The 57229-nt window shown below is 59.9% G+C and carries 53 protein-coding genes, 1 other RNA gene, 1 pseudogene and 1 riboswitch (1 of these 56 cut by a window edge); of the genes and pseudogenes, 40 read left to right on the plus strand and 15 right to left on the minus strand.

Translation table 11 applies throughout. The features are described from left to right. Window positions 1-296, minus strand: a pseudogene (locus F8N62_RS28480) (glycerol acyltransferase); the annotation flags it as partial. A 142-nt stretch (window positions 297-438) separates the two neighbouring features. Here F8N62_RS28480 and F8N62_RS28485 point away from each other — a divergent pair. The 4 genes from F8N62_RS28485 (at window position 439) to F8N62_RS28500 (ending at window position 2634) form a co-directional block, all read left to right on the plus strand. Continuing rightward, window positions 439-621, plus strand: coding sequence for a CPXCG motif-containing cysteine-rich protein (locus F8N62_RS28485; RefSeq protein WP_150713807.1), 183 nt, complete (start codon window positions 439-441; stop codon window positions 619-621). Between the two features lie 9 nt (window positions 622-630). After that, the gene (locus tag F8N62_RS28490) at window positions 631-891 is read left to right on the plus strand and encodes a putative signal transducing protein (protein WP_150713808.1); all 261 of its coding nucleotides are present in this window, start codon (window positions 631-633) and stop codon (window positions 889-891) included. A 35-nt stretch (window positions 892-926) separates the two neighbouring features. Beyond that, complete coding sequence (locus F8N62_RS28495) at window positions 927-1550, plus strand: SOS response-associated peptidase (protein WP_150713809.1); 624 nt, start codon at window positions 927-929, stop codon at window positions 1548-1550. Window positions 1551-1815: 265 nt separating this feature from the next. After that, window positions 1816-2634, plus strand: a complete 819-nt coding sequence (locus F8N62_RS28500; RefSeq protein ID WP_150713810.1) for a M48 family metallopeptidase — start codon at window positions 1816-1818, stop codon at window positions 2632-2634. Window positions 2635-2756: 122 nt separating this feature from the next. Here F8N62_RS28500 and F8N62_RS28505 read toward each other — a convergent pair whose 3' ends face one another. The 3 genes from F8N62_RS28505 to F8N62_RS28515 all read right to left on the minus strand — a co-directional run bounded on the left by F8N62_RS28505 (window position 2757) and on the right by F8N62_RS28515 (window position 5603). Next, window positions 2757-3341, minus strand: coding sequence for a TMEM165/GDT1 family protein (locus F8N62_RS28505; protein WP_150713811.1), 585 nt, complete (start codon window positions 3339-3341; stop codon window positions 2757-2759). Window positions 3342-3417: 76 nt separating this feature from the next. Next, a riboswitch (yybP-ykoY riboswitch) is annotated at window positions 3418-3554 on the minus strand. A 51-nt stretch (window positions 3555-3605) separates the two neighbouring features. Continuing rightward, window positions 3606-4604 carry a class I SAM-dependent methyltransferase gene (locus F8N62_RS28510; RefSeq protein ID WP_150713812.1) on the minus strand — a complete coding sequence of 333 codons (999 nt, stop codon included), beginning with the start codon at window positions 4602-4604 and terminating at the stop codon, window positions 3606-3608. A 33-nt stretch (window positions 4605-4637) separates the two neighbouring features. Beyond that, complete coding sequence (locus F8N62_RS28515; protein WP_150713813.1) at window positions 4638-5603, minus strand: 2-hydroxyacid dehydrogenase; 966 nt, start codon at window positions 5601-5603, stop codon at window positions 4638-4640. A gap of 244 nt (window positions 5604-5847) precedes the next feature. Here F8N62_RS28515 and F8N62_RS28520 point away from each other — a divergent pair, with 244 nt between their 5' ends. The 7 genes from F8N62_RS28520 to F8N62_RS28550 all read left to right on the plus strand — a co-directional run bounded on the left by F8N62_RS28520 (window position 5848) and on the right by F8N62_RS28550 (window position 16675). Then, window positions 5848-6477 (plus strand): LysE family translocator, encoded by a 630-nt coding sequence (locus F8N62_RS28520; protein WP_150713814.1) that lies wholly within the window; start codon window positions 5848-5850, stop codon window positions 6475-6477. A 259-nt stretch (window positions 6478-6736) separates the two neighbouring features. Further along, window positions 6737-8419, plus strand: coding sequence for a fatty acid--CoA ligase (locus F8N62_RS28525; protein WP_150713815.1), 1683 nt, complete (start codon window positions 6737-6739; stop codon window positions 8417-8419). 337 nt (window positions 8420-8756) lie between these two features. After that, the gene (locus F8N62_RS28530; RefSeq protein WP_150713816.1) at window positions 8757-10703 is read left to right on the plus strand and encodes a DUF1302 domain-containing protein; all 1947 of its coding nucleotides are present in this window, start codon (window positions 8757-8759) and stop codon (window positions 10701-10703) included. A gap of 28 nt (window positions 10704-10731) precedes the next feature. Beyond that, window positions 10732-12096, plus strand: coding sequence for a DUF1329 domain-containing protein (locus F8N62_RS28535; protein ID WP_150713817.1), 1365 nt, complete (start codon window positions 10732-10734; stop codon window positions 12094-12096). 280 nt (window positions 12097-12376) lie between these two features. Continuing rightward, window positions 12377-15115 (plus strand): LuxR C-terminal-related transcriptional regulator, encoded by a 2739-nt coding sequence (locus F8N62_RS28540; protein ID WP_150713818.1) that lies wholly within the window; start codon window positions 12377-12379, stop codon window positions 15113-15115. 85 nt (window positions 15116-15200) lie between these two features. After that, complete coding sequence (locus F8N62_RS28545; RefSeq protein ID WP_150713819.1) at window positions 15201-15842, plus strand: MBL fold metallo-hydrolase; 642 nt, start codon at window positions 15201-15203, stop codon at window positions 15840-15842. A gap of 101 nt (window positions 15843-15943) precedes the next feature. Continuing rightward, window positions 15944-16675, plus strand: a complete 732-nt coding sequence (locus tag F8N62_RS28550) for an OmpA family protein (RefSeq protein ID WP_150713820.1) — start codon at window positions 15944-15946, stop codon at window positions 16673-16675. Between the two features lie 173 nt (window positions 16676-16848). Here the strand turns inward: F8N62_RS28550 and F8N62_RS28555 are convergent, their stop codons facing one another. Then, on the minus strand, window positions 16849-17283 hold the full coding sequence (locus tag F8N62_RS28555) for a YhcB family protein (RefSeq protein WP_150713821.1): 435 nt from the start codon (window positions 17281-17283) through the stop codon (window positions 16849-16851). A gap of 144 nt (window positions 17284-17427) precedes the next feature. On the opposite strand from F8N62_RS28555, the gene F8N62_RS28560 reads away from it, so the two are divergent. From F8N62_RS28560 to zapE, 3 genes are all read left to right on the plus strand, one after another. Further along, complete coding sequence (locus tag F8N62_RS28560; RefSeq protein ID WP_150713880.1) at window positions 17428-18057, plus strand: alpha/beta hydrolase; 630 nt, start codon at window positions 17428-17430, stop codon at window positions 18055-18057. A 24-nt stretch (window positions 18058-18081) separates the two neighbouring features. Further along, window positions 18082-19437, plus strand: coding sequence for a tryptophan--tRNA ligase (locus F8N62_RS28565; RefSeq protein WP_150713822.1), 1356 nt, complete (start codon window positions 18082-18084; stop codon window positions 19435-19437). A 90-nt stretch (window positions 19438-19527) separates the two neighbouring features. After that, entirely contained in the window at window positions 19528-20622 is a 1095-nt protein-coding gene (gene zapE, locus F8N62_RS28570) for a cell division protein ZapE (protein ID WP_150713823.1), read from the plus strand. A 158-nt stretch (window positions 20623-20780) separates the two neighbouring features. Here zapE and F8N62_RS28575 read toward each other — a convergent pair whose 3' ends face one another. The 5 genes from F8N62_RS28575 to F8N62_RS28595 form a co-directional block, all read right to left on the minus strand. Continuing rightward, window positions 20781-21761: an asparaginase gene (locus F8N62_RS28575; protein WP_150713824.1), complete on the minus strand. Its 981-nt coding sequence runs from the start codon at window positions 21759-21761 to the stop codon at window positions 20781-20783. Window positions 21762-21825: 64 nt separating this feature from the next. Further along, entirely contained in the window at window positions 21826-23022 is a 1197-nt protein-coding gene (locus tag F8N62_RS28580; protein ID WP_150713825.1) for a hypothetical protein, read from the minus strand. Window positions 23023-23038: 16 nt separating this feature from the next. Further along, complete coding sequence (locus F8N62_RS28585) at window positions 23039-23926, minus strand: nitrilase family protein (RefSeq protein WP_150713826.1); 888 nt, start codon at window positions 23924-23926, stop codon at window positions 23039-23041. 209 nt (window positions 23927-24135) lie between these two features. After that, window positions 24136-26082 (minus strand): NAD(P)/FAD-dependent oxidoreductase, encoded by a 1947-nt coding sequence (locus F8N62_RS28590; RefSeq protein WP_150713827.1) that lies wholly within the window; start codon window positions 26080-26082, stop codon window positions 24136-24138. Between the two features lie 166 nt (window positions 26083-26248). Then, window positions 26249-27145, minus strand: coding sequence for a GlxA family transcriptional regulator (locus F8N62_RS28595; protein ID WP_191632462.1), 897 nt, complete (start codon window positions 27143-27145; stop codon window positions 26249-26251). Between the two features lie 244 nt (window positions 27146-27389). Here F8N62_RS28595 and F8N62_RS28600 point away from each other — a divergent pair, with 244 nt between their 5' ends. Continuing rightward, window positions 27390-28526 (plus strand): acyl-CoA dehydrogenase family protein, encoded by a 1137-nt coding sequence (locus F8N62_RS28600; RefSeq protein ID WP_150713829.1) that lies wholly within the window; start codon window positions 27390-27392, stop codon window positions 28524-28526. 108 nt (window positions 28527-28634) lie between these two features. Here F8N62_RS28600 and F8N62_RS28605 read toward each other — a convergent pair whose 3' ends face one another. Continuing rightward, window positions 28635-29675 (minus strand): NADP(H)-dependent aldo-keto reductase, encoded by a 1041-nt coding sequence (locus F8N62_RS28605; RefSeq protein WP_150713830.1) that lies wholly within the window; start codon window positions 29673-29675, stop codon window positions 28635-28637. A gap of 245 nt (window positions 29676-29920) precedes the next feature. On the opposite strand from F8N62_RS28605, the gene rplM reads away from it, so the two are divergent. The 7 genes from rplM to F8N62_RS28640 all read left to right on the plus strand — a co-directional run bounded on the left by rplM (window position 29921) and on the right by F8N62_RS28640 (window position 34808). Continuing rightward, complete coding sequence (rplM, locus tag F8N62_RS28610) at window positions 29921-30349, plus strand: 50S ribosomal protein L13 (RefSeq protein ID WP_007905295.1); 429 nt, start codon at window positions 29921-29923, stop codon at window positions 30347-30349. 14 nt (window positions 30350-30363) lie between these two features. Beyond that, entirely contained in the window at window positions 30364-30756 is a 393-nt protein-coding gene (gene rpsI / locus F8N62_RS28615) for a 30S ribosomal protein S9 (protein WP_002555064.1), read from the plus strand. Window positions 30757-31023: 267 nt separating this feature from the next. After that, window positions 31024-31617 (plus strand): ubiquinol-cytochrome c reductase iron-sulfur subunit, encoded by a 594-nt coding sequence (gene petA / locus F8N62_RS28620; protein ID WP_054045584.1) that lies wholly within the window; start codon window positions 31024-31026, stop codon window positions 31615-31617. Beyond that, a complete protein-coding gene (locus tag F8N62_RS28625) occupies window positions 31617-32828 on the plus strand; it encodes a cytochrome b (RefSeq protein ID WP_138964339.1) in 1212 nt (403 codons plus the stop codon). The genes petA and F8N62_RS28625 overlap by 1 nt, the downstream gene beginning before the upstream one ends. Further along, window positions 32828-33610, plus strand: a complete 783-nt coding sequence (locus F8N62_RS28630) for a cytochrome c1 (RefSeq protein ID WP_150713831.1) — start codon at window positions 32828-32830, stop codon at window positions 33608-33610. Before F8N62_RS28625 ends, F8N62_RS28630 begins: the two co-directional genes overlap by 1 nt. A gap of 150 nt (window positions 33611-33760) precedes the next feature. Further along, window positions 33761-34378: a glutathione S-transferase N-terminal domain-containing protein gene (locus F8N62_RS28635; RefSeq protein WP_150713832.1), complete on the plus strand. Its 618-nt coding sequence runs from the start codon at window positions 33761-33763 to the stop codon at window positions 34376-34378. Between the two features lie 16 nt (window positions 34379-34394). Beyond that, window positions 34395-34808 carry a ClpXP protease specificity-enhancing factor gene (locus F8N62_RS28640; protein WP_150713833.1) on the plus strand — a complete coding sequence of 138 codons (414 nt, stop codon included), beginning with the start codon at window positions 34395-34397 and terminating at the stop codon, window positions 34806-34808. 151 nt (window positions 34809-34959) lie between these two features. Here the strand turns inward: F8N62_RS28640 and F8N62_RS28645 are convergent, their stop codons facing one another. The 4 genes from F8N62_RS28645 to F8N62_RS28660 all read right to left on the minus strand — a co-directional run bounded on the left by F8N62_RS28645 (window position 34960) and on the right by F8N62_RS28660 (window position 38406). Beyond that, the gene (locus F8N62_RS28645) at window positions 34960-35538 is read right to left on the minus strand and encodes a BON domain-containing protein (RefSeq protein ID WP_150713834.1); all 579 of its coding nucleotides are present in this window, start codon (window positions 35536-35538) and stop codon (window positions 34960-34962) included. After that, complete coding sequence (locus F8N62_RS28650; RefSeq protein ID WP_150713835.1) at window positions 35535-36128, minus strand: phosphoheptose isomerase; 594 nt, start codon at window positions 36126-36128, stop codon at window positions 35535-35537. The genes F8N62_RS28645 and F8N62_RS28650 overlap by 4 nt, the downstream gene beginning before the upstream one ends. Before the next feature lie 104 nt (window positions 36129-36232). Beyond that, window positions 36233-36595, minus strand: a complete 363-nt coding sequence (locus F8N62_RS28655; protein WP_150713836.1) for a YraN family protein — start codon at window positions 36593-36595, stop codon at window positions 36233-36235. Then, window positions 36595-38406 (minus strand): penicillin-binding protein activator, encoded by a 1812-nt coding sequence (locus F8N62_RS28660; RefSeq protein ID WP_150713837.1) that lies wholly within the window; start codon window positions 38404-38406, stop codon window positions 36595-36597. Before F8N62_RS28660 ends, F8N62_RS28655 begins: the two co-directional genes overlap by 1 nt. Window positions 38407-38582: 176 nt before the next feature. On the opposite strand from F8N62_RS28660, the gene rsmI reads away from it, so the two are divergent. From rsmI to lpxC, 18 genes are all read left to right on the plus strand, one after another. Further along, window positions 38583-39488, plus strand: coding sequence for a 16S rRNA (cytidine(1402)-2'-O)-methyltransferase (gene rsmI / locus F8N62_RS28665; protein WP_191632460.1), 906 nt, complete (start codon window positions 38583-38585; stop codon window positions 39486-39488). 75 nt (window positions 39489-39563) lie between these two features. After that, window positions 39564-39917, plus strand: an RNA gene (gene rnpB / locus F8N62_RS28670) — RNase P RNA component class A. Window positions 39918-40271: 354 nt separating this feature from the next. Then, on the plus strand, window positions 40272-40727 hold the full coding sequence (gene mraZ / locus F8N62_RS28675) for a division/cell wall cluster transcriptional repressor MraZ (protein WP_150713838.1): 456 nt from the start codon (window positions 40272-40274) through the stop codon (window positions 40725-40727). Next, entirely contained in the window at window positions 40724-41671 is a 948-nt protein-coding gene (gene rsmH / locus F8N62_RS28680; protein WP_412071993.1) for a 16S rRNA (cytosine(1402)-N(4))-methyltransferase RsmH, read from the plus strand. The genes mraZ and rsmH overlap by 4 nt, the downstream gene beginning before the upstream one ends. Then, a complete protein-coding gene (ftsL, locus tag F8N62_RS28685; protein WP_030129814.1) occupies window positions 41668-41961 on the plus strand; it encodes a cell division protein FtsL in 294 nt (97 codons plus the stop codon). The genes rsmH and ftsL overlap by 4 nt, the downstream gene beginning before the upstream one ends. Then, window positions 41961-43700 (plus strand): peptidoglycan D,D-transpeptidase FtsI family protein, encoded by a 1740-nt coding sequence (locus tag F8N62_RS28690; protein WP_191632463.1) that lies wholly within the window; start codon window positions 41961-41963, stop codon window positions 43698-43700. Before ftsL ends, F8N62_RS28690 begins: the two co-directional genes overlap by 1 nt. After that, complete coding sequence (locus F8N62_RS28695; RefSeq protein WP_150713840.1) at window positions 43700-45163, plus strand: UDP-N-acetylmuramoyl-L-alanyl-D-glutamate--2,6-diaminopimelate ligase; 1464 nt, start codon at window positions 43700-43702, stop codon at window positions 45161-45163. Before F8N62_RS28690 ends, F8N62_RS28695 begins: the two co-directional genes overlap by 1 nt. After that, window positions 45156-46523 (plus strand): UDP-N-acetylmuramoyl-tripeptide--D-alanyl-D-alanine ligase, encoded by a 1368-nt coding sequence (locus tag F8N62_RS28700; RefSeq protein ID WP_150713841.1) that lies wholly within the window; start codon window positions 45156-45158, stop codon window positions 46521-46523. The genes F8N62_RS28695 and F8N62_RS28700 overlap by 8 nt, the downstream gene beginning before the upstream one ends. Beyond that, window positions 46523-47605, plus strand: a complete 1083-nt coding sequence (mraY, locus tag F8N62_RS28705; RefSeq protein WP_150713842.1) for a phospho-N-acetylmuramoyl-pentapeptide-transferase — start codon at window positions 46523-46525, stop codon at window positions 47603-47605. The genes F8N62_RS28700 and mraY overlap by 1 nt, the downstream gene beginning before the upstream one ends. Before the next feature lie 5 nt (window positions 47606-47610). Next, complete coding sequence (gene murD, locus F8N62_RS28710) at window positions 47611-48957, plus strand: UDP-N-acetylmuramoyl-L-alanine--D-glutamate ligase (protein ID WP_150713843.1); 1347 nt, start codon at window positions 47611-47613, stop codon at window positions 48955-48957. Then, window positions 48954-50171 carry a putative lipid II flippase FtsW gene (gene ftsW / locus F8N62_RS28715; protein WP_150713844.1) on the plus strand — a complete coding sequence of 406 codons (1218 nt, stop codon included), beginning with the start codon at window positions 48954-48956 and terminating at the stop codon, window positions 50169-50171. The genes murD and ftsW overlap by 4 nt, the downstream gene beginning before the upstream one ends. Next, the gene (murG, locus tag F8N62_RS28720; protein WP_150713845.1) at window positions 50161-51231 is read left to right on the plus strand and encodes an undecaprenyldiphospho-muramoylpentapeptide beta-N-acetylglucosaminyltransferase; all 1071 of its coding nucleotides are present in this window, start codon (window positions 50161-50163) and stop codon (window positions 51229-51231) included. The genes ftsW and murG overlap by 11 nt, the downstream gene beginning before the upstream one ends. Next, entirely contained in the window at window positions 51224-52684 is a 1461-nt protein-coding gene (murC, locus tag F8N62_RS28725; RefSeq protein ID WP_150713846.1) for a UDP-N-acetylmuramate--L-alanine ligase, read from the plus strand. The genes murG and murC overlap by 8 nt, the downstream gene beginning before the upstream one ends. Beyond that, window positions 52681-53637, plus strand: a complete 957-nt coding sequence (locus F8N62_RS28730) for a D-alanine--D-alanine ligase (RefSeq protein WP_150713847.1) — start codon at window positions 52681-52683, stop codon at window positions 53635-53637. The genes murC and F8N62_RS28730 overlap by 4 nt, the downstream gene beginning before the upstream one ends. A gap of 4 nt (window positions 53638-53641) precedes the next feature. Further along, window positions 53642-54511 (plus strand): cell division protein FtsQ/DivIB, encoded by an 870-nt coding sequence (locus tag F8N62_RS28735; RefSeq protein ID WP_150713848.1) that lies wholly within the window; start codon window positions 53642-53644, stop codon window positions 54509-54511. A 15-nt stretch (window positions 54512-54526) separates the two neighbouring features. Next, entirely contained in the window at window positions 54527-55786 is a 1260-nt protein-coding gene (gene ftsA / locus F8N62_RS28740) for a cell division protein FtsA (RefSeq protein ID WP_150713849.1), read from the plus strand. A gap of 71 nt (window positions 55787-55857) precedes the next feature. Continuing rightward, complete coding sequence (ftsZ, locus tag F8N62_RS28745) at window positions 55858-57051, plus strand: cell division protein FtsZ (RefSeq protein ID WP_150713850.1); 1194 nt, start codon at window positions 55858-55860, stop codon at window positions 57049-57051. Between the two features lie 112 nt (window positions 57052-57163). After that, window positions 57164-57229, plus strand: the 5' end (the start) of a protein-coding gene (gene lpxC / locus F8N62_RS28750) for a UDP-3-O-acyl-N-acetylglucosamine deacetylase (RefSeq protein ID WP_131059427.1). Its footprint extends 846 nt past the window's final position; 66 of the gene's 912 nt are visible here — the first part of the coding sequence; the start codon lies at window positions 57164-57166; its stop codon lies off the right edge, out of view.

Here is a 57229-nt window from a genome sequence, read left to right on the forward strand (position 1 = left end):
CCGGACTTGAACTGCTCGACGCCGGTGTACGTCACCCCGTCCGTGGCACGTTCGATGGTGTGGTCGACGTAATACTCGACTTTGTCTTGCAGCGTGGCCACCGAATTGATGCCGGCGAACTCACGGCGCAACCGATGAGCTATAAGAGGTTTGAGCATCCAGCCGAAAGCTCCGGCGAAACGCGGGAAGCGGAAGTGGGTGAGGATATCTAGAAACGCCTTGTCGCCGAGCAACCGTGCCAGCACTGCTGGGACTTCGCTATCGTCGTAAGGTCGGATGGCATCGAATTCGCCCATCATGCTCTCTTGTTAGAAACGGCTAGGGTAAGTAAAGGTTTTGATCGAAAACCACTGGGGCACGGTCTGAAAAGTCAGCCAGACAAAAATAGCCCTGCAAATAGACCGGCGATTATACGCACAAGTCACCCGGGAGACCGTGATGCTGGAAACTGCGCACTATGAATGTCCGTATTGTGGTGAAGAGGTTGAGACGTCTGTGGATCTGTCAGGGGGTGATCAGACCTACATTGAGGATTGTCAGGTGTGTTGCAGGCCCATCACGTTTGTGTTGCAGGTTGACGGAAATGAATGGCATCTCGAAGTTTTTAGCGAAAACGAGTGAGGGGCGTCTATGCAGCGAATCTATGAGCCGGAAAACCTGATGGAAGGCGAGCTGCTGCAAAGTATGCTGGCGAGCGAGGGCGTCGAGGCCCATCTGGTGGGGCGTGATTTGCTCGGGGGCAGCGGGGAATTGCCGGTATTCGGCCTGCTGGGGTTATCGGTCGACAACGGCCAGGCCGACTACGCCCGGGAGTTGATCGACGCGTACAATGCCGCGTTGCCAATGCCTGGCGATGAGCCGGAAAGCTTTCCCGGCACGCTGGTCTGTTAGGCTGGTGGTCGTTTTATCAAGAGTCGTGTTGCCCCATGTGTGGACGTTATGCCCTGTTTCGCTGGAACCCCGCCTTCGCGGCTCTGCCCGGCTTCCCTGCCGATCAGCAGGCCCAGTGGAATATTTCTCCCAATGATTCGGTGCTGATGCTGCGCGCAGGCGCCACTGGCCAGCGTGAACTGGCCCGCGCGCGCTGGGGCCTGACGCCGCCGTGGCTGACCGACTTGTCCCGCACCCCGGCCCATGCCCGAGCCGAAACCGTGGCGGAACAACCGATGTTCCGTCAGGCCCTGCGCGAGCGCCGCTGTCTGCTGCCGGCCAATGGTTTTTACGAGTGGCGCGGCACCACCCGCAAACGCCCGTACTGGCTGACACCGGGGGAGGGCTCGGCGTTGTTCTTTGCGGCGATCTGGGAAGCCTATCCGGTGCAGGAGCAGGTGTGGCTGAGTACGGCAGTGATCACCCAACCGGCGGCCAGTCAGCGCCGACCGTTGATTCTCGATGCGGCGGGCCAGGAAGCATGGCTGGATCCCGAGACGCCGTTGCATGTGCTGCAGGGGTTGCTCGCCAGTGAACCCGCAGCATTGCGCGAACGGGTATTGGCGAATCTGGTGAATGATCCGAAGTTAAATGCGCCGGAGTGTCTGACCCCGGGTTGATCTGTTGTCTCGGCTGGCCACTTCGCGAGCAGGCTCGCTCCCACAGGGATCAGTGAGCGCCACAGATTCAATGTGGGAGCGAGCCTGCTCGCGAAGTGGCCAGTACAGGCAACTTCCACCCCCAGACAAAACAGAATTGCCCTGCAAATAATTTTCCTGCACACACGGGAGCTTTCTCTGAAATGAACGTCTGAATATCAGTTGTATCTGGCGCCGATACCATTCCGCGCCTAGGATACCCGACAGGTTTTCAGGGAGTTTTTTGATGAACAAGCGATTGGTTTTGTGTGCTCTGAGCGCGGGTCTGCTGCTCGCCGGTTGTCAGTCGGTCAACACCACCAGCGGCGGCGCCGTCGGTGTCGAGCGCAAACAGTACATGTTCAGCATGTTGTCCACGGACGAGGTCAATCAGATGTACGCCCAGTCTTATCAAAAGACTGTGGGTGAGGCGACCAGCAAAGGCGTGCTGGACAAGACCAGTAACGATGCCAAGCGCGTTCAGGCCATCTCGAACCGATTGATTGCCCAGGCCCCGATCTTCCGTCCGGACTCCGCGCAGTGGAAGTGGGAAGTCAACCTGATCAAGAGTGACGAGTTGAACGCCAACTGCGGCCCCGGCGGCAAAATCATTTTCTACACCGGCCTGATCGACAGCCTCAAGCTGACCGACGATGAGATCGCGGCGATCCTTGGCCACGAAATCGCCCATGCCCTGCGCGAGCACGGTCGTGAAGCGATGTCCAAGGCGTACGGTATCGAAATGGCCAAGCAGGGCGCGGGTGCGTTGTTCGGTCTGGGGCAGGACAGCCTGGCGCTGGCGGACACCGTGGCCAACTACGGCATGACGTTGCCGAACAGCCGTTCCAACGAAAACGAGGCAGACTTGATCGGCCTGGAACTGGCGGCACGCGCCGGTTACAACCCGAACGCCGCGATCACTTTGTGGAACAAGATGAGCAAGGCCTCGGAAGGTTCACCGCCGGAATTCATGAGCACTCACCCGGCGTCGGCCAGCCGGATTGCTTCGTTGCAGGCGGCGATTCCGAAGGTAATGCCGTTGTACGAGAAAGCGCCGAAATCCTGATAGTCGTGCGGCGAGGCTGCTGTCGCCTTCGCGAGCAGGCTCGCTCCCACATTGGAATGCGATCAACTGTGGGAGCGAGCCTGCTCGCGAAGAACGATAACGCGGTCTACGGACTTACCGCTTTAAACCCATCCACTGCTCTGCATCGCCTTGTACACCGCGACAATCGCCAGGATCAGGAACGCCGACGCCGCGAGGCGACGGATCAACGTCAATGGCAATTTATCCGCCGCAAAATTTCCCGCCAAAACCACCGGCACGTTGGCAATCAACATGCCCACGGTGGTGCCGATGATCACCAGCCACAACTCCGGGTATTGCGCCGCCAGCATGACAGTGGCGACTTGGGTCTTGTCGCCCATTTCCGCGAGGAAGAACGCGATCAACGTGGTCAGGAACGGTCCGTACTTGCGGGCGGTACTGGCTTCGTCATCATCCATCTTGTCCGGCACCAGGGTCCACAACGCCGTGGCGGCGAAGCTCGCTGCGAGGATCCAGTGCAACAGCGCATCCGAGAAGAAACCGCCGACCCAGGCACCTACCGCACCGGCTGCCGCGTGGTTGGCCAGCGTCGCGGCAACGATGCCGGCGATGATCGGCCAGGGTTTGCGAAAGCGGGCAGCCAGAATGAGCGCGAGCAGTTGCGTCTTGTCGCCGATTTCGGCCAAGGCAACGATTGCGGTGGGAACGAGCAGTGAATCCAGCATCAGGGGTTTTCCTAAGGGGCGGGTCGACACGGCTATGACACGTACAGCCTTCCCGCCCCGGGTAAGGTGTTCGTGTCATAGGTCTTGTCAAACCCTGCGATCCGTCTGATGCGGACGCTGGGGTCGCATACGCCATGGTCTGAGGACCAAGTATGTTGACGTATGCCGGACGAGCATGGCGCTCGTGGGAGACTACTCCCCTAGGACGGTGCGGATTCTGCCTAGGCAAAACCGATTGGGCAAGCCTCTTTTTTAAAAGAAGTTTCAGCCGCGTTTGGCTCGATAGATTCTGAAACCCTGTCCTTCAGCCTTGATCGCGCACACGCCGAGGTGTTCTTCGATCAACGGTTGGTACTTCAGGAAGCTATTGGCGACCAGGCGCAGTTCGCCGCCGTTTTTCAGATGTTTGGCCGCTTTTCGCAGCAGGTTTTCCGTGGCGAAGTAATCGGTGTGCACGCCGACATGGAACGGCGGGTTGCTCAAAATCGCACTCAGACCCATCGGTGCCGCGTCGATTCCGTCACCGGTGATCACCTCAGCCTCCAGGCCGTTGGCGGCCAGCGTCAAACGACTGCTGGCAGCGGCAAAGGCATCGACGTCGAGCAACGTCACCTGATTGTGTGGATAACGACGCTTGACCGCCGCCCCCAACACACCCGCACCGCATCCAAAATCGAGCAAATGACCGCTCGGCAATTTGTCCAGGTGTTCCAGTAACAACGCACTGCCGCGATCCAGCCGGCCATGGCTGAACACGCCCGGCAGGCTGATGACTTTCAGCGGCCCTTCGGCCAGCGGCAGTTCATAGGTCTGGGCCAGGCTTTCCAGGGATTTGGCTTGCGGCGCATCGGCCACGGTCACTTGCCAGAGTTGGCAATGCCGCGCGCTGTCGAGCTTGCGCGGTTTGCCGAACGGGTTCAATTGCTTGGCCGCGCCTTCGATACCGCTGCGTTTTTCGCCGACCAGATACAGCTCGCGCCCGGCCAGGCGTGAAGCGAGGGCGTTGAGGATGTAGTCGGTCAGGTCCTTGGACTTGGGCAGAAATACCACCGCCGTATCGAACCCACGCTCGGGCGCTGTCACACCGAAATGGCTACGTTCGGTGAAACGCGCATCGAGCGCAGCCTGGTCGCCGGCATGCCAGCACCAGCCGTGGGCATCGGGCAGGCGACCGAGCAAATCATCGGCGGGCAAGCCGGCCAGCAACACCGAACCCTGGAATAACTCGGCCTGACGAAGCAGTACTTCACTGCGCGGATCCATACTCTGCTCCTGTGAAAAAAGTGCCGCAGTTTATCAACTGACGACCCGCAGCGCCTTACCGCTGAAATATCCCCGCGCGTTTTCGGTCAATTGGCCAACGATCCGCTGCCGCGCCTCGCGACTGCCCCAGGCGTTGTGCGGCGTGACGATCAGCCGTGGAATGTCAGCAGCGAGCAAGGGGTTGCCGGCGGTCGGTGGTTCGACGCTCAGCACGTCAGTGGCCGCGCCGCCCAGGTGACCACTGCGCAAGGCGTCGGCCAGCGCCTGTTCGTCGATCAAGCCACCACGTGCGGTGTTGACCACGAACGCACCCGGCTTCATCGAGGCCAGTTCGCCGGCGCCGATGAAGTGGCGGGTGTGTTCGTTGAGCGGGCAGTGCAGCGTCAGCGCATCGATTTGCGGCAGCAGTTCAGCCAGCGGCAGGCGGTCCGGGCGGGCAGGGCGCCCCGGAATCTGCCCGAGCAGCACGTGCATGCCGAACGCTTCGGCGAGGCGCGCCACCGCGCCGCCCAGTTCGCCGTGCCCGAGCAGGCCGAGGGTTTTGCCTTGCAGTTCGGTGATCGGGTAATCCAGCAGGCAGAATTGTTTTGCCTGTTGCCAGCGACCTTCGCCAACCGCTTTTTGATAGTCGGCGAGGCGAGTCGCGAGGTTGAGCAGCAACATGATCGTGTGCTGCGCCACCGACGGCGTGCCGTAACCCTGGCAATTGCACACGGTCACGCCGTGGGCCCGGGCTGCAGCGAGGTCGACGTTGTTGGTGCCGGTGGCGGTGATCAGGATCAGCTTCAGATCAGGGCTGGCGGCGATGGCAGCGGCATCGATCAGGATCTTGTTGCTGATGGCGACGGTGGCGCCCTTGAGGCGTTCGATCACCTGATCGGGCGTGGTCTGCGCGAACAGTTGCAGATCGTCGAAGCAATCACGCAATGGACTGAGGTCGAGATCGCCAAGGTCCAGCGATGGATGGTCGAGAAAAACGGCGCGGCGAGAGTTCGTCATCAACTGTACCTTTTGTGCATTGAACTGAAGGCGTAATCTGCCGAGCCTACCAGATAGAAACAAATGGTTACTTGATACCGAATCAACAACGAACCTGTGGGAGCGAGCCTGCTCGCGAATGCGGTGTGTGAGGAAAAAACAATCCGGCTGACACACCTTTTTCGCGAGCAGGCTCGCTCCCACCAGGTTTTCAGTGAACCTGATGAATTCATTTCAACCGAGCACCCCCAAAGGAGCCCCCCCGATGTACTGGACAGAGTTCTTGACCGTTGCCCTGATTCACCTGCTGGCCGTCGCCAGCCCCGGCCCGGACTTTGCCGTGGTGGTGCGTGAGAGCGTGACCCACGGTCGTCGCGCCGGCACCTGGACAGCGCTGGGTGTGGGCACGGCGATTTTCCTGCACGTCGGTTATTCACTGCTTGGCATTGGCCTGATCGTGTCGCAGTCGATCGTGCTGTTCAATGCGTTGAAATGGGCCGCCGCCGCTTACTTGCTGTACATCGGCTTCAAGGCCCTGCGGGCGCAACCGGCCAAACCCCTGGCTGACGATCTGCACAAGGAACCCGGTGAGCGCACGGCTCGCGGGGCTTTCACTTCGGGTTTCGTGACCAACGGCCTGAACCCCAAAGCCACGTTGTTCTTCCTGTCGTTGTTCACCGTGGTGATCAATCCGCATACGCCGTTGGCGGTTCAGGCCGGCTATGGGGTTTACCTCGCGGCAGCGACGGCGTTCTGGTTTTGCCTGGTGGCGATGCTGTTCAGTCAGCAACGCGTGCGCGCCGGTTTCGCCCGCATGGGCCACTGGTTCGACCGGACCATGGGCGTCGTGCTGATTGCCATCGGCGTAAAACTCGCGTTCACCGAGATGCATTGATCAAACCCCCCAATGCGTAGGAGCTGCCGAAGGCTGCGATCTTTTGATCTTTTGATCTTTCGTGATTTCAGAGGCGGCGAAGATCAAAAGATCGCAGCCTGCGGCAGCTCCTACGGGGTCGGGAGACAGGTGAGATGCTGGCGCAACGCTAGCATTTGTTGAATGTTGCAAATCATTCCTTCGGCTGATTTGGTTGTCATGGAAGGGCACTAGAGTGCTGACTTTCAGTCACGACCGTGCAGTCAGAAAAGGGATTCTTATGTTGCAGACTCGCGTTATCCCCCCAGCCGAAGGCGCTTACCAGTACCCGCTGCTGATCAAACGGCTGCTGATGTCCGGCGCGCGCTATGAGAAAACCCGCGAGATCGTTTACCGGGACCAATTGCGCTACAGCTATCCGACCCTGATTGAACGGGTCGCGCGATTGGCCAATGTGCTGACGGCGGCCGGCGTCAAGGCTGGCGATACCGTGGCGGTGATGGACTGGGACAGCCATCGTTACCTGGAATGCATGTTCGCGATCCCGATGATCGGTGCGGTCATCCACACGATTAATGTGCGCCTGTCGCCGGAGCAGATTCTCTACACCATGAACCACGCCGAGGACCGCTTCGTGCTGGTCAACAGCGAGTTCGTGGGGCTGTACAACGCGATTGCCGGGCACCTGACGACGGTCGAGAAAACCCTGCTGCTGACCGACCTGCCGGAAAAGACCGCCGACTTGCCGAACCTCGTCGGCGAATACGAGCAATTACTGGCGGCTGCGAGCACGCAGTACGAATTCCAGGACTTCGACGAAAACTCGGTCGCGACCACGTTCTACACCACCGGTACCACCGGTAATCCCAAAGGTGTGTATTTCACCCACCGGCAACTGGTGCTGCACACCATGGGCGTGTCGACCATCATGGGCGCCATCGACAGTGTGCGGTTGCTGGGCACCAATGACGTGTACATGCCGATCACACCGATGTTCCATGTGCACGCCTGGGGCTTGCCGTATGTGGCAACCATGCTCGGCCTCAAACAGGTTTATCCCGGGCGCTACGATCCGGAGTATCTGGTGGAGTTGTGGCGCAAGGAAAAGGTCACCTTTTCGCATTGCGTACCGACCATCCTGCAAATGGTCCTCAACGCCAAGGCTGCGCAAGGCACCGACTTCGGTGGCTGGAAAATCGTCATCGGCGGCAGTGCGCTGAATCGCACACTGTACGAAGCCGCCAAGACCAAGGGCATTCAACTGACGGCCGCCTACGGCATGTCGGAAACCGGGCCGCTGGTCTCGTGCGCACACCTCAACGATGAGTTGATGGCCGGTACCGAAGACGAACGCACCACTTACCGGATCAAGGCCGGCGTGCCGGGGCCCTTGGTCGAGGCGGCGATTGTCGACACCGACGGCAACTTCCTGCCCGCCGATGGCGAGACGCAGGGAGAGCTGGTGTTGCGTGCGCCGTGGCTCACCGAAGGCTATTTCAACGAGCCGCAGAAGGGCGCCGAGCTCTGGGCCGGCGGCTGGCTGCACACCGGTGACGTGGCGACCCTGGACAGCATGGGCGTGATCGACATTCGCGACCGCATCAAGGACGTGATCAAAACCGGCGGCGAGTGGATTTCCTCCCTGGACCTCGAAGATTTGATCAGCCGCCACACAGCGGTACGCGAAGTAGCAGTGGTAGGCATTGCCGATCCGCAGTGGGGCGAGCGCCCGTTTGCCTTGCTCGTAATCCGTGAAGGCCATGTAATCGGGGCGAAGGAACTCAAGGAACACCTCAAGCCGTTTGTGGAATTGGGACACCTGAGCAAGTGGGCCATCCCGAGCCAGATCGCCCTTGTTACTGAAATTCCCAAGACCAGTGTCGGCAAGCTCGACAAGAAGCGCATCCGCCTCGACATCACTGAATGGCAAGCCAACAACAGCACCTTCCTTTCGACGCTTTAAGCGTCTTCTGGCGTGCCTGAAAAGGCACGCCAGGCCCACCAAGCAAGCGCTTGGCTTGTGAAATCCGAATTTTAGGCCATCCTTCCCGTGCCGACAGGTGTCGGCCTGGCGAAAGGACTGTTCCAGAGTGGCTGGCAGCTGCAAATCACACTTTAGAGGGATCAAGCGGTACTACCTGCTGGCTATAGTCCGCTCAAGGATTTTTAAGAACGGGGCACACGCACAAAACGGGGCGATGCAACTTTGGAATGACTTCGGGATGCCCTGGCTCCCGGTCAACCACTGCGTTTTTAAAAGTACTCACTGCCATAACAATAATGCACATGGAGTAGCGTCGATGACATCAGTAAACCAGTTCTGGCGCCGGGCGAAACTGCCCCTGGCGGTCAGTCTTGCCTCTACGCTCGCCGGGCCCGCATTCGGCGTCAGTTTCAACGTGGGCGAAATCGAAGGTCAGTTCGACTCGTCCCTGTCGATCGGTGCCAGTTGGTCTACCGAGAGCGCCAACAAGAACCTCATCGGCGTCAACAATGGTGGTCGCGGCCTGTCCCAGACCTCCGATGACGGCCACTTGAACTTCAAGAGCGGGGAAACCTTCTCGAAGATCTTCAAAGGCATCCATGACCTTGAATTGAAGTACGGCGACACCGGCGTCTTCGTCCGGGGCAAATACTGGTATGACTTCGAACTCAAGGACGAAGACCGTCCCTTCAAGGACATCAGCGACAACAACCGCAAGGAAGGCGCCAAGTCCTCCGGCGGGCAAATTCTCGATGCCTTCGTCTACCACAACTACTCCGTTGCCGATCAGCCGGGTTCCGTGCGTCTGGGCAAGCAAGTGGTCAGCTGGGGCGAAAGTACGTTCATCGGCGGCGGTATCAACTCGATCAACCCGATCGACGTTTCCGCGTTTCGCCGTCCAGGTGCCGAGATCAAGGAAGGCCTGATCCCGGTCAACATGTTCTACGTGTCCCAGAGCCTGACCGAGAACCTTTCGACGGAAGCGTTCTATCAGCTGGAATGGGACCAGACCGTGACCGACAACTGCGGCACGTTCTTCTCGCAACCGGACGTGATCTCCGATGGCTGCGACCAAAACCTGGCCGTGTTGCGCACCCGTAACGGGCTTAACGGCTCGCTGGCCGCCGCCGGGTTGCCGCCTGCGCTGCGCAACGCCGCCCTCAACACCCTGGCCGCCCGCGGCGTGACCTGGGGCAGCCCGGATGAAGGCGCCATCGTGCGTCGCGGTCCGGATCGCGATGCACGCGACAGCGGCCAGTTCGGCGTGTCGTTCAAGTACATGTTCGAACCGCTGGACACCGAGTTCGGTGGTTATTTCATGAACTACCACAGCCGCGCGCCGATCTTCAGTGGCAAAGGCGCTCCGGCCAGTGCATATAGCGGGCAAGCTCTGGGTGGCGCACTGGTGGGTGCCGGCATTCCGGGAGCCATTGTGGGCGGCCAGACGGGTCTGGCTGCACAGTTGCTGCCGTTCCAGGTGGTGGGTAACTCCAGCTACTTCGTCGAGTACCCGGAAGACATTCGCCTGTACGGCCTGAGCTTCTCCACCACGTTGCCTACCGGTACCGCGTGGAGTGGTGAAGTCAGCTACCGTCCGAACGCGCCGGTCCAGCTCAACACCACCGACATCCTTTATTCCGGCCTGACCCCCCTGAACCCTAACGTGTCCGTATTGCAGGGCCGTCCGGGCGAAGATCAGCATGGTTATCGCCGCAAGGAAGTGACCCAGCTGCAGACGACCCTCACTCACTTCTTCGACCAAGTGATGGGCGCCGAGCGACTGACGCTGGTTGGCGAGGTCGGTTTCACTCACGTCGGCGGCCTGGAAAGCACGTCGAAAGCGCGTTACGGCCGTGACCCGAGCTACGGCCCGGGCCCATTGCCAGGTGGTCAGTGCCAGACATTGAACTCCGGCACCCTGGCCGGTGGTCCACAAAACAACGTCAGTCGCTACTGCGAAAACGATGGCTTCACCACGGCCAATTCCTGGGGCTACCGCGGTCGCGCCATCTGGGAATACAACGACGTGTTCGCCGGTGTGAACCTCAAGCCGAACGTCGTCTGGTCCCATGACGTGGAAGGCTACTCGCCTGGCCCTGGCGGCAACTTCGAGGAAGGTCGCAAAGCGGTCAGCCTGGGTGTCGACGCCGAATACCAGAACACCTACACAGCGTCCCTGGCCTACACCAACTTCTTTGACGGCAAGTACACCACTGTGGATGACCGCGATTTCGTTGCGCTCAGCTTCGGCGTGAACTTCTAAGCACTGCTTTTTCAGGACGAACACACCTATGAAAACAACAAAGAGTCTGTTCCAAGCCGGAGTTCTGGGGCTGACGTTGCTGGCGACCAGCGTGATGGCTGCGGTCCCTGCTGCCGAAGCGGACAAGCTGGGCAAGAGCCTGACGCCGATGGGCGCCGAGATGGCCGGCAATGCCGACGGTTCGATTCCAGCCTGGAAGCCGCTGCCGAAAAACGCCGGTGCCGTCGACGGCAAAGGTTTCCTGTCCGACCCGTACGCCAGTGAAAAACCGCTGTTCACCATCACTGCGCAGAACGTCGATCAGTACAAGGACAAGCTTGCGCCGGGCCAGTACGCGATGTTCAAACGCTACCCGGAAACGTTCAAGATGCCGGTCTACCCGTCCCATCGCGGCGCTACTGTGCCGGATGACGTGTTCGCCGCCATCAAGAAAAACGCCACTGCAACCAGTCTGGTGTCTGGCGGCAACGGCCTTTCAAACTTTGAAACCGCCGTTCCCTTCCCGATTCCGAAAACCGGCGTCGAAGTCATCTGGAACCACATCACCCGCTACCGCGGTGGCAGCGTGACGCGTCTGGTAACCCAGGCCACCCCGCAGCCGAACGGCTCGTACAGCCTGGTGTACTTCCAGGACCAGTTCGTGTTCCGCGACAAGATGAAGGATTACGATCCGGCGAACCCGGGCAACATCCTGTTCTACTTCAAGCAAAAAGTGACTGCGCCGTCACGTCTGGCCGGTGGTGTGCTGCTGGTGCACGAAACCCTCGACCAGGTTAAGGAACCGCGTTCGGCGTGGGTCTATAACGCCGGCCAGCGCCGTGTGCGTCGTGCTCCGCAAGTGTCCTATGACGGGCCGGGTACCGCGGCTGATGGCCTGCGCACCTCCGACAACCTGGACATGTACAACGGGGCACCGGATCGCTACGACTGGAAACTGGAAGGCAAGAAGGAGATGTACATCGCCTCCGACAGCTACAAGCTCGACTCGCCGCAACTGAAGTACGCCGACATCATCAAGGCCGGCCACATCAACCAGGACCTGACTCGCTACGAGCTGCGCCGGGTCTGGCATGTGGTGGCAACCTTGAAGGAAGGTCAGCGCCACATCTACGCCAAACGTGACTTCTACATCGACGAAGACACCTGGCAGGCCGCGGTGATCGATCACTACGATGGTCGTAATCAACTGTGGCGTGTAGCGGAAGCGCACTCCCAGAACTACTACAACGTGCAAGTGCCGTGGTACACCCTGGAAACCCTGTACGACCTGCAATCGGGCCGTTACCTGGCGCTGGGTATGAAGAACGAAGAGAAATCGGCGTATGACTTCGGCTTCACCGCGACCACCAGTGACTTCACTCCAGCGGCATTGCGTCAGGACGGGGTTCGTTAACCCGTACTGAACAGAGGCCGCATCCTCGAAAAACGCCCTGACTGGTTCAGGGCGTTTTTTTGCGTTGGAGAAAAGATCGCAGCCTCGTTTCACTCGACAGCTCCTACGTCGCAAACAGAGCGCTCACCCGTAGGAGCTGCCGAGTGAAACGAGGCTGCGATCCAGTGTCGTGCAGTCTTTTTGTAGCCATTTGTAGCAACTACCTTCAATACCTCTTCGTTTACCGCTAGTCTGCGGACATCTGCAACGCCGCCAACAGCAATTCAAACAAGAGCCGGCCATGACTGATCTGTCCCCAATCCCAGGCCCCGCAAGCGCTGCCGTCGCCACACTGGACGGGCGTTTTTTTCGGCCGCCGTTACCCGACGGTCATGTGCTGAGGCCCCGTTTATGTGAGCGCCTGAGTGCTGGCCTCGGTGGCAGGCTATTGCTGGTCAGCGCGCCGGCAGGGTTTGGCAAGAGTTCATTGGCGGTAGAGTTCTGTCAGGGATTGCCCGCTCACTGGCAAAGTCTCTGGCTGGGGTTGAGCCCGCGAGACAATGATCCAGGCCGTTTTCTTGAGCGACTGCTCGAAGGCCTTCAGGATTTTTTCCCCAAACTGGGGAGGCAATCCCTGGGGCTGCTGAAGATGCGTCAGCGGCATCAGCCGTTTGCGTTCGAGGAATGGCTGGACGGTTTGCTCGATGAGTTGGCCGTGCACCTGTTGCCGACGGCGCCACTGCTTCTGGTGCTTGATGACTACCATCTGGCCCAGGGTCCGGTGCTCGATCGTTGTCTGCAATTTTTCCTCAATCATCTACCGGACGGCTTGCTGGTGATGGTCACCAGTCGCCAGCGTCCGGACTGGCATCTGGCGCGGCTGCGGTTGTCGCGGCAACTGCTCGAGTTGCATGAGCAGGACTTGCGCCTGACCCATGATGAAGCCTTGTCCCTGCTCGATCGACACAGCACCTCGTTGCGCGGCGAAGCGCTGGAGAACCTGATCCAGCACAGTGAAGGCTGGGTCGCTGGCCTGCGTTTCTGGTTGCTCGCGGCGTCCGAAGCGGGTTCTGAAGGTGCGTTGCCCCAATCCTTGCACGGTGGGGAAGGGCTGATTCGCGATTACCTGCTTGAAGAAGTCATCGATTGCCTGCCTGCCGAAGTGCAATCCTTTCTGTACGACACGGCGCCTCAGGATCGCTTTTGCAGCGAGCTGTGCGATGCCGTTCGCGAAGCGCATGACAGTGCCGAGATCCTGCGATTTCTACTCGCGCATCAAGTGTTCCTGGTGCCGCTGGACGAACATGGCCACTGGTATCGCTACCATCATCTGTTTTCCGACCTGCTGCGCACGCGGCCCGCCAATCAGGCAATGGTGCCGGCGGCCAGCCTGCACTTGCGCGCCTGTCGCTGGTTCAATGCCCAGGGTCTGCTCGATGAAGCGGTGGAGCAGGCGTTGCGTGCCGGGCACCTGGATGTCGCCGCGAACCTGGTACAAAACCTTTCCGAAGAGCAATTGCTGGCCGAGCAGAACGTCGGCATGTTGTTGCGCTGGAAAATGGATTTGCCCGACAGCCTGTTGGTCAGCACGCCACGGCTGATCGTGCTCTACAGCTGGGCGTTGGGGCTGGCCTGTCAGCTGGACGCCGCCGAGGAATTGGCCGGCCACCTGAGCCGGTTCCTGCCGGCGCCATCGGCGACCGCGCAGAAATCCATGCTGGCGCAGTGGCTGGCCTTGAGCGGAATCATCGCCCGTGGCCGCGGCAATCGCGCGTTGACGCTGCTGTATTGCACCGAGGCGCTGGAGAGTCTTCCAGCCAAGCGTTATGGCCAGCGTCTGATGTGCCTTTCGACCTTGTCCAACCTGGCCATTGCCGACGGCGACTTGTGGCGGGCCAGGGGTTTGAACCGTGATTCCCTCGAGTTGGCGCAACGGGTCGGTAATCCGTTGTTCGAAGCGCTCGCGCATTATGATCGAGCGCGGGTATTGCAGGCGCGAGGGGAAATCCTGCGTGCGCTGGATGAAGTCCGTCAGGGGCTGCAACGTCTGCAAGGCCTGTCGCCGCAACGGCTGTATGCCGTGCGCGCCCGGCTGACGTTGTACGAGGGTTTTCTACTGGCCCTGCGTCTGCAACCTCAAGCTGCGCGGCTGCGCTTGCAAGCGGGTTTGACCGAAGCCCGCGCCTGTCGCGACATCAGCGTATTGATCGGTCATTGTGTAATCGCCAGACTTGAAGGCAGCAGCGGCGAGTTCGCCAAGGCGTTTGCCGAACTCGCCGAAGCTGAGCGGCTGATGCATATCTGGGACGTTCCGCCGATCTACTACCTGGCGATGATCACGCTGGTGAAATGCGAACTCTGGCTGGCCCAGGGCCGTACCGATCTGGCGGAAGCCTGGCTGGCGCGACTCGGCCAGACCTATAACGGCGAGCAACCGGCGGCGCCACCGGAATTCCATCCGCAACTGCCGCTGCACGTCGAATTGCAGCAGGCATTGCTGGACGTCATACAGGGGCAGCCGATGCTGGCTGAGGGCCGATTGAATGCGTTGCTCGAGCATGGCCAGCAAACAGGCCGACAGATGCTCAGCGTCATGGCCCTGGCGCAGAAAACCGAATTGTTGCTCGCGCACAACCGTGAGCCTGAAGCCCGGCAAGCCTTCGCGCAGTCGCTGGAGGCGGCCAGTGGTGGCGTCCTGCAACCCTTTGAAGGCTTGCTGAGCAAATACCCCGACTGGCTGCGCGATCAGCTTCAGAGCAACGCGAAAGCCACGGTTTCGCAGAGCCTTGCAGAGCAACTTCCCACCGTTGCTGCGCGCATCGCCTCAGAGCCATCACCAGCGTGCGAGCAACTCAGTTCCCGTGAACTGGCGGTTCTCAAACTCATCGCTCAGGGGTGTTCGAACCAGGAAATCAGCGACCAGTTGTTCATCTCCCTGCACACGGTGAAAACTCACGCCAGCCACATCAACAGCAAGCTCGGGGTCGAGCGTCGCACTCAGGCGGTGGCGCGAGCGAAAGCGTTGGGCGTGTTGGGTTGACGACGTTTGTCGATACATTTGGCGGTCAAGAGCTGGAGATGAATGTGTGCGAAAATCGCGTGTCCCGTTTACCGAGCTTGATCCGATGACCCAACAACCGAGCCTCATCCGCGAAACCTTCCCCGTCGGCCCGTTGCAGTGCAACTGCACGATCATCGGCGATCCGGTGACGAAAAAAGCCATCGTGGTCGATCCGGGTGGCAATCACGAACTGATCCTGGCGCGGCTCGACGCCCTTGGCTTGAAGGTGGTCAGCATCATCCACACCCACGCGCACCTCGATCACTTCCTGGCTTCGGGTCAGTTGAAGGAGAAAACCGGCGCGACCCTGCACCTGCACAAAGAAGATCAGTTCCTCTGGGATAACCTGGAGATGCAATGCCAGATGTTCGGTGTGCCTTACACCCCGGTTCCATCCCCTGATCGCTGGTTGGCCGACGATGAAGAATTGGCCTGCGGCTGTGGCGTGGCATTGCACACGCCCGGTCATACGCCGGGTTCCATGAGCTTTTGGTTTTCAGAGGCTAAGCTGCTGATTGCTGGCGACACGCTGTTCCGTCGCGGGGTAGGGCGCACGGATTTGTGGGGTGGCGATCAGGCGACCATCGTGCGTTCGATCAAGCAGCGGCTGTACACCCTCGATGAGGATGCCACCGTGGTCACCGGTCATGGCCCCGATACACGTCTGGGCGATGAAATGCGCGACAACCCTTTTGTGCGGGCATAACGCTTAATCCACGGAATTTTCGGCGCGGGACGTGATCCAACGCCCGCAAGGGCCGATGCCTGAGTCCGATGCACCACAGAATGCAAAAGTAGGAGCTCTTCATGTTCACCAAGCAGCGTTTGATTATTGTCGCTACGGCTGTGGCCTTGCTGTCTGGCTGCGCCTCGCCCAATCCTTACGACAATCAGGGCCAGGCCGACGGTGGCTCCACGGGCATGAGCAAAACCGCGAAGTACGGTGGCCTGGGTGCCTTGGCCGGTGCACTGGCCGGTGCGGCCATCGACCACAACAACCGTGGCAAGGGTGCGCTGATTGGCGCCGCCGTGGTGGGGGCTTCCGCCGCCGGTTACGGCTACTACGCCGACCAGCAAGAGAAAAAGCTGCGCGCCAGCATGGCCAATACTGGCGTTGAAGTGCAACGCCAGGGTGATCAGATCAAGTTGATCATGCCGGGCAACATCACGTTCGCCACCGATTCGGCGAATATCGCTTCCAGCTTCTATCAGCCGTTGAATAATCTGGCCGGCTCGCTCAAGGAGTTCAGTCAGAACCAGATCGAAATCGTCGGCTACACCGACAGCACGGGCAGCCGTCAGCACAACATGGACCTGTCCCAGCGTCGCGCCCAGAGCGTGGCAACGTACCTGACGTCGCAAGGCGTCAGCGGAACCAACCTGAGCGCCCGTGGCGCCGGTCCGGATAACCCGGTTGCCAGCAACGGCGACGTCAATGGGCGGGCGCAGAACCGTCGGGTCGAAGTCAACCTGAAGGCGATTCCGGGCCAGCAGTATGGTGGTCAGCAGCAGCCAGGGACGGTGCAGCAGTACCCATAATTGCCTGACTGAACCCCAGGCAAAAAAAAACCGCCCGATCCTCAACAGATCGGGCGGTTTTTTTATGCCCGTAGGAGCTGTCGAGTGCAACGAGGCTGCGATCTTTTGATTTTTGAAAGCAAGATCAAAAGATCGCAGCCTCGTTGCACTCGACAGCTCCTACCGGGGGGCTTTTACTTCTTCAGGCCGTAATGCTCGTCGAGCATGCCCGGCGCATTCGGGGCTTTGGGGGCGTAGTCGCGAGGCGGCTCCTGATTGCGCGGTGGCGTCAGGCGTTCCCGTGGGGCCACTGCCGTGTCGGCGTGCAGCGAGGCCAGCAGGCGTTGGCGGGTCTGCTCGTCCAGGGCCAGGCGATTGGCACCCTCGGCGAGATGATCCTGCACTTCCTGATAGCTCTGAGTCAGTTTCTTGACCAGGGTGGCAGTGCTGTTGAAGTGGGTGACCACCTCGTTCTGATAACTGTCGAAACGTTCCTGAATGTCATCCAGCTGACGTTGTGTGCTGCTCGGCGCGGCGTTCGGCACCAGGCGAGCGATCAGGAAACCAACGGCGACACCCACAACCAGGGCAAGAGTCGGCAACAACCAAACTAAGAGCGAGTGTTCCACGAGTCCTTCCTCTATAAACGGCTTTGCTTTACGTTAACGGCTCGAACCTGCGCTGTATACCGCGATTCACTCGCAATACATCGGCACAGACAATTTGCTAGACGAGTCGACCCGATTCGAGGTCACGGAGTTCCTTCCTTGCTTATGCGCGAAACCCCTGTAGTCATTGCTGGTCCGGTCGGCCAACTGGAAGCTCTTTACCTGGATAATGAAGCGCCACGCGGCATCGCGTTGATCTGCCATCCGAACCCGGTGCAGGGCGGCACCATGCTCAACAAAGTGGTCTCGACCCTGCAGCGCACCGCGCGCGATGCCGGTTTGATCACCTTGCGTTTCAACTACCGTGGCGTCGGCGCCAGCGAAGGTGCGCACGACATGGGCACTGGCGAAGTCGATGATGCCCAGGCTGCGACCGAATGGTTGCGGGCGAAACATCCTGATTTGCCGCTGACCCTGTTCGGGTTCTCCTTCGGCGGATTTGTTGCCGCAAGTCTCGGCGGGCGTCTCGAAGCCACCGGCGAACAGCTCAAGCATGTGTTCATGGTCGCGCCTGCGGTCATGCGCCTGGGCGATCAGGATCAACTGCCACAGCAAGGCGAGTTGACCCTGATCCAGCCGGAAACCGACGAAGTCATCGACCCGCAGGCTGTTTACGACTGGTCCGACACACTCGAGCGCCCCCACGAGCTGCTGAAAGTGGCAGAATGCGGACACTTTTTTCATGGCAAGCTCACCGATCTCAAGGATCTGATCCTGCCGCGCCTTTCGAATTGATTGCAGTCTGACAAGCGATTACCCATGACGACTCGTACCCGTATCCTCACCGGCATCACCACCACCGGCACCCCGCACCTGGGCAACTACGCCGGCGCCATCCGCCCGGCGATCCTCGCCAGCCGTGACAGCAATGCCGATTCGTTCTACTTCCTCGCCGACTACCACGCCCTGATCAAATGCGATGACCCGCTGCGCATCCAGCGCTCGCGTCTGGAAATCGCCGCGACCTGGCTGGCCGGTGGCCTGGATGTGGACCGCGTGACGTTCTACCGCCAGTCCGACATCCCGGAAATACCCGAGCTCACCTGGCTGCTGACCTGCGTTGCCGCCAAGGGCCTGCTCAACCGCGCCCACGCCTATAAGGCTTCGGTGGACAAAAACGTCGAAACCGGCGAAGACCCGGACGCCGGCATCACCATGGGCTTGTACAGCTACCCGGTATTGATGGCCGCGGACATTCTGATGTTCAACGCGCACAAGGTCCCGGTCGGTCGTGACCAGATCCAGCACGTGGAAATGGCCCGGGACATCGGCCAGCGCTTCAACCACCTGTTTGGCCAGGGCAAAGAATTCTTCACCATGCCCGAGGCGCTGATTGAAGAAAGCGTCGCCACGTTGCCAGGTCTCGACGGTCGCAAAATGTCGAAGAGCTACGACAACACCATTCCGTTGTTCAGCAGCGCCAAAGAGATGAAGGACGCGATTTCGCGGATCGTCACCGACTCCCGCGCACCGGGCGAAGCCAAAGATCCGGACAATTCACACCTGTTTACCCTGTTCCAGGCGTTCGCCACGCCGGCGCAATCCGACGAATTCCGCAGCGAACTGTTGCAGGGCCTGGGCTGGGGCGAGGCAAAGAACCGTCTGTTCCAGTTGCTCGACAGCGAACTGGGCGAGTCGCGCGAGCGTTATCACCAACTGATCGAACGCCCGGCAGACCTGGAAGACATCCTGCAGATCGGCGCCAAAAAGGCCCGCGCCGTGGCGACGCCATTTCTCAATGAACTGCGTGAAGCGGTGGGCCTGCGTTCTTTCGTGGCCCAGACCCAAGTCGCCGCGACCAGCAAAAAGAAAGCCGCGAAAGCCGCGCGTTTCGTCAGTTTCCGTGAAGACGACGGCAGCTTCCGTTTCCGTCTGCTGGCGGCTGATGGCGAGCAATTGCTGCTCTCGCGCAACTTCGCCGACGGTAAAACCGCCGGTCAGGTGACCAAGCAACTGCAAGCCGGTCAGCCTCTGGACGTGCGCAATGAAGACCTGAGCTTCAGCGTCTGGCTGGAAGGCGACTGCGTGGCCGACAGCCCGGCGTTCGCCGACAGTGCTGCTCGCGACGTGGCTATCGACGCGCTGCGAATCGCGCTGACGCCGGTTCAGGAATAATCAGCGGCTCGGTCCGACCAAGGGCCGATTGCCATTCCCACGGGCCGTCGCTACAGTGACGGCCCGTTTTTGTTGCCTTGCTAACGAATTATGACGCCCCTAGAACGATATCAAGCTGATCTGAAACGCCCGGACTTCTTCCATGACGCCGCGCAAGAAACCGCCGTGCGCCATTTGCAGCGCCTGTATGACGATCTGGTCGCGGCCTCGCAGAGCAAGCCGGGCCTGCTCGGCAAGCTGTTCGGCAAGAAAGAACAGGCGCCGGTCAAGGGCCTGTATTTCTGGGGCGGCGTGGGTCGCGGCAAGACTTACCTGGTCGACACCTTCTTCGAAGCGCTGCCGTTCAAGGAAAAAACCCGCACTCACTTCCACCGCTTCATGAAGCGCGTGCACGAAGAGATGAAGACCCTCGGCGGCGAGAAGAATCCGCTGACCCTCATCGCCAAGCGTTTCTCCGACGAGTCGCGAGTGATCTGCTTCGATGAGTTCTTCGTCTCCGACATCACCGACGCGATGATCCTCGGCACGTTGATGGAAGAGCTGTTCAAGAACGGCGTGACCCTGGTCGCGACCTCGAACATCGTGCCGGATGGACTGTACAAGGACGGCCTGCAACGTGCGCGCTTCCTGCCGGCCATTGCGCTGATCAAGCAAAACACCGAGATCGTCAACGTCGACAGCGGCGTCGATTATCGTCTGCGTCACCTCGAGCAAGCGGAGCTGTTCCACTTCCCGCTCGACGAAGCCTCCCACGAAAGCTTGCGCAAGAGTTTCCGGGCGCTGACACCGGAATGCACGGCGGCCATCGAGAACGATGTGCTGATGATCGAGAACCGCGAAATTCGCGCGTTGCGCACCTGCGACGACGTGGCGTGGTTCGATTTTCGCGAACTCTGCGACGGTCCGCGCAGCCAGAACGACTACATCGAGCTCGGCAAGATCTTCCACGCCGTGTTGCTCAGCGGTGTCGAGCAGATGAGCGTCACCACCGACGACATCGCCCGACGCTTCATCAACATGGTCGACGAGTTCTACGACCGCAACGTGAAGCTGATCATCTCTGCGGAAGTCGAGCTCAAAGATCTCTACACCGGCGGTCGCCTGAACTTCGAGTTCCAGCGCACCCTCAGTCGCTTGCTGGAAATGCAGTCCCACGAGTTTCTGTCGCGGGCGCATAAGCCGTAGGATTTATCGGAAACAAAAGGGCCTGCAAATGCAGGCCTTTTTTGTGCGCTTATGCCCATTGTGGGAGCGAGCCTGCTCGCGAAAGCTGACTTTCATTCAACAATGAAGTCAACTGAAGGACCGTTTTCGCGAGCAGGCTCGCTCCCACAGGTTTTGCATCAATCTTGGGAGAGAAGGCTCGCCAATTCGTTTTGCCGCTGGCAACCCACCAACAGCCACAGCAAGATCCTGGCTTTGCGTGGACAGAGAAACCCGGCCATCACCGCGCCTCTGCGCGTCAGGTCTATCTCGCCGCCCTTGAAGCCATACGTCGAGTGCGCTGTGGAGCCGGAGCCGGTCCTCGTGGCAATGATGACGGGAATTTCCCTGGCGATTATTTCGATCCCCTCAGCCCAGTTCCCGGACACATGGCCCGCACCAAATCCCGCGATCACCAGCCCGTCGTAACCCAGCCCCAGGATGCTTTCCAGTAACAGACTGTCGGCGGACAGCGACGCTTCCAGCAGGGCAATCCTGTGCGTGGTCTGGATCGGCAATGGCAGGACGCTGCGCAGGGGCGGCGGTCTTAGATAGCGCACCCTGTCCTCCAGCAGCAGGCCCGCAGGACCGGTGCCCGGGGAAGAAAACGCCTGCACCGCCAACGAGTCGGTTTTGCGCACCGCGTTCGCCGAGTGGATCTGCCCGCTCATGACCACCTGAACGCCGCGTTGGCGGCTGCTTTCGGCCAGTGCCACGCGGCAAGCATCCAGCAAATTTGCCGGTCCATCTGCCCCCGCCTGGCTTGCGGAACGCATTGCGCCCGTCAAGACCAGTGGTTCATCGTGTTCCCACAGGTAGTCAAAAAACGTCGCGGTTTCTTCCAGCGTGTCGGTGCCTTGAATGATGACAACACCTGACGCGCCTTGCTTGATCTGGAAATTCGCCCAGGACAGCACGCTCAACAGGAATTCGAAATCCAGTGACGCACTGGGCAGCAGTCCGAGGGTTTCAATCGTCACCTCGGCGAGCAGGGTCAATTCCGGTACGGAGGCCAGCAGGGTTTCGCCACTGACCGTCGGGATAACGCCTTCGCCAACGTTCCCGGCTTGCATGCTCACGGTACCGCCAAGGGCCGCAATGGCCAGTTTGGGCAAGTCCATGTAATACCTCGCTTGGGTGGAAATGAAGTCGGCTGTACCCGTTCGAGGTACAGCCGAGTGGCGATCAGTCGTTTATCAGGAAACCGATAAACGGAATGATCAGCAGCGTACTGATGGCCATCGACAGCACATTACCGATGAAGCCATGCATGTCGGGCGGCAATCGCCTGGCAATGGCGCACGCCAGGGGCGGTGCGATCAAGGCCCCCAACAGCGCACTCATGACAATCACTGGCCAGCTGCCGCCGTACGTCAGAACCGCCGCCGGTACCACGGATACCAGCGGGACGTAGGTGGGGTACCAGCCGAGCGACATCCAGTGCCGACGCCAGATCACCACGCCCAGCGCCGAGGTCAGCGCCTGTGCGCCGATCAGCTGTGGCAGCAACGCCGAGCCGTACGCCGGACTCAGCGGGTTCAGCGTAAACGCCAACAGTGCGCCCGCTATCAAACCGAGGCTGGCCCATTCGTTGCCATAGAACGGCGCTTCGGAAAAGTCGGCCAGTACCCGGCGCACGCTCCAGAAGACACCATAGTCGGGTGCTTTTGTGGTGTCAGGCAAAGGGGCTGGCGGCAGACTGCAGGCAGCGGATTTCACCAGGCCTGGCAGGTAACGACAGAGTAAAAAGGCCAGCACGCTGGCGACCGCCATGCCCGAGACATTGCCGATCACCACCGGCAGGCCCAGCGGCTTGCAGACGTAGTTGACGATCAGCAAACACATCGGCGTGACGAGTACCGCGCCCATGATTGCGCCATTGATCGTGACCTTCCAGCCCCTGCCAAACATCAGCACCATCGCCGCCGGCAGTGACACAAATGCGGCGAACGTCGGTTGCCAGCTGTCGGCTGTCACCGTCCAGCCCCACAGCAGGTTGCTCAGCAACAGCCCAAGCAACGAACTGGTCACCAGCCACGGCCATAATCCGCTGCCGTAGCAGATGGCAAAGCCTTGCCAGGATTTTCCGGTGCGGTTCGCCCGGTAGGCCAGATAGGCGCCCGCCAACAACCCGATGGAAGCGAACTCGTGTTTGTAGAACGCCACCTCACTGATGTCTCCCAGCACCCAGCGCAACCACGCGTTCGGATCGGGGAGGCTTGAGACCAAGTGACTGTAATCAGGCCAGTCGGCGGCCCAGGCAGAGCGGTGGGTGAATGACAGCCAGAGGATCAGCGATGCCAAGCCGAGCATGAGCATAAGCGCCGTCAGGTCGAGTAGTGCGTGACGGTTTTGCGGGCGTTTTTCGATTGTCGATTCCATTGGTCATGGCCCCTTATCAGCGCGGCAGACAAGGGTGTCGGGTGTAACCGAGCATCTGATCGAAGAGGTCGGTTCGACGATCGCGATGCAGGTCATTCAGGTCATTCCAGATCGGTGCGCTGCGGGAACTGGTCAGGTCGATATCGGCGAACAGGATTTCCTGCTGGTCGGCGGACGCCACCGCGCCAATCGGCCAGCCATTGGTCCCCGCAATCAACGAACAACCCAGGTACCGGGCGCCTCGCTCTTCGCCGATGCGGCTGGCGGCGGCGATAAACACGTTGTTTACATGGGCGGCGGTCATCGTCAGGTACGACGCCATGCACTTGCCGGCCTCATCGAACAACGGTGGTGGGGTCCAGACCCAGTTGTTCAGGCTGCAAATGATGTCGGCGCCTTGCTGGCTGAGGATTCGCGGCACTTCCGGAAACCAGATGTCCCAGCAGATCAACAGGCCGATGCGGCCGATCGGAGTGTCGAAAACCGGGAAACCCAGGTCACCGGGGGTGAACCAGAGTTTCTCCAGGTTCCATAAATGCGCCTTTCGATACTTGCCGATAAACCCCTCAGGTCCCACCAGTACGCCGGTGTTAAACAGGCGCATGCCATCGCGTTCGGTCAAACCGGCGACGAGGTAAACCTTGTGTTTGCGGGCGAACTCCATCCACACCTGCACACTCGGCCCATCGGGAACCGCTTCCGCATGGGCGAAGGCATCCTGGCGACTGCTGAAGAAATATCCGGTGTTGGAAAGCTCAGGCAGGACGATCAGATTCGCCCCGCCGTTGACTGCTTCCAGCGCTAATTCCAGGCTGCAACGCAGGTTATCTGCACATTTTTCGGTGCCGACCTGAGGGTCGAATTGCACGACTGCTACACGAACAGGGCTTGTTGGATCGCTCATTGCCGATGACCTCTTTTTTATTGTTATTCACGCCGTTTAATTGCGTGTTTATTAAGAGTTGAAACGGCAGGCGGGCGTAAGTCGGCGGCTTCCGGTACGGCTGTAGTCCGTTTCCGAAGATGCAGGGGCGAGGTGTTTAATCGCCCTGCCAGGACGGCAGGGCAGCAGAGCCAATGCGTTGCTCGCAAGGCTCTGGGACGGGTGCTTGATCAGGTTTTCAGTTGGTAGTGCGGGTAGTCATTCAAGGAAAAACCGCCATTGAAGGTCGCGGCGGTTTTGGCGCAAAGATGAATGACGGCATCGACGGCTCCGCGAAAACAGGGCTCCGTCCAGCCTGCATCGACAGAAAATGATTCCCCGGACAAATACAGTCCGGAGAGGTGCGCGTAATCCCGGTTGTACTTCATCAGGCTCACGGCGTCGTAGTAGGTGCCGGGTCGGTATAACTTTGCACAACCCAGCGCATTTTTATCGGTGATCCAGCGTTGGACGACGGCCTGGTCAAGGTCAATGTACGGTGAGATTTTCTGCTGGATATTGGTGCAGTTCATCAAGATGCGATCCAGTTCGTTGGCGCAGCGGATGACCAGTTCCTGATCGCTGAATGCAGCGAGTTTGGTCGCATCGTCCTCCCAGGTGTAACTCAGGAGGATGCAGTCGTAGCGGTAGTGATCGTTGTAGCGGTAGGTGTAGACATCATGAATGAAACTGTCGGTGACGATGGCCTGCGGGATGCTGATGTTTTTTGAAAGGAAGGATTTTTCCAGCGGCGCATAGACCTTGCAACTGGTTTCCCAATGCGCGGTTTTATAGGCATTGATGATGTCGAAGGGCAGCATTTGCTCGGTGAAATTTTCCAGCTTGATGCGTGTTTCAATCAGCCAGGAGGGCAGGGTCAGGATGACTGAGTCGAAGTCTTCAAAGTGTTCCTGGGTATGCTCGGGCTGGCTGTGTTTCCAATTGAAATACACCCGGGTTTTCTGGTTGGTCAGTTTTTTAAGTCGGGTCACCGAAGAGTCCGTCGGCAGGCCGGTAGGGGTGTCGCGGCTGTGTTCGTAGACAGATTTTCCGGTTTCGGCGATCTTCATGAACATCAGGCATTCGTTCAACGCGGCGAGCCCGATGTAGCGGGGTCTGTCGAAACTCAACCCGGTTGAATCATGCACGGCTTCGCTGTGCAGGTAAGGCGAGGGCAGCGGATCGCCCTTTGCGTCCACCCGCCCATGAATCAGTTGCAGCTGGCTGCTGAAACCGAAGATCGCCGTGCGTAGCGGATAAAGGCAGCACACGTCGTAGAAGGCGCCCCAGCTGCCGTCGCCGATGCCGATCGCGTAGAAAATCGCAGACTCATCTGCGGACATTCCCAACCCGCCAAAGTCTCCCGGCGCGCGTTCATCCCAGGCTTCGAGGACCGGCATGCGCACCAGGTCGCGGAACGACACGCCCTCGTATCTTTCGACGATGGCAGCCCATATGGCCTCCCATGCCTCGCTGGCGTACACCTGCGCAACGTGCCGGGTCATGCGATCGGAAAAGGCTTTCCACTTGGCGTAAACCGTTTGCAGATCTTCGGCGGGAGGGGGCGTCAGGCCGTCGAGGTTTGTCCATATCAACATGTGTGGCGTCGAAGCGCCGCCCATGCGGCCCTCTCGCAGATAGATGCCGGTGGAGCGGACCCATTGGCTTCCCGGGTTGGGAAATTGCGAAAACGCAAGATCAAATGCCTGGGTGTAGTAGGCCATGAGCGATCGGCCTTGCGTCGGTGCCTCATTCGGCCGGTTGAAAAAGGGCATGCGCATGGCACCCATTTCAAACGGCGTATGACTTTCCTTGGCGTGTCGATTACCCGGTACGGTCAGGTGCCTGCCGCCAATGCGCCGGGATTGTTCGATCAGGGAGATATGTGTAAAACCGCAGCGATAGAGTTCTCGGGCGGCGGTCAGTCCAGTGACGCCGGCACCGATGATGCAAATCCGGTGATGCGGGTCAGTTGCCCTGGCGATGCCGTTTTCCTGTTCGATCAGGGCTCGATAGTCGAAGCACAAGTCTGGCGGGTTCGGGAAACGGGCCTTCCATTTGCTGTCCGCCGGGCGATGGGTGCGACTGTCATCTTTGGGGTCATGGGCGCGGTAGTCGTAGCTGGATCCGATAGTCACTGATGATCTTCCCTGAAGGTGATTGCAGGGAAGATGTTGCGGGTCCGAGCGATCAGCGCATAGCCGTCAAACTGGGCCCGCAGGTACTCTTCATTCGTTTTTTATCGTGGGAAAAGACCTGCGAGGCAGGTCTTTCAGTGCAGCAGGGAGTCGCTGTTGCTGAAGGCTACGCGGCTTGCTGAAACTGCTGCCGATACTGGTTGGGCGACAGTTCCGTGTGCTGGCGGAACAGCCGCGCAAAGAAGCTCGCATCGTCGTAACCGACCTCATAGCTGATGGTCTTGATGCTTTTGCGACTGCCGGACAGCAAGCCCTTGGCAGTTTCGATGCGCAGACGTTGCAGGTAGTGCAGCGGTTTGTCGCCGGTGGCCGTCTGGAAGCGGCGCATGAAGTTGCGGATGCTCATGCCATGTTCGCGCGCCACATCTTCGAAGCGGAACTTGTCAGCGAAGTGCTCTTCGAGCCAGTGCTGGATCTGCAGGATGATCACGTCCTGATGCAGCTTCTGCCCACCGAAACCGATGCGTCCCGGCGTATAGCTGCGCTGCACTTCATAGAGAATATCGCGGGCCACGGCCTGGGCCACGTTGGCGCCGCAGAAGCGCTCGATCAGGTAGATGTAGAGGTCGCACGCCGAGGTCGTGCCGCCTGCGCAGTACAGGTTATCGGCGTCGGTCAGGTGCTTGTCCTGATTCAGATGAACCCTTGGGAAACGCTCGGCAAACGCGTTGAAGAAGCGCCAGTAGGTGGTCGCTTCCTTGCCGTTGAGCAACCCGGCTTCGGCCAGCCAGAACACCCCCGTGGCCTCGGCGCATAGCACCGCGCCGCGCGCATGTTGCTGGCGCAACCAGGGCAGGATCTGTGGGTAACGTTGGCACAGGGTTTCGAAATCGTCCCAGAACGCCGGGAGAATAATGATATCGGCGTTATCCAGGCCGCCGTCCACCGGCATGATCACATCGCTGAAGCTGTTCACCGGTTTGCCGTCGGGGCTGACTACCCGGGTTTCGAACGCAGGCGTCAGGCCGTGACCCAGTTGTTTGCCGTAGCGCAGACTGGCCAGGTGGAAAAAATCCTTGGCTTGCATGAGGGTGAAAGCGAAAACCCGGTCGATAGCCAGGATGCTGACGCGCCGCAAGGGCGGGGAGACTTGGTTAGGCATAATTCAACTTTATTCTTATAGGGGAAAGTGGTCACCAGACGGCTGGATCGTCTTATTTTTTGTCTGATGTGTCCAGTGTCCTGTATCGGAAACGCGGCATAGTCTCTGATGGCCAATTCTTTCTAACAATAACGACAGGTGCCGCATGATCCCCAGAACCTTGTTCAGTCCCGAACACGAACTGTTCCGCGACAGCGTGCGAACGTTCCTCGAAAAAGAGGCCGTGCCGTTTCATGGGCAATGGGAAAAACAGGGCTATATCGACCGCCAGCTCTGGAACAAGGCGGGGGAGGCGGGGATGCTCTGTTCGCATCTGCCGGAAGAGTACGGCGGGCTCGGCGCCGACTTTCTCTACAGCGCGGTGGTGATCGAAGAGGTCGGTCGCCTCGGTCTTACCGGCATCGGGTTTTCCCTTCACTCGGACATCGTCGCGCCATACATCCTGCATTACGGCAGTGAAGCGCTGAAACACAAATACCTGCCAAAACTGGTGTCCGGCGAGATGGTCACCGCGATTGCCATGACCGAGCCGGGTGCCGGTTCCGATCTGCAAGGGGTGAAAACCACGGCGGTGCTCGATGGTGACGAGTACGTGATCAACGGTTCGAAAACCTTCATCACCAATGGTTATCTCGCGGACCTGGTGATTGTCGTGGCCAAGACCGATCCGAAGGCGGGCGCGAAGGGCACCAGTCTGTTTCTGGTCGAGGCCGACACGCCTGGTTTTGCCAAGGGCAAGCGTCTGGAAAAAGTCGGCATGAAGGCGCAGGACACCTCGGAGCTGTTCTTCCAGGACGTTCGCGTGCCCAAGGAAAACCTGCTGGGGCAGGCCGGAATGGGCTTCGCGTATCTGATGCAGGAGTTGCCGCAGGAGCGGTTGACCGTTGCAATCGGCGGGCTTGCGTCAGCGGAGGCCGCCTTGCAATGGACGCTGGAATACACCCGCGAACGCAAGGCGTTCGGCAAGGCGATTGCGGACTTTCAGAACACTCGCTTCAAACTGGCCGAGATGGCGACCGAAATTCAGATCGGCCGGGTGTTCGTCGATCGCTGCCTGGAATTGCACCTGCAAGGCAAGCTCGATGTGCCGACGGCGGCGATGGCCAAGTACTGGGGCACGGACCTGCAGTGCAAGGTGCTCGACGAGTGCGTGCAGTTGCATGGCGGTTATGGGTTCATGTGGGAATACCCGATCGCCCGGGCATGGGCGGATGCACGGGTGCAGCGGATCTATGCCGGCACCAATGAAATCATGAAGGAGATTATTGCGCGGTCGCTTTGAATCGTTTTGATGGCTGAAAAGATCGCAGCCTGCGGCAGCTCCTACGGGGGTACGCCAATCTCATGTAGGAGCTGCCGAAGGCTGCGATCTTTTCGAGATCACTGCAAATTACGGTGCCGGATTCGGGTGATCTTTATGGATCGCCTCAATCCCCGCCATCACTTCATCGGACAGTTTCAGCTCGAAGCTGGCAATGTTGCTGTCCAGCTGCTCAAGCGTCGTCGCGCCGATGATGTTGCTGGTGACGAACGGCTGCTGTGTCACGAACGCCAACGCCATTTGTGCCGGGTCCAGACCGTGTTCGCGGGCCAGCGCCACATAGCGGCTGCACGCCGCTTCCGACTGTGGATTGAAATAGCGACTGAAGCGGCTGTAAAGGCTCAGGCGACCTTTTGGCGGGCGCGCGCCACCTTCGTATTTGCCCGACAGGAAACCGAATGCCAGCGGCGAATAGGCGAGCAGGCCGCACTGTTCGCGAATGGCGATTTCCGCCAGGCCGATTTCGAAGCTGCGATTAAGCAGGTTGTACGGGTTTTGAATCGACACCGCGCGCGGCCAGCCACGGGCTTCGGCCAGCGCGAGGAAACGCATGGTGCCCCACGGCGTTTCGTTGGACAGGCCGATATGGCGGATCTTGCCGGCCTTGACCTGTTCGTCCAGTGCTTCGAGGGTGTCCTCCAGCGGTGTGAGGTTGGCTTCGGTCTGGTGTTTGTAACCCAGTTGGCCGAAGAAATTGGTGCTGCGTTCCGGCCAGTGCAACTGGTAGAGGTCGATGTAGTCGGTCTGCAGGCGTTTGAGGCTTGCGTCCACGGCTTCGGTGATGTGCTGGCGGTTGTGCCGCAGGTTTTTGTCGCGGATGTAGTCGATGGTGTTGCCGGGGCCGGCGATCTTGCTGGCCAGGATCCAGTCGGCACGATCACCGCGACTTTTGAAGTAATTGCCGATGTAACGCTCGGTGGTGGCGTAGGTGTCGGCCTTGGGCGGCACCGGGTACATTTCGGCGGTGTCGATGAAATTGATCCCGGCGCCTTTGGCCCGTTCGATCTGCGCGAAGGCTTCAGCCTCGCTGTTTTGCTCGCCCCAGGTCATGGTTCCGAGACAGATTGCACTCACGTTCAGATTGGTTCGGCCTAGCTGGCGATAGTCCATCGGGTGCTCCTCTGGCAAAACAATCATAAAAGCAGGTTGAAATATTTTTCGCAATCTGCATAATTACGCACCTCTTTCTGCAGTGGAAGTGATGCGCCGCCGCCGAAGAATCTTGCCGTTGAACGGACGCGCCGACCCGAGCCCCCGAAAGCGTCTGTATCCGGCTGCCTTTGACTTGTCAAAGTACGCACTATTCAGTAAGATCCGCCGTCTAATTTACAGGGCGGCCCCTGAGGCTATAAAGAATGAAAACTTTTACTGCTAAACCGGAAACAGTACAGCGCGACTGGTTTGTCGTCGACGCTGCAGGTCAGACCCTGGGTCGTCTGGCCACCGAAATCGCGAGCCGTCTGCGTGGCAAGCATAAAGCTGAGTACACTCCTCACGTTGACACCGGCGATTACATCGTCGTTATCAATGCCGAGCAGATTCGTGTAACCGGTGCTAAAACCACCGACAAAATCTACTACTCCCACTCCGGTTTCCCGGGCGGCATCAAGTCGATCAACTTCGAGAAGCTGATCGCTAAAGCCCCTGAGCGCGTGATCGAGACCGCGGTCAAAGGCATGCTGCCTAAGAACCCGCTGGGTCGCGACATGTATCGTAAGCTGAAAGTCTATGCGGGCGCTGTACACCCTCATACTGCTCAGCAGCCCCAAGAACTGAAGTTTTAACGGAATAGTTCATTATGTCGGCGACTCAAAATTACGGCACTGGCCGTCGCAAGACCGCAACCGCACGCGTTTTCCTGCGTCCGGGTACTGGTAACATCTCCATCAACAACCGTTCGCTGGATAATTTCTTCGGCCGCGAAACTGCCCGCATGGTAGTTCGTCAGCCGCTGGAATTGACTGAGACTGTCGAGAAGTTCGACATCTACGTCACCGTGATCGGCGGTGGTGTAAGTGGTCAAGCTGGCGCAATCCGCCACGGTATCACTCGCGCACTGATGCAGTACGACGAAACCCTGCGTGGCGCTCTGCGCAAAGCTGGCTTCGTTACTCGCGATGCTCGTGAAGTTGAACGTAAGAAAGTCGGTCTGCGTAAAGCGCGTAAGCGTCCGCAGTACTCGAAGCGTTAATTCGCTTTCACGTTCAAAAAGAACGCCCAGTTTCCTCACGGAGCTGGGCGTTTTTTTATGGGCGCAATTTATCGAAGAATTGCTCTGTGACAACTTGCCACAGCCGCAGAGCCCCTATACTGCAAGGCTTGGCAAAGGAGCCCCTCGGTAATTACCTTGTCAGAATTGGGGCTTTTCATTACCATTCGGCAAAATTTTTATAAGTACATAGTTTTACTTAGTAGATGCCTGATTTAACAGGCCACAAAGCTGATGGGAGAGGACTGAATGAGCAATGACGGCGTGAATGCAGGCCGGCGTCGCTTCTTGGTAGCAGCCACATCCGTGGTGGGTGCTGCAGGAGCGGTGGGGGCTGCGGTCCCGTTCGTGGGGTCATGGTTTCCCAGTGCCAAGGCGAAAGCTGCAGGTGCACCGGTGAAAGTGAATGTCAGCAAGATCGAGCCAGGCCAGCAGATGATTGCTGAGTGGCGCGGTCAGCCGGTATTCATCGTTCGCCGTACCGCGGAAATCCTGGGGAATCTGAAAAAGATCGAGGGCCAGTTGTCTGACCCGACCTCCAAGAACTCGACACAACCGACTTATGTCGACCCGGAAACGCGTTCGATCAAGCCAGAGGTTCTGCTGCTGATCGGTATCTGCACACACCTGGGTTGCTCGCCGACCTTCCGTCCTGAAGTGGCACCTGCTGATCTGGGCAAGGACTGGGTCGGCGGATATTTCTGCCCGTGCCACGGTTCCCACTACGATCTGGCTGGCCGCGTCTACAAGTCGCAACCTGCGCCTTTGAACCTGCCAGTTCCCCCGCATTCCTATGAGACCGATGAGATTATTGTCATTGGCGTCGATACGGAGAAAGCGTGATGAGCAAGTTCATGGATTGGGTTGATGCGCGCTTTCCCGCGACCAAAATGTGGGAAGACCATCTCAGCAAGTACTACGCCCCGAAGAACTTCAACTTCTTCTACTTCTTTGGCTCCCTGGCGCTGCTCGTTCTGGTCAACCAGATCGTTACCGGTGTCTGGCTGACCATGAGCTACACCCCGTCGGCGGAAGAGGCATTTGCCTCCGTCGAATACATCATGCGCGACGTCGAGTACGGCTCCATCCTGCGTCTGTTGCACGCAGTCGGCGCTTCGATGTTCTTCATCGTGGTGTATCTGCACATGTTCCGTGGCTTGCTTTACGGTTCGTACCAGAAGCCGCGTGAGCTGGTATGGGTCTTCGGCATGCTGATCTACCTGGCGCTGATGGCCGAGGCCTTCATGGGCTACCTGCTGCCATGGGGTCAGATGTCGTACTGGGGCGCCCAGGTGATCATCTCGCTGTTCGGTGCGATCCCGGTTATCGGTAACGACCTGACCCAGTGGATCCGTGGTGACTACCTGATTTCCGGTATTACCCTGAACCGCTTCTTCGCGTTACATGTCGTGGCCTTGCCGATCGTGATCCTCGGTCTGGTGGTGCTGCACGTCCTGGCGCTGCACGAAGTCGGCTCGAACAACCCGGACGGCGTGGACATCAAGAAACACAAAGACGAAAACGGCGTACCGCTGGACGGCATTGCCTTCCACCCGTACTACACCGTGAAAGATATCGTCGGCGTGGTGGTGTTCCTGTTCATCTTCTGCTCGATCGTGTTCTTCTTCCCGGAGATGGGCGGCTACTTCCTCGAGAAGCCGAACTTTGAAGTGGCGAACGCCTTCAAGACCCCAGAGCACATCGCTCCGGTCTGGTACTTCACGCCGTTCTACGCGATTCTGCGGGCGGTTCCGGACAAGCTCCTCGGCGTTATCGCCATGGGCGCAGCCATTGCCGTGCTGTTCGTACTGCCATGGCTTGACCGCAGCCCGGTCAAGTCGATGCGCTACAAAGGCTGGCTGAGCAAAATCTGGCTGGTGGTGTTCTGCGTCTCGTTCGTGATCCTCGGCATTCTGGGTGTTTTGGCCCCGACGCCAGGCCGTACGCTGCTGTCGCAGGTGTGCACCTTCCTGTACTTCGCCTACTTCATTCTGATGCCGTTCTACACCAGGCTCGAGAAGACCAAACCGGTTCCGGAAAGGGTGACTGGCTGATGAAAAAGCTATTTGCTGTACTGATTCTTGCTGCTCTGCCTGTATTGTCCTTCGCGGCTGAACACGGTGGTCCCGAGTTGGAAAAAGTCGACATCGACGTTTCCGACAAGGCTGCAATGCAAGATGGCGCGCGTACGTTCGCCAACTATTGCATGGGCTGCCACAGCGCCAAGTTCCAGCGCTACGAGCGTGTCGCCGATGATCTGGAGATTCCTCACGATCTGATGCTCTCGAAGCTGGTGTTCACCGGCGCCAAGATCGGCGACCACATGAGCATCGGCATGCAGCCGGCAGACGCCAAGACCTGGTTCGGCGCTGCGCCGCCGGACCTGACCCTGGTGGCTCGTGTGCGTGGTACTGACTGGCTCTACGGTTACCTGAAGTCGTTCTACGAAGACCCGTCGCGCCCTTGGGGTGTGAACAACAAGGTCTTCCCGAACGTCGGCATGCCTAACGTCCTGGTCGGCCTGCAAGGTCGTCAGGTTGTCGGTTGCAAACAGGTGCAGATCGTCGAAGACGGCAAGAAGCAATATGATCCGCTGACCGGTACCGCGCTGACTCATGAAGCGTGCGATCAGTTGACCATCGTGCCGAAGACCGGTGCCCTGACCGAAGAGCAGTTCGATGAGAAGGTCAAGAATCTGGTAACCTTCCTCGCTTACTCGGCTAACCCGGTTAAGCTGCAACATCAGCGCATTGGTACCTACGTCTTGCTGTACCTGGCGTTCTTCTTCGTATTCGCCTACTTGCTCAAGCGCGAATACTGGAAAGATGTGCACTGATAACGTTTCAAGCAATTGCTGTTAATCGCGCGCGCCCAAGGGCGCCTCTGAAGGTGTAACGAGTCTGGTGATCCAGGCGTTACGGGAGGCGCCCTCTGGGCGCGCTCGTTTTTCCGCTTCCGATAATTTCAACAAGCGAGGAGGACCGCCATGGGCGTGACCAATCGGTTGGCCTGTTACTCCGACCCCGCCGACCACTATTCCCACCGAGTGCGTATCGTACTTGCAGAGAAGGGTGTCAGCGCCGAGATCATTTACGTGGAAGCTGGTCGCCAGCCGCCTAAACTGATTGAAGTGAACCCTTACGGAAGCCTGCCTACCCTGGTCGATCGTGACCTGGCGTTGTGGGAGTCGACCGTGGTGATGGAATATCTGGATGAGCGTTACCCGCATCCGCCTTTGCTGCCGGTTTATCCAGTGGCGCGTGCCAACAGCCGTTTGCTGATTCATCGTATACAGCGTGACTGGTGCGGTCTGGTGGATCTGATCCTGGATCCGAAGGCCAAGGAAGCCGCCCGTGTCGTGGCTCGTAAAGAGCTGCGCGAAAGCCTGACCGGTGTGTCGCCGTTGTTTGCCGACAAGCCGTTTTTCCTCAGTGAGGAACAAAGTCTGGTGGATTGCTGCCTATTACCAATACTCTGGCGCTTGCCGATTCTGGGTATTGAACTGCCACGGCCTGCCAAGCCGTTGCTTGATTATATGGAGCGCTCGTTTGCGCGTGAGGCTTTCCAGGCGAGTCTGTCTGGTGTCGAACGCGATATGCGCTAAGGCTTAAGGAGCCGCTATGAACTCCAGTCGACCTTATCTGGTCCGCGCGCTCTATGAGTGGATTGTTGATAACGATTGCACCCCGCACATGCTGGTCAATTCCGAATATCCGTCGGTGCAGGTGCCACAAGGTTTCGCCAGTGACGGACAAATTGTCCTGAACGTATCGCCGGCCGCCGTGCGTCATTTGCACATGGACAACGAAGCGGTCAGCTTCGAGGGGCGCTTCGGTGGCGTGCCTCACACTCTGTACGTGCCTATCGCATCGATCCTGGGCATTTACGCCCGGGAGAATGGTCAGGGCATGGTGTTCGACCTGGAATCGCCTATGGAAGACGAGGACGAGATCGAGCCGGATGATGAGATTCCGCCACCTGACAGCGAGCCGCCGCGTCCAAGCGGTCGACCCAGTTTGAAAGTGGTGAAGTAATAAAAAAGGCGATCCGGATGGATCGCCTTTTTTATTACCTCACCACTATCAAACACGTAGGAGCTGCCGAAGGCTGCGATCTTTTGACCTTGTCTTTTAAAATCGAAAGATCAAAAGATCGCAACCTGCGGCAGCTCCTGCGGGGTGAATGTCAGTCAATGTACTCAAACAGCTTCACAATCTTTTGCACGCCGGAGACGCCCTGCACCAGATTGGTCGCCTGCGCCGCTTCCTGCTTGGTCAGCAGGCCCAGCAAATAGACGATGCCGTTCTCGGTGACCACCTTGATGCGCGAACCCGGGATGTTTGGGTCGGTGAGCATCTGGGTCTTGATCTTGGAGGTCAGCCACGTGTCATTCTGGCGGGCGATGAAGCCGGAAGGCGGCAGCACCTGCAATTCGTTGTGAACCTTCTTCACGCGCTGGACCGCGGCGGCAGCCTGTTCGGCCTTGGCCTTGAGGTCGGCACGTGGCGTCTGACCGGCGAGTAGCACAACGCCGTTAAAGCTGGTGACGACGATGTGCGAGTCGTTGTCCAGGGCCGGATCGGCCTTGGCGACGTTAACGCCGACCTTGGTGTCGATCAGGGAGTCGTCGATCTTGCTGCCGAAGGTGCGGGTGCCGCGATCATCTTCAATCGGCGCCTCACGGCTGGCGTTAACCACCGAGGTGCAGCCGCTGATGCCGAGGCACAGGGTCAAGGCCAGAAGGCCTAGGCGATTAGGGGTCATTCTTCACTCCCGAACAGTTGGCTGTCGATCAAATCGCAAAGGCAATGGATCGCCAGCAGGTGGACTTCCTGAATACGTGCGGTGACGTTGGCCGGTACGCGAATCTCGACGTCCTCGGGCAATAGCAGCGACGCCATGCCGCCGCCGTCGCGACCAGTCATTGCTACGACAATCATTTCGCGATCATGTGCGGCCAGGATCGCTTGAATTATGTTTGCCGAGTTGCCGCTGGTGGAAATGGCCAGCAAGACATCGCCCGGCTGGCCAAGGGCGCGGATCTGCTTTGAGAAGATTTCGTTGTAGCTGTAGTCATTGGCAATCGAGGTGATCGTCGAGCTGTCGGTGGTCAGCGCAATGGCTGGCAGGCTCGGGCGCTCGCGCTCGAAGCGGTTGAGCAGCTCGGACGAGAAATGCTGGGCATCGCCGGCTGAACCGCCGTTGCCGCAAGAAAGCATTTTGCCCTCGTTGAGCAGGGCGTTGACCATGACCTGGCTGGCTTGCTCGATGTGCGGTGCAAGTACGTCCATCGCCATTTGCTTGGTGTCGATACTGGCCTGGAAAAGCTGGCGAATTCGGGATTGCATGTCCATCTGTGTGACCTTAATTAGCGCGGCTACTCGGCACATGAATGTGCAGCCCGCAAAGCAAAGAGCAAAATTGTTGGGTGAAAGTGTCCGGTTCGAGGCGCACGCGATCAGCTGTCGAAGGCATTCTGCAGCCAGTTCAACTGATCGAGGCTGCTGTCGATGGCAACCACGTCGAAACGGCAGGGGGAATTGGCCCAACGCGACTCGCGCTGAAGAAAATACTGCGCGGCAAAAATCAGTTTCTGCCGTTTGCGCTCATCAATGCTATCGAGCGCGCCACCCCATTGAGTGTTTTTTCTGTAGCGAACTTCAACGAATACTACTGTATCGCCATCAAGCATGACCAGATCAAGCTCGCCGCGTTTACACAACCAGTTCTGCGCCAGCAGGCGCAGACCTTGTTGTTGCAGATGCTCGAGCGCATGGCGCTCGGCATCCTGACCGCTTTGCTTGCGTGACCTGTCGGGCATCAGCGCGCGGTATCCGGCAGGCGTTGAACCTGACCGTTGACGAACTGTGCCCATGGCAACTGACGCACGACGCGTTGGTTCTGAGTCATGCCCAGGCTGCCCGATTGACCTTCGATGCGGCTGTCCGGCAAGGCTTTGAGCTGACCCAGGCGCGGCGCCAGACGATAGGCATCGACACCCATCGCATACAGGCGACCCAGGCTACCACCGGCTTGCGGCCATTGTGCGGTGACTTGCTTGCGCAATGGATCGTTGGCGTCCAGCAACCATGGCGTTTCGCAGAAGCGCACGCCGTTCATGTCGTTGTACTGGTTCACATCGCCGCTGGCGCTGAACACGTGGGAAGTGGCGTAAACCGGCACGTCACCTGCGTATTGGAAGTTCAGGGTCGGTTTGATCTGCTGGGCTTGTTGAGGCGTAGCGGCCAGGAAGATGAACTCAATGTCCTGACGACGTGAAGGCTGGGCCGCTACTTGCGAGCCCACGGTGCTTTGCAGGCTCTTGGCGCGGCCTTCGCTCTGACGCAGCTGGAACATGTCGGCAATCTGCTGGGCCAGTTGCACCGGCTGATCAACGCGCTCGGTCGCCACGATGCTGCCGCCGTTCGCTTGCCAGTCCTGGCTGAACGCCCGGAGTACGCGGTCGCCCCATTCGCCTTTTGGCACCATGATGGCGGCGCGATGCAGGCCGTCGGCGCGAGCGCGACGGGACACTTCGCGGGCTTCGTCTTCAGCGGCGAGACCAAACTGGAACAGCTGCGCCGGACCTTGTTCGCCTTCACTGTAATTGAGCGCCAGGGTCGTGATCGGCAGTTGCGGGCGCGTACTGAGCTGTTTGACCAGCGGCTTTTCCAGTGGGCCGACCACCAGTTGCACGCCATCGGCCTGCGCCTTGCGATAGAACTCGTCGAGAGAGGTCAGGCGCGAGCTGTCGTAGAACTCGATGGCCGGCGGCTTCTGACCCGCTTGCTGAGCCTGGTAGTGAGCGGCCATGAAACCTTCGCGAAGCGCCTTGCCGACCGAGGCCAGCGGACCGTCTTGCGGCAGCAGCAGGGCGATCTTGCCAAGGGGCTGGCTGGCCAGTTCCTTGAGATTGGTCAGCGGCAGCGGCAACTGAAGGGCGGCCGGGTGTTTAGGGTTCTGGGCGCGCCAGTTGTCGATGGCGGCTTGTTGCTGCTCCAGGGTGCCAGCCGTTTTCACCGCGAGCGCCAAGCTCATCCAGCCACCGAGGTCATCGGTGGAGGTAGGCTGCAATTGATCGGTCGGCAACGACGCGATCAGGGTCCAGATCGCTTCGTGGTTTTTGCTGGCCGCTTCACCGCTTAGCATTGGCGCGATGAAAATGCGCTCCCGTGCCGCTGCAAGCGTCTGGCCATCGGCTTCAAGAGCGCGGGCGTGCACGGTGCCGGTGCGAACCTGTTGCTCCACCGGCAGTTCGCTCAGGCGTTGCAGGCTCGGATGGCTCAAGGCCGTCAGCGCCGCTTTCGGCTGATTACGCACCATGGCCAGTTCGGCCGCCAGGGTGCTGGCGAATACCTGTTGGCCGGGCTTGAGTTGTTCGACCGGGACTTGCTGGAGGATTTGCGCGGACTGGCCGGCATTCCCCTGACGATAAGCCAGGTCCGCCGCACTCAGGCGAAGCAGTGCAGCTTCTTCCGGTGTTTTGCTCTTGGCGGCCTGATCAAGCAGTTGCTCGATACTGGCATCCGGGGTCCGTGGAAGTTCGCCAAGGCTGGAGGAGGGCGAGCTGGCGCAAGCCGCCAGCAAGGCAGCGAGGCAGAGGGCAGTGAACAGCCGCAGGCAAGCGATCATGTAGTGTTCCTGATACTCGATCAAATTAGCGTGGAATTGTACCCAAGCACTGGCCGGGGCGCGATGTTACTGGCGTGAATCGATCAATTTAGCTCGTGTAAATGTTGCAGCGCTCCACCTGAGGCTGAAAAATCCGCACTTGCCTGCGCGTATCGCAGACGTCGCTACGCGCTACAATGGCGGCTTTTACCGACCATGAGGTGTGCGCTTTGACTGCTCCAGGTGCTTTGAATTCCGCTGCTGGCTCGCTTTATGTGGTGGCGACGCCCATCGGCAACCTGGACGACATCAGTGCGCGCGCGCTGAAGATCCTGCGTGAAGTGGCGTTGATTGCCGCCGAAGACACCCGCCACTCCCAGCGGTTGATGCAGCACTTCGGCATTCCCACGCCGCTGGCGGCTTGCCATGAACACAACGAGCGCGATGAAGGTAGCCGCTTTATTACCCGGCTGCTCGCCGGCGACGATGTCGCGCTGATCTCCGATGCGGGGACGCCGCTGATTTCCGATCCGGGTTATCACCTGGTGCGTCAGGCTCGCGCTGCCGGGATCAATGTGGTGCCGGTGCCGGGGGCTTGCGCCTTGATCGCCGCATTGTCGGCGGCGGGTTTGCCGTCCGACCGGTTTATCTTCGAAGGCTTTCTGCCGGCGAAGGCTGTCGGGCGGCGTGCTCGTCTGGAGCTGGTTAAGGAAGAGCCGCGCACGCTGATCTTCTATGAAGCACCGCACCGCATCCTTGAATGCCTGCAAGACATGGAATTGGTGTTCGGGGGTGAGCGCCCGGCGCTGCTGGCCCGTGAAATCACCAAGACCTTTGAAACCCTCAAGGGGTTGCCGTTGGCCGAACTGCGCGAGTTCGTCGAGTCGGACAGCAATCAGCAACGCGGCGAATGCGTGGTGTTGGTCGCGGGGTGGTCCGCCCCCGAAACCGAAGACGCGGTCAGCAGTGAAGCCATGCGCATCCTCAATCTGTTGCTCGAAGAGATGCCGCTCAAACGCGCCGCGGCATTGGCGGCGCAAATTACCGGCGAGCGCAAGAATGTGCTGTATCAAGTCGCGCTGGATCAGCAGAAAGGCGAGTAAAACCCGACGTGCAGGAGTGCCGCAAGGCGATTGGCGCTTGTTCTTCCGCCGCTCTGCCGTTAACCTTCGCGGCGGAGAGTCGATCGGACAGTCGCTGCCCTCTATGAAAATTAGGGGGGGGAGGAAAGTCCGGGCTCCATAGGGCGAAGTGCCAGGTAATGCCTGGGAGGCGTGAGCCTACGGAAAGTGCCACAGAAAATAACCGCCTAAGCGCTTCGGCGCCGGTAAGGGTGAAAAGGTGCGGTAAGAGCGCACCGCACGTCTGGCAACAGTTCGTGGCTAGGTAAACCCCACTTGGAGCAAGACCAAATAGGGTCCCAAGGCGTGGCCCGCGCTGGGACCGGGTAGGTTGCTAAAGATGTCCAGTGATGGCCATCGTAGACGAATGACTGTTCAAGACAGAACCCGGCTTACAGATCGACTCTCCACCTTTTTCTCCCCTCTGCCTGAATCATCGGGCAGGGTGTTGTAATAGCGAATCTCCCCCTTCCAGAAACATCAGCAGAAGCCCTTTCGTAAGACCAAAAAAATCTTACTCTTAACAAACTACTTTAACTTCCGAGCGCAGCCATCAGTGCTGACTCAAGTTATTGCGCTAAATGACACGCCAGATTTCCGTTACCCCTCCAAATACGCTGCTAAATCTCAGTTCTGTAAGGCTTTTCCTTCAATACGCGCCTTGACGGTGCAGTGGCCGCATTCCTATAGTGTGCGCAAGTGGCGGAAAGTGGCATGAAGTGGGTTTTTTTGACGTAAAACGCTAATATTTGGAGAAACGCTGACGTGTTTCGCGGAGCCAACGCTATCAGTCTCGACGCAAAGGGCCGTCTCGCCATGCCGAGCCGGTACCGTGACGAGCTCGTTTCGCGTAGTTCCGGTCAGTTAATCGTCACCATCGATGCCGTTGATCCGTGTTTGTGTGTTTACCCCCTCGATGAGTGGGAAATTATTGAAACCAAACTGCGCGCACTGCCTTCTTTTCGCGAAGAGAACCGCCGCCTGCAACGTTTATTGATTGGGAATGCCGTCGACCTCGAGCTCGATGGCAGTGGTCGTTTTCTGGTTCCGCCGCGTCTTCGTGAATACGCCAGGCTGGATAAGCGCGCGATGCTGGTAGGCCAACTGAACAAGTTCCAATTATGGGACGAGGATGCCTGGGATGCGGTTTCTGCCGCTGACCTGGCTGCTATTCAACAACCGGGCGCCATGCCTGATGAACTGCGTGATTTGATCCTGTGACTATTGATAGCGGCTTTAACCACATCACCGTACTGCTTGACGAAGCCGTCGAGGCTCTCGCCGTACGTCCTGATGGCTGCTATCTGGACGGCACGTTCGGGCGCGGCGGACACAGCCGGTTGATCCTCAGCCAGCTCGGTCCCGAGGGTCGGTTGCTCGGATTCGACAAAGATCCTCAAGCGATTGCCACCGGGCAAACGCTAGCGGCCGAAGACGGCCGCTTTGTCGTTGTGCAGCGCAGCTTTGCCGAGCTCGGTTCTGAAGTGGCCGAACGCGGTCTGGCCGGCAAGGTCAGCGGAATTTTGCTCGATCTGGGCGTGTCTTCGCCGCAGCTCGACGACCCTGAGCGCGGCTTCAGTTTCCTCAACGATGGTCCGCTGGACATGCGCATGGACCCGTCCCGCGGGATCAGCGCTGCCGAATTCGTCAACACCGCGCCGGCGGAAGAAATCGCCCGGGTGTTCAAGGAATATGGCGAAGAACGGTTCTCCGGGCGCATGGCCCGTGCCGTAGCCGAGCGCCGCGACATCAAGCCGTTCGAACGCACCGGCGATCTGGCTGAAGTGTTGAAAGTCGCCAACCCGGCGTGGGAAAAGGGCAAGAACCCGGCCACCCGCGCGTTTCAGGGCCTGCGTATTCACGTCAACAACGAACTGGGCGATCTGGAAGCCGGCCTCGAAGCCGCACTGGACTGCCTGGAAATCGGCGGCCGTCTGGTCGTGATCAGCTTCCACTCGCTGGAAGACCGCATCGTCAAGCTGTTCATGCGCAAACTGGTCAAAGGCGAAGCCGACAACTTGCCGCGCAACCTGCCGGTACGTCACGTCGCCTTCGAACCAAAAATCAAAGTCCATGGCAAAGCGCAGTCCGCCTCCGAGGCCGAACTCAAAGCCAACCCACGTTCCCGGAGCGCTGTCATGCGCGTCGCGGAGAAGCTGCGGTGAGCAAGCTTTTCGCCAAGCCACTTCCCGGCGGAAGCTTTTTCATGCTGCTGCTGTTTGTGGGCGTGCTTGTGTCGGCCATCGGCGTGTCGTACAGCGCCCACTGGAACCGCCAGTTATTGAACTCGCTGTACAACGAGTTGAGCGTGCGTGACAAGGCGCAGGCGGAGTGGGGCCGGTTGATTCTCGAACAGAGCACCTGGACCGCGCACAGCCGTATCGAGGTCCTGGCCACCGAGCAACTGAAGATGCGCATTCCCGGCGCCGCTGAAGTGCAGATGGTGGCGCCATGATGAAACTCGAAGGCGCACTGTTTCCATGGCGTTTCCGCCTGGTGCTGGGTTTGCTCGGTGTCATGGTCGCGGCGATTTGCTGGCGCATCATTGACCTGCAAGTGGTCGACCGTGCCTTCCTCAAGGGCCAGGGCGACGCGCGCAGCGTTCGTCACATTCCGATTCCGGCTCACCGTGGCCTGATTACCGACCGTAACGGCGAGCCTTTGGCGGTCAGTACGCCGGTCACCACCCTGTGGGCCAACGCCAAGGAAATGCAGCTGGCCAAAGAGAAGTGGCCAGCCCTCGCGGCAGCGTTGGGTCAGGATCCGAAAGCCCTGGCCGAGCGTCTGGAAGCACAGGCCAATAAAGAATTCATTTATCTGGTGCGCGGGCTGACGCCTGAGCAAGGCCAGTCCGTGCTCGACCTGAAAGTGCCCGGCGTTTACGGCATCGAAGAATTCCGCCGTTTCTACCCGGCCGGTGAAGTCACCGCCCATATGGTCGGCTTTACCGACATCGATGACCACGGTCGAGAAGGCGTCGAGCTGGCTTATGACGAATGGCTCGCCGGTGTACCCGGCAAACGGCAGGTCATCAAGGACCGGCGCGGGCGACTTATCAAAGATGTGCAGGTGACCAAAAACGCCAAGGCCGGCAAGCCCTTGGCGTTGTCCATTGACCTGCGTCTGCAATACCTGGCCAACCGCGAGCTGCGCAACGCGATCATCGAGAACGGCGCCAAGGCCGGCAGCCTTGTGATCATGGACGTGAAGACCGGCGAGATCCTCGCCATGGTCAACCAGCCAACCTACAACCCGAACAACCGTCGCAACCTGCAACCGGCGATGATGCGCAACCGCGCGATGATCGACGTGTTCGAGCCGGGTTCGACCATGAAAGCGATTTCCATGAGCGCCGCGATTGAAACCGGTCGCTGGAAACCGACGGACACCGTCGAGGTGTACCCAGGCACCTTGCAGATCGGCAAGTACACCATCAAGGACGTCTCCAAGAGCGAAGGCCCGGTGCTCGACCTGACCGGCATCCTGATCAATTCCAGTAACGTCGGCATGAGTAAGGTCGCGTTCGATATCGGCGGCGAAACCATTTTCCGTCTCGCACAGAAAGTCGGCCTCGGCCAGGACACCGGCCTCGGCTTCCCGGGCGAGCGCGTGGGCAACCTGCCGAACTACCGCGAATGGCGCAAGGCTGAAACCGCGACGCTGTCCTACGGCTACGGCATTTCGGTGACCGCCATTCAGTTGGTCCACGCTTTCTCGGCGTTGGCCAACAACGGTCGCCTCGCGCCGCTGACCCTGATCAAAACCGACAAGGAACCGCAGACCACGCAAGTGCTGCCCGAAGCGGTGGCGAAAACCATGCAGACCATGCTGACCCAGGTCATCGAAGCGCCGCGCGGTGTGTTCCGTGCGCAAGTGCCGGCCTATCACGTGGGCGGCAAGTCGGGTACTGCGCGTAAGACCTCGGTTGGCACCAAAGGCTACGCCGAGAATTCCTACCGTTCGCTGTTCGCCGGCTTCGGCCCGATGAGCGATCCGCGTTACGCCATCGTGGTAGTGATCGATGAACCGACCAAAGCCGGTTACTTCGGTGGCCTGGTATCGGCGCCGGTGTTCAGCAAAGTGATGTCCGGGACCTTGCGCCTGATGAACATCACGCCGGACAACCTGCCGCCCGTTCAACAGGCCAACGCAGCACCGGTCGTTCCGCTGAAAGCCAATGGAGGGCGCGGCTGATGTCTCTGAGTCTGAACAAGATTTTCGCCCACGCCGGCCGCGATCTGTTGATCCGCGAACTGACACTGGACAGCCGCAACGTGCGCGCTGGCGATCTGTTTCTTGCTGTTCCTGGCGGCAAGTTCGACGGTCGCGCACACATTGCCGACGCGTTGCAGCGCGGTGCTGCTGCCGTGGCGTATGAAGTCGAAGGCGCCACCGTGTTGCCGATCACCGACGTGCCTTTGATTCCGGTCAAAGGTCTGGCGGCGCAGCTGTCGGACATCGCCGGGCGTTTTTACGGCGAGCCGAGTCGCCACCTGAATCTGGTCGGCGTAACCGGCACCAACGGCAAGACCAGCGTGACTCAGTTGGTCGCGCAAGCCCTGGATCTGCTCGGTCAGCATTGCGGCATCGTCGGCACCCTGGGCACCGGTTTCTACGGTGCACTGGAAAGCGGCCTGCACACCACGCCGAACCCGATCGCCGTGCAAGCGACCCTCGCCGACCTGAAAAAGGCCGGCGCCAAAGCGGTTGCCATGGAAGTGTCGTCCCATGGTCTGGATCAGGGCCGCGTGACCGCGTTGGCCTTCGATGTGGCGGTGATGACCAACCTGTCCCGCGATCACCTGGATTACCACGGCACCATGCAGGCCTACGGCGAAGCCAAGGCCAAGCTGTTTGCCTGGAACGATCTGAAATGCCGGGTGGTGAACCTCGACGACGATTTCGGCCGGCAACTCGCCGCCGAAAAACGCGAATCGCGCTTGATCACTTACAGCCTGGAAGATTCCAGCGCCTATCTGTTTTGCCGTGAAGCGCAGTTCAATGACGAAGGCGTGCGCGCCACGTTGGTCACGCCACAGGGCGAGCACCATCTGCGCAGCACCTTGCTCGGTCGCTTCAACCTGAGCAACGTTCTGGCAGCCGTGGGCGCGTTGCTCGGTCTCGACTATGCGCTGGACGAAATTCTCAAGGTCCTGCCGAAACTCGAAGGCCCGGCCGGTCGCATGCAGCGTCTTGGCGGTGGCACTCAGCCTTTGGTAGTGGTCGATTACGCCCACACCCCGGATGCACTGGAAAAAGTATTGATGGCCCTGCGGCCGCACGCCAAAGGCCGCTTGCTGTGCCTGTTCGGTTGCGGCGGTGATCGCGATCGCGGCAAACGGCCGTTGATGGCTGAAGTGGTCGAGCGTCTGGCCGATGGCGTGCTGGTCACCGATGACAACCCGCGCACCGAAGACCCGGCAGTGATCTTCGACGACATCCGCGCCGGTTTCACTGATGTCGATAAAGTCACCTTCGTCGCCGGCCGTGGTCAGGCGATTGCGCAGCTGATCGCCAGCGCTTCGGCAGATGACGTGATTGTCCTGGCCGGTAAAGGTCACGAGGACTATCAGGAAATCAACGGTCAGCGCCATGACTTCTCTGATCTGGTCGAGGCCGATCACGCCTTGACCGCGTGGGAGGTGGCCCATGCTTAAGCCTCTGCCATTGAGCGAGTTGATCAGCGCATTGAATGGCCGCCTGATCGGCGTCGACGCGACGTTCGATGGCGTCAGCATCGACAGCCGTGCGATCACGCCAGGCCAACTGTTTATTGCCCTGACCGGCCCGCGTTTCGATGGGCATGACTATCTGAACGACGTAGCCAGCAAGGGCGCCGTAGCGGCCCTGGTCGAGCGCGAAGTGGCCGCCAGCGCGCTGCCGCAGTTGTTGGTCAAGGATACCCGTCAGGCATTGGGCCAACTGGGCGCGCTCAACCGGGCAGCGTTCACCCAACCCGTCGCGGCGATCACCGGTTCCAGCGGCAAGACCACGGTGAAGGAAATGCTCGCGAGCATCCTGCGCACGCGTGGTCCGGTGCTGGCGACCCGTGGCAACCTAAATAACGACCTCGGCGTGCCACTGACCCTGCTGGAATTGGCACCGGAACATACCGCCGCCGTGATCGAGCTAGGCGCTTCGCGCCTTGGCGAAATTGCCTACACCGTCGGCATGACCAAGCCCCATGTGGCCGTTCTCAACAACGCAGGGACCGCCCATGTTGGCGAGTTCGGCGGCCCGGAAAAAATCGTTGAGGCCAAAGGCGAAATTATTGAAGGGCTGGCGGCCGATGGCGTCGCCGTGCTCAATCTCGATGACAAAGCTTTCGAAATCTGGAAGACCCGTGCTGCGGGTCGCAAAGTCCTGACGTTTGCCCTGAGCAACGTCAGCGCCGATTTCTACGCCAGTGATCTGGATCGCGATGCCCGTGGCTGCCCGGCGTTCAACCTGCACAGCCCTGACGGTATAGAGCGCGTTCAACTGAACCTGCTCGGCACCCATAACGTCGCCAATGCAATGGCCGCCGCTGCTGCCGCGCATGCCTTGGGTGTGTCGCTGTTCGGCATCGCCACCGGCCTTGGCGCGGTGCAGCCGGTCAAGGGGCGCACCGTTGCGCAACTGGCCAGCAATGGCATGCGCGTGATTGATGACACTTACAACGCGAACCCCACCTCCATGTGCGCCGCCGTTGATATACTCGCCGGCTTTTCCGGCCGCACCGTTCTGGTGCTCGGGGATATCGGCGAGTTGGGCGATTGGGCGGAGCAGGGCCACCGCGACGTGGGCGAGTACGCCCGTGGCAAAGTTTCCGCGCTTTACGCCGTCGGGCCGATGATGGCTCACGCCGTGAACGCTTTCGGCGAGCAGGCTTTTCATTTCAGCACTCAGGCTGAATTGATCAAGGCCCTCGGCGCCGAGCAAGACACCAACACCACCATTTTGATCAAGGGCTCGCGCAGCGCTGCGATGGAAAACATCGTCGCCGCTTTGTGCGGGTCCAGTCTGGAGAAACATTAATGCTGCTGCTGCTAGCGGAGTATCTGCAACAGTTCCACAAAGGCTTCGCGGTCTTCCAGTACCTGACCCTGCGCGGGATTCTCGGTGTGCTGACCGCGCTGGTTTTGTCGCTGTGCTATGGCCCGTGGATGATCCGCACCTTGCAGAATCGTCAGATCGGTCAATCCGTTCGTAACGACGGTCCGCAATCGCACCTGTCCAAGTCCGGCACACCCACCATGGGCGGCGCGCTCATTCTGTCGTCCATCGGTGTCAGCACTTTGCTCTGGGCTGACCTGAGCAACCGCTATGTGTGGACGGTGTTGCTGGTGACGTTGCTGTTCGGGGCCATCGGCTGGGTCGATGACTATCGCAAGGTGATCGAGAAAAACTCCAAAGGCTTGCCGAGCCGCTGGAAGTACTTCTGGCAGTCGGTGTTTGGCCTCGCCGCGGCGGTCTTCCTTTATATGACCGCACCGACGGCGGTCGAAACCACCCTGATCCTGCCGATGCTCAAGGATTACAGCATTCCCCTGGGCGCCGGCTTCATCGTCCTGACGTATTTCGTGATCGTTGGTTCGAGCAACGCGGTCAACCTGACTGATGGCCTCGATGGTCTGGCGATCATGCCGACCGTGATGGTCGGCGGCGGCCTGGGCATCTTCTGCTACCTGTCGGGTAACGTGAAATTCGCTGAATACCTGTTGATCCCGTATGTACCGGGCGCGGGTGAGTTGATTGTGTTCTGCGGTGCGTTGATCGGTGCGGGCCTCGGCTTCCTCTGGTTCAACACCTACCCGGCGCAAGTCTTCATGGGCGACGTCGGCGCATTGGCGCTGGGCGCGGCCCTGGGCACCATCGCGGTAATCGTCCGTCAGGAAATCGTCCTGTTCATCATGGGCGGTGTGTTCGTGATGGAAACCCTGTCCGTCGTCATCCAGGTGGCGTCCTTCAAGCTGACCGGTCGCCGCGTATTCCGCATGGCACCGATACACCACCACTTTGAACTCAAGGGCTGGCCCGAGCCGCGTGTGATCGTCCGTTTCTGGATCATCACCGTGATTCTCGTACTGGTCGGCCTTGCCACCCTGAAGCTGAGGTAGAACGAGTGTCTCTGATCGCTTCTGACCACTTCCGCATCGTTGTCGGCCTCGGCAAGAGCGGCATGTCCCTGGTTCGCTTCCTGGCGAACCGGGGCACGTCGTTTGCCGTCGCCGATACGCGGGACAATCCACCGGAACTGGCCACGCTCAAGCGTGACTATCCGCACGTGGAAGTGCGTTGTGGCGAACTGGATGTCGAATTCCTCTGCCGTGCCGACGAGCTCTACGTGAGCCCCGGCCTGGCGCTGGCGACCCCGGCCCTGCAGGCCGCTGCTGCCCGTGGGGTGAAATTGTCCGGCGACATCGACCTGTTCGCGCGCCACGCGAAAGCGCCGATTGTGGCGATCAGCGGTTCTAACGCGAAAAGTACCGTGACCACGCTGGTGGGTGACATGGCGGCTGCGGCCGGCAAGCGTGTTGCGGTGGGCGGCAACCTCGGTGTCCCGGCGCTGGACCTGCTCAGCGACGACGTCGAGCTGTACGTGATGGAACTGTCGAGCTTCCAGCTCGAAACAACTGACCAACTCAACGCCGAAGTGGCGACCGTGCTCAACGTCAGCGAAGACCACATGGACCGCTACAGCGGCCTGCCGGCCTATCACTTGGCCAAGCACCGGATCTTCCGTGGCGCGAAACAGTTCGTGGTCAACCGTCAGGACGCCTTGAGCCGTCCGTTGATGGGTGAGGGCCAGCCCTGCTGGACCTTCGGTTTGAGCAAGCCCGATTTCAAGGCGTTCGGTATCCGCGAAGAGGACGGCGAGAAATACCTCGCCTTCGAATTCCAGAACCTGATGCCGGTGCGCGAGCTGAAAATTCGCGGTGCCCATAACCAGTCCAACGCCCTCGCGGCATTGGCGCTGGGCCACGCGGTCGGCCTGCCGTTCGACGCCATGCTTTCAAGCCTGCGCACCTTCGCCGGCCTCGAACATCGCTGCCAGTGGGTTCGTGACCTCGACGGCGTTGGCTACTACAACGACTCCAAAGCCACCAACGTCGGCGCTGCACTGGCGGCCATCGAAGGGCTGGGCGCAGACATCGATGGCAAAGTCGTGCTGATCGCCGGTGGCGACGGCAAGGGCGCCGAGTTCAATGACCTGCGCGATCCGGTGGCGGCCAACTGCCGCGCCGTGATCCTGATGGGACGCGACTCCGACAAGATCGGCCAGGCCATCGGCGATGCCGTGCCGCTGATCCGCGCCGCTTCGCTGGTTGAAGCTGTGGAAAAATGCCGCGCCGCTGCGCACCCCGGCGACGTGGTGTTGTTGTCGCCGGCCTGCGCCAGTTTCGACATGTTCAAGCATTACGAAGACCGTGGTCACCAGTTCGTCCGCGCCGTGGAGGATCTGGCATGAGCCTGTTCAACATCATCAAGCCGTATCCTTCGCCGCTCATCACCGGGCGCGGCATCGACCTCGATTTCCCGATGCTCGCCGGCTGCCTGGCCTTGCTCGGCCTCGGACTGGTGATGATTGCCTCGGCGTCGACAGAAGTCGCCGCCGTGCAGTCGGGCAGCGCGCTCTATTACATGATTCGCCACTTGATCTACGTGGTGCTGGGCCTCGCTGCCTGCATCGTCACCATGATGATTCCGATCGCCACCTGGCAGCGCCTGGGCTGGTTGATGCTGATTGGTGCGTTTGGCTTGCTGGTGATGGTGATCATCCCGGGGATCGGCCGTGAAGTGAACGGCTCGATGCGCTGGATCGGTTTCAGCTTCTTCAACGTTCAGCCTTCCGAGATCGCCAAGGTGTTCGTGGTGATCTACCTCGCCGGTTATCTGGTGCGTCGCCAGAAAGAAGTGCGGGAAAGCTGGATGGGCTTCTTCAAGCCGTTCATCGTGCTGCTGCCGATGGCCGGCCTGTTGCTGATGGAGCCGGACTTCGGTGCCACCGTCGTGATGATGGGCGCAGCGGCGGCAATGCTGTTCCTCGGCGGCGTCGGGCTGTTCCGTTTCTCCTTGATGGTGATCCTCGCGGTCGGGGCGGTGGTGCTGTTGATTCAGGTGCAGCCATACCGAATGGCGCGTCTGACCAACTTTGCCGACCCATGGGCTGACCAGTTCGGCGCCGGCTATCAGTTGTCGCAAGCGTTGATCGCGTTCGGTCGCGGTGAGTGGCTGGGCGTTGGCCTGGGCAACAGCGTACAAAAACAATTTTATCTGCCGGAAGCACACACGGACTTCGTGTTCTCGGTGCTCGCCGAAGAACTGGGTGCCGTAGGTTCCTTGTTCACCGTCGCGCTGTTCGTGTTTGTCTGTGTGCGCGGCATGTACATCGGTTATTGGGCCGAGAAGGCCAAGCAGTTCTTCGCGGCTTATATCGCGTACGGCCTGTCGTTCCTGTGGATTGGTCAGTTCCTGATCAACATCGGGGTGAACGTCGGCCTGCTGCCGACCAAAGGTCTGACCCTGCCGTTCCTCAGTTATGGCGGTAGCTCGTTGGTGATCTGCTGTGCCTGTCTCGGCTTGTTGCTGCGCATTGAGTGGGAGAGTCGAACCCACCTCGGCAGCGAGGAGATGGAGTTTCAGGAGAGCGACTTCGCCGAGGAGCCGACCCATGGGCGCTAACGTCTTGATCATGGCGGGCGGCACCGGCGGCCACGTGTTCCCGGCGCTGGCCTGTGCTCGCGAATTCCAGGCCCGCGGTTACACCGTGCACTGGCTCGGAACCCCGCGCGGCATTGAAAACGATTTGGTGCCGATGGCCGGTATCGAACTGCACCGGATCAACGCCAGCGGCCTGCGCGGCAAGGGCAAATTGTCCCTGCTCAAGGCACCGCTGATGTTGCTCAAGTCGGTCTGGCAGGCGCGGGCGATCATTCGTCAGCTGCGGCCCGTGTGCGTGGTCGGCTTCGGCGGTTATGTGACCGGTCCCGGCGGCGTTGCGGCGAAACTGGCCGGCGTGCCGGTGATTGTTCACGAACAGAATGCCGTGGCCGGTACCGCCAATCGGTTGCTGGTGCCGTTGGCCGCCCGCGTCTGTGAAGCGTTCCCCGACACCTTTACCCTGTCGGACAGCCGACGGACCACCGGTAACCCGGTGCGCACCGAGCTGTTCCTCGACACACCGCGACAGGCTCTGGCCGGTCGCAAGGCGCGTTTGCTGATCCTGGGCGGAAGCCTGGGCGCAGAACCGTTGAACAAGTTGCTGCCTGAAGCCCTGTCGCACGTCGCCCCCGACCTGCGCCCGGAAGTGTTTCATCAGGCCGGCAAAAACCACGATGAAGTGACTGCAGAGCGCTATCGCGCGGCTGGCGTCGAGGCGCAAGTGCAGCCTTTCATCAAAGACATGGCCCAAGCCTATGGCTGGGCCGACCTGGTGGTGTGCCGCGCAGGCGCGCTGACCATCAGTGAACTGGCCGCCGCCGGTCTGCCCTCGATGCTGGTGCCTTTGCCCCACGCGATCGACGATCACCAGACCCGCAACGCCGACTATTTGGCCCGTGAAGGCGCTGCCTTCCTGATGCCGCAAAGAACGACTGGCGCAGCGGATCTTGCCGCACGCCTGACAGAGGTCCTGATGCAACCACAACGACTCACCGACATGGCTAACGCGGCACGCCGCCTGGCCAAACCCGATGCCACCCGTAACGTGGTCGATACCTGCCTGGAGGTGGCCCATGGTTGAAAATAAGAAAGCCATGCCGCAACCGGAAATGCGCCGCATCCGTCGCATCCACTTTGTCGGTATCGGCGGCGTGGGCATGTGCGGGATTGCCGAAGTGTTGTTGAACCTGGGCTATGAAGTGTCCGGTTCCGACCTGAAAGCTTCGCCGGTCACCGAGCGCCTCGAATCCTTTGGCGCCCATATTTTCATCGGCCACCGTGCCGAAAACGCCGCCGCTGCCGATGTGCTGGTGGTGTCGAGTGCCGTGAACACCTCCAACCCGGAAGTGGCGACCGCACTGGAACGCCGCATCCCGGTGGTGCCGCGTGCCGAAATGCTCGCTGAGCTGATGCGCTATCGCCACGGCATCGCCGTCGCCGGCACCCACGGCAAAACCACCACCACCAGCCTGATCGCTTCGGTGTTCGCCGCCGGTGGCCTCGACCCGACGTTCGTCATCGGTGGTCGTCTGAATGCCGCGGGCACCAATGCCCAGCTCGGCACCAGCCGTTACCTGATCGCCGAAGCCGACGAAAGCGACGCCAGTTTCCTGCACTTGCAGCCGCTGGTGGCCGTGGTCACCAACATCGACGCCGACCACATGGCGACCTACGGCGGAGACTTCAATGTATTGAAGAAAACCTTCGTCGAATTCCTCCACAACCTGCCGTTCTACGGTTTGGCGGTAGTGTGCCTGGACGACCCGGTAGTGCGTGAAATCCTGCCGCTGGTCAAGCGTCCGGCCGTGACTTATGGCTTCGGCGATGACTGCGACGTGCGTGCGATCAATGTGCGCCAGCAGGGCATGCAGACCTTCTTCACCGTGCTGCGTCCTGAGCGCGAGCCGCTGGATGTCTCGGTGAACATGCCGGGCAATCACAACGTACTGAATGCACTGGCGACCATCTGCATTGCCACCGACGAAGGCGTCAGCGACGAAGCCATTGTCCAGGGCCTGTCCGGGTTCCAGGGTGTCGGCCGACGCTTCCAGGTCTACGGCGAGCTGCCGGTCGAAGGCGGCAGCGTGATGCTGGTCGACGACTATGGTCACCACCCGACCGAAGTGGCCGCGGTGATCAAAGCCGTGCGCGGTGGCTGGCCGGAGCGCCGCCTGGTGATGGTCTACCAGCCGCACCGTTACAGCCGCACCCGCGACCTCTACGACGATTTCGTCAATGTACTGGCTGACGCCAACGTCTTGCTGTTGATGGAAGTGTATCCGGCCGGCGAAGAGCCGATCCCGGGCGCCGACAGCCGCAAGTTGTGCAACAGCATCCGTCAGCGCGGCCAGCTCGACCCGATCTACATCGAGCGCGGTGTCGACCTCGCGCCGCTGGTCAAGCCGTTGCTGCGTGCCGGCGACATTCTGTTGTGCCAGGGCGCCGGTGACATCGGCGGTCTCGCACCGAAACTGTTGAACAGTCCGTTGTTCGCCGGTGCGGTTGCCGCGCCGAGCGTGGGGAAGTTGAAATGACTGCTGCTTACGCCAACCTCGTCTCCACTGTCGCGCCGAAAGACTTCGGCCGCGTCGCCGTGCTGTTTGGCGGCAAGAGTGCCGAGCGTGAGGTGTCCCTGAAGTCGGGTAACGCAGTGCTCGACGCGCTGCAAAGCGCCGGTGTGGACGCGTTCGGCCTCGACGTCGGTGACGACCTGCTGCAGCGTTTGCTCGCCGAAAAAATCGACCGTGCCTTCGTCATTCTTCACGGCCGTGGCGGTGAAGACGGCAGCATGCAAGGCCTGCTCGAATGCCTGGGCATTCCGTACACCGGCAGCGGCATTCTGGCCTCGGCACTGGCCATGGACAAACTGCGTACCAAGCAGGTCTGGCACAGCCTCGGCATTCCGACGCCACGTCACGCCGTGCTGAGTAGCGAGGCCGATTGTATTTCGGCGGCGACGGAACTGGGCTTCCCTTTGATCGTCAAACCGGCCCATGAAGGTTCAAGTATCGGGATGGCCAAAGTGACGTCCGCGTCCGAGTTGATCGAGGCGTGGAAAGCGGCCAGTACCTACGATTCGCAAGTGTTGGTCGAGCAATGGATTCAAGGTCCGGAGTTCACCATCGCCACCCTGCGTGACCAGGTGTTGCCACCGATTGCCCTGGGCACGACGCACAGTTTCTACGACTACGACGCCAAGTACGTGGCTAACGATACCCAGTATCGGATCCCGTGCGGCCTCGACAGCGACAAAGAGAAAGAACTGATGGACCTCACGGCGAAAGCCTGTGAGGCGCTGGGTATCGCCGGTTGGGGCAGGGCAGACGTGATGCAGGACGCCGACGGGCAGTTCTGGTTTCTCGAAGTCAACACCGCACCGGGCATGACCGATCACAGCCTGGTGCCGATGGCGGCCCGTGCGGCCGGTCTGGATTTCCAGCAACTGGTTCTGGCGATTCTGGCGGCAAGTATCGAGGCGCGGGGTTAACACCATGCAAGGCGCACAGCTAAGACATCAGCCTCCTCCAGCACCCGGCCGCAAGCCGGTGCCACGAGGTGCCAGCCGAATGGTGGCAAAAGAGCCGATGTCCGCGCGCCTGCCGAAAGCCAATTTTGGTTTTCTCAAAGCCTTGTTCTGGCCGGTGCTGCTGGTCGCTCTGGGGTTCGGTACTTACGAAGGTGCGCAACGCTTGTTGCCGTACGCCGACCGGCCGATCACCAAGGTCGCGGTGCAGGGCGACCTGAGTTACATCAGCCAGCAAGCGGTGCAGCAGCGGATCGCCCCTTACGTGGCGTCGAGCTTCTTCACCGTCGACCTGGCGGGCATGCGCACCGAGCTGGAACAGATGCCATGGATTGCCCACGCCGAAGTGCGTCGGGTATGGCCGGATCAAGTGGTGATCCGTCTGGAAGAACAACTGCCGGTAGCCCGGTGGGGCGATGAATCGCTGTTGAACAACCAGGGTCAGGCGTTCACCCCGCGTGAACTGGCGAATTACGAACACTTGCCACAGCTGTTCGGCCCACAGCGGGCCCAACAGCAAGTGATGCAGCAATACCAGGTGCTGAGCCAGATGCTCAGGCCGCTGGGCTTCTCGATTGCACGCCTGGAGTTGCGTGAACGGGGCAGCTGGTTCCTGACCACCGGCGCCGGCAGCGCGGGCCCGGGAATCGAACTGTTGCTCGGTCGCGGCAAGCTGGTGGAAAAGATGCGCCGCTTCATTGCCATCTACGACAAGACGCTTAAAGAACAGATTACGAACATTGCGCGCATCGATCTGCGCTACGCCAACGGCCTCGCTGTTGGCTGGCGGGAACCTGTAGCGCCCACGACAGCCCAACCCGCTGTCGCGAAGAATTAAGAAGAGGCAGGACCCATGGCAAACGTGCAAAGCGGCAAAATGATCGTCGGTCTCGATATCGGCACCTCCAAGGTGGTGGCGCTGGTCGGCGAGGTCTCGGACGACGGCACGCTGGAAATCGTCGGGATCGGCACGCACCCGTCCCGCGGCCTGAAGAAAGGCGTGGTGGTGAACATCGAGTCCACCGTGCAATCGATTCAGCGCGCCATCGAAGAAGCGCAGCTGATGGCCGGTTGCCGGATCCACTCGGCGTTCGTCGGCGTGGCCGGCAATCACATCCGCAGCCTGAACTCCCACGGCATCGTCGCGATTCGTGATCGTGAGGTCAGCTCGGCCGACCTTGAGCGCGTACTCGACGCTGCCCAGGCCGTCGCAATCCCGGCTGACCAGCGCGTGCTGCACACCCTGCCGCAGGATTACGTGATCGATAACCAGGAAGGCGTTCGCGAACCCCTGGGCATGTCCGGCGTACGCCTGGAAGCCAAGGTTCACGTGGTCACCTGCGCCGTCAACGCCGCACAGAACATTGAAAAATGCGTGCGTCGCTGCGGCCTGGAAATCGACGACATCATTCTCGAACAGCTTGCTTCCGCGTATTCGGTATTGACCGACGACGAGAAAGAGCTGGGCGTGTGCCTGGTGGACATCGGCGGCGGCACCACCGACATCGCGATCTTCACCGAAGGCGCGATCCGTCACACCGCGGTGATCCCGATTGCCGGCGATCAAGTGACCAACGACATCGCCATGGCGTTGCGCACCCCGACCCAGTACGCCGAAGAAATCAAAATCCGCTACGCCTGCGCCCTGGCGAAACTGGCCGGTGCCGGTGAAACCATCAAGGTGCCAAGCGTTGGCGACCGTCCACCGCGCGAGCTGTCCCGTCAGGCCCTGGCCGAAGTGGTCGAGCCGCGTTACGACGAGCTGTTCACGCTGATCCAGGCCGAGCTGCGTCGCAGCGGCTACGAAGACTTGATCCCGGCCGGCATCGTGCTGACCGGTGGCACGTCGAAAATGGAAGGCGCCACTGAACTGGCCGAAGAGATCTTCCACATGCCGGTGCGCCTGGGCGTTCCGCATGGCGTCAAAGGGCTGGACGACGTGGTCCGCAACCCGATTTATTCCACCGGCGTTGGCCTGTTGATGTACGGCCTGCAGAAGCAGTCCGACGGGAATCTGTTCTCGGGCATCGGCAGCCGCGACAGCTACAGCAATGAAGAACCGAAAGCCGCCTTGCTCGATCGCATCAAGAGCTGGGTACAAGGCAATTTCTAAAAGCATTACCGCAGCACCGTTGTAGATACAGGCAGTAGGCGAAAAAACTAGAGAATCAAAGGAGAGGGAAAATGTTCGAACTCGTAGACAACATCCCCGCAAGCCCGGTCATTAAAGTTATCGGTGTTGGCGGAGGCGGCGGCAACGCTGTCAATCACATGGTCAAGAGCAACATTGAAGGCGTTGAATTCATCTGCGCCAACACTGATGCCCAGGCGCTCAAGAGCATTGGCGCGCGGACCATCCTGCAACTGGGCACCGGCGTGACCAAAGGTCTCGGCGCTGGCGCCAACCCTGAAGTAGGTCGTCAGGCCGCTCTCGAAGATCGTGAGCGCATTGCCGAAGTCCTGCAGGGCACCAACATGGTGTTCATTACTACCGGCATGGGCGGTGGCACCGGTACCGGTGCTGCGCCGATCATTGCCGAAGTGGCCAAGGAAATGGGTATCCTCACCGTTGCGGTGGTGACCCGTCCGTTCCCGTTCGAAGGTCGCAAGCGCATGCAGATCGCCGACGAAGGTATTCGTCTGCTGTCCGAAAGCGTCGACTCGTTGATCACCATTCCCAACGAGAAGCTGCTGACCATCCTCGGTAAAGACGCCAGCCTGCTGTCGGCTTTCGCCAAGGCTGACGATGTACTGGCCGGTGCCGTTCGCGGTATCTCCGACATCATCAAGCGTCCGGGCATGATCAACGTCGACTTTGCCGACGTGCGTACCGTGATGAGCGAAATGGGCATGGCGATGATGGGCACTGGCTGCGCCAGCGGTCCGAACCGTGCACGCGAGGCCACCGAAGCGGCCATTCGCAACCCGTTGCTCGAAGACGTGAACCTGCAAGGTGCACGCGGCATCCTGGTGAACATCACCGCCGGTCCTGACCTGTCCCTGGGTGAGTACTCCGACGTGGGTAGCATCATCGAAGCCTTCGCTTCCGAGCACGCCATGGTCAAGGTCGGTACCGTTATCGATCCGGACATGCGCGACGAGCTGCACGTGACTGTGGTTGCCACCGGTCTGGGCGCGAAAATCGAGAAGCCTGTGAAGGTCATCGACAATACCGTTCACACCTCGATGGCGTCGCAGCCGCAACAATCGGCCCCCGCTCGTCAGGATGCACCGGCGGTGAACTACCGTGATCTGGACCGTCCGACCGTCATGCGCAACCAGGCTCAGGCCGGTGCTGCGACTGCCGCGAAGATGAATCCACAGGATGACCTGGACTATCTGGACATCCCGGCCTTCCTGCGTCGTCAGGCCGATTAATGGAATGTATCAGGGCTATGAAGGTGATTGGTGTTCAGCAAAGGTCTGGTCTGCTATCATCGCCAGCCTTTGTTGATACCAGTTCGCAATTTGCGCTGAAGCGGCCCAAGCCATGATTAAACAACGCACACTGAAAAATATTATCCGTGCCACAGGTGTCGGCCTGCACTCCGGGGAG

Source organism: Pseudomonas fluorescens (assembly GCF_902497785.1).
In the GTDB taxonomy this organism is placed as follows: domain Bacteria; phylum Pseudomonadota; class Gammaproteobacteria; order Pseudomonadales; family Pseudomonadaceae; genus Aquipseudomonas; species Aquipseudomonas fluorescens_BO.

Coding starts and splice junctions, on each gene's coding strand:
- F8N62_RS28485 (WP_150713807.1), top strand. CDS start 439: ATGCTGGAAACTGCGCACTATGAATGTCCGTATTGTGGTGAAGAGGTT.
- F8N62_RS28490 (WP_150713808.1), top strand. CDS start 631: ATGCAGCGAATCTATGAGCCGGAAAACCTGATGGAAGGCGAGCTGCTG.
- F8N62_RS28495 (WP_150713809.1), top strand. CDS start 927: ATGTGTGGACGTTATGCCCTGTTTCGCTGGAACCCCGCCTTCGCGGCT.
- F8N62_RS28500 (WP_150713810.1), top strand. CDS start 1,816: ATGAACAAGCGATTGGTTTTGTGTGCTCTGAGCGCGGGTCTGCTGCTC.
- F8N62_RS28505 (WP_150713811.1), bottom strand. CDS start 3,341: ATGCTGGATTCACTGCTCGTTCCCACCGCAATCGTTGCCTTGGCCGAA.
- F8N62_RS28510 (WP_150713812.1), bottom strand. CDS start 4,604: ATGGATCCGCGCAGTGAAGTACTGCTTCGTCAGGCCGAGTTATTCCAG.
- F8N62_RS28515 (WP_150713813.1), bottom strand. CDS start 5,603: ATGACGAACTCTCGCCGCGCCGTTTTTCTCGACCATCCATCGCTGGAC.
- F8N62_RS28520 (WP_150713814.1), top strand. CDS start 5,848: ATGTACTGGACAGAGTTCTTGACCGTTGCCCTGATTCACCTGCTGGCC.
- F8N62_RS28525 (WP_150713815.1), top strand. CDS start 6,737: ATGTTGCAGACTCGCGTTATCCCCCCAGCCGAAGGCGCTTACCAGTAC.
- F8N62_RS28530 (WP_150713816.1), top strand. CDS start 8,757: ATGACATCAGTAAACCAGTTCTGGCGCCGGGCGAAACTGCCCCTGGCG.
- F8N62_RS28535 (WP_150713817.1), top strand. CDS start 10,732: ATGAAAACAACAAAGAGTCTGTTCCAAGCCGGAGTTCTGGGGCTGACG.
- F8N62_RS28540 (WP_150713818.1), top strand. CDS start 12,377: ATGACTGATCTGTCCCCAATCCCAGGCCCCGCAAGCGCTGCCGTCGCC.
- F8N62_RS28545 (WP_150713819.1), top strand. CDS start 15,201: ATGACCCAACAACCGAGCCTCATCCGCGAAACCTTCCCCGTCGGCCCG.
- F8N62_RS28550 (WP_150713820.1), top strand. CDS start 15,944: ATGTTCACCAAGCAGCGTTTGATTATTGTCGCTACGGCTGTGGCCTTG.
- F8N62_RS28560 (WP_150713880.1), top strand. CDS start 17,428: ATGCGCGAAACCCCTGTAGTCATTGCTGGTCCGGTCGGCCAACTGGAA.
- F8N62_RS28565 (WP_150713822.1), top strand. CDS start 18,082: ATGACGACTCGTACCCGTATCCTCACCGGCATCACCACCACCGGCACC.
- zapE (WP_150713823.1), top strand. CDS start 19,528: ATGACGCCCCTAGAACGATATCAAGCTGATCTGAAACGCCCGGACTTC.
- F8N62_RS28575 (WP_150713824.1), bottom strand. CDS start 21,761: ATGGACTTGCCCAAACTGGCCATTGCGGCCCTTGGCGGTACCGTGAGC.
- F8N62_RS28580 (WP_150713825.1), bottom strand. CDS start 23,022: ATGGAATCGACAATCGAAAAACGCCCGCAAAACCGTCACGCACTACTC.
- F8N62_RS28585 (WP_150713826.1), bottom strand. CDS start 23,926: ATGAGCGATCCAACAAGCCCTGTTCGTGTAGCAGTCGTGCAATTCGAC.
- F8N62_RS28600 (WP_150713829.1), top strand. CDS start 27,390: ATGATCCCCAGAACCTTGTTCAGTCCCGAACACGAACTGTTCCGCGAC.
- F8N62_RS28605 (WP_150713830.1), bottom strand. CDS start 29,675: ATGGACTATCGCCAGCTAGGCCGAACCAATCTGAACGTGAGTGCAATC.
- rplM (WP_007905295.1), top strand. CDS start 29,921: ATGAAAACTTTTACTGCTAAACCGGAAACAGTACAGCGCGACTGGTTT.
- rpsI (WP_002555064.1), top strand. CDS start 30,364: ATGTCGGCGACTCAAAATTACGGCACTGGCCGTCGCAAGACCGCAACC.
- petA (WP_054045584.1), top strand. CDS start 31,024: ATGAGCAATGACGGCGTGAATGCAGGCCGGCGTCGCTTCTTGGTAGCA.
- F8N62_RS28625 (WP_138964339.1), top strand. CDS start 31,617: ATGAGCAAGTTCATGGATTGGGTTGATGCGCGCTTTCCCGCGACCAAA.
- F8N62_RS28630 (WP_150713831.1), top strand. CDS start 32,828: ATGAAAAAGCTATTTGCTGTACTGATTCTTGCTGCTCTGCCTGTATTG.
- F8N62_RS28635 (WP_150713832.1), top strand. CDS start 33,761: ATGGGCGTGACCAATCGGTTGGCCTGTTACTCCGACCCCGCCGACCAC.
- F8N62_RS28640 (WP_150713833.1), top strand. CDS start 34,395: ATGAACTCCAGTCGACCTTATCTGGTCCGCGCGCTCTATGAGTGGATT.
- F8N62_RS28645 (WP_150713834.1), bottom strand. CDS start 35,538: ATGACCCCTAATCGCCTAGGCCTTCTGGCCTTGACCCTGTGCCTCGGC.
- F8N62_RS28650 (WP_150713835.1), bottom strand. CDS start 36,128: ATGGACATGCAATCCCGAATTCGCCAGCTTTTCCAGGCCAGTATCGAC.
- F8N62_RS28655 (WP_150713836.1), bottom strand. CDS start 36,595: ATGCCCGACAGGTCACGCAAGCAAAGCGGTCAGGATGCCGAGCGCCAT.
- F8N62_RS28660 (WP_150713837.1), bottom strand. CDS start 38,406: ATGATCGCTTGCCTGCGGCTGTTCACTGCCCTCTGCCTCGCTGCCTTG.
- rsmI (WP_191632460.1), top strand. CDS start 38,583: ATGGCGGCTTTTACCGACCATGAGGTGTGCGCTTTGACTGCTCCAGGT.
- F8N62_RS28690 (WP_191632463.1), top strand. CDS start 41,961: ATGAAACTCGAAGGCGCACTGTTTCCATGGCGTTTCCGCCTGGTGCTG.
- F8N62_RS28695 (WP_150713840.1), top strand. CDS start 43,700: ATGTCTCTGAGTCTGAACAAGATTTTCGCCCACGCCGGCCGCGATCTG.
- F8N62_RS28700 (WP_150713841.1), top strand. CDS start 45,156: ATGCTTAAGCCTCTGCCATTGAGCGAGTTGATCAGCGCATTGAATGGC.
- mraY (WP_150713842.1), top strand. CDS start 46,523: ATGCTGCTGCTGCTAGCGGAGTATCTGCAACAGTTCCACAAAGGCTTC.
- ftsW (WP_150713844.1), top strand. CDS start 48,954: ATGAGCCTGTTCAACATCATCAAGCCGTATCCTTCGCCGCTCATCACC.
- murG (WP_150713845.1), top strand. CDS start 50,161: ATGGGCGCTAACGTCTTGATCATGGCGGGCGGCACCGGCGGCCACGTG.
- murC (WP_150713846.1), top strand. CDS start 51,224: ATGGTTGAAAATAAGAAAGCCATGCCGCAACCGGAAATGCGCCGCATC.
- F8N62_RS28730 (WP_150713847.1), top strand. CDS start 52,681: ATGACTGCTGCTTACGCCAACCTCGTCTCCACTGTCGCGCCGAAAGAC.
- F8N62_RS28735 (WP_150713848.1), top strand. CDS start 53,642: ATGCAAGGCGCACAGCTAAGACATCAGCCTCCTCCAGCACCCGGCCGC.
- ftsA (WP_150713849.1), top strand. CDS start 54,527: ATGGCAAACGTGCAAAGCGGCAAAATGATCGTCGGTCTCGATATCGGC.
- ftsZ (WP_150713850.1), top strand. CDS start 55,858: ATGTTCGAACTCGTAGACAACATCCCCGCAAGCCCGGTCATTAAAGTT.